Source organism: Neolewinella litorea, from assembly GCF_004803465.1.
Lineage (GTDB): Bacteria > Bacteroidota > Bacteroidia > Chitinophagales > Saprospiraceae > Neolewinella > Neolewinella litorea.
This window is the reverse complement of sequence record NZ_SRSF01000004.1, coordinates 346,029-393,812: the sequence shown is the minus strand read 5'-3', so window position 1 is coordinate 393,812 and position 47,784 is coordinate 346,029. Positions and strand designations below refer to the sequence as shown.

General features: G+C 55.2%; 42 protein-coding genes. 16 read left to right on the top strand and 26 right to left on the bottom strand.

The window, feature by feature from the left end; genetic code table 11:
* Nucleotides 1–389: 389 nt before the first annotated feature.
* The 20 genes from E4021_RS12285 to E4021_RS12190 all read right to left on the bottom strand — a co-directional run bounded on the left by E4021_RS12285 (nt 390) and on the right by E4021_RS12190 (nt 26,830).
* Nucleotides 390–1,688 (bottom strand): DUF4910 domain-containing protein, encoded by a 1,299-nt coding sequence (locus tag E4021_RS12285; RefSeq protein WP_211097012.1) that lies wholly within the window; start codon nt 1,686–1,688, stop codon nt 390–392.
* Entirely contained in the window at nt 1,678–2,082 is a 405-nt protein-coding gene (locus E4021_RS12280) for a MaoC family dehydratase (RefSeq protein ID WP_211097011.1), read from the bottom strand. Before E4021_RS12280 ends, E4021_RS12285 begins: the two co-directional genes overlap by 11 nt.
* A 4-nt stretch (nt 2,083–2,086) precedes the next feature.
* Nucleotides 2,087–2,881: an AAC(3) family N-acetyltransferase gene (locus E4021_RS12275; RefSeq protein ID WP_136459653.1), complete on the bottom strand. Its 795-nt coding sequence runs from the start codon at nt 2,879–2,881 to the stop codon at nt 2,087–2,089.
* Nucleotides 2,882–2,908: 27 nt separating this feature from the next.
* Nucleotides 2,909–3,730 carry an SDR family oxidoreductase gene (locus tag E4021_RS12270; RefSeq protein ID WP_136459652.1) on the bottom strand — a complete coding sequence of 274 codons (822 nt, stop codon included), beginning with the start codon at nt 3,728–3,730 and terminating at the stop codon, nt 2,909–2,911.
* On the bottom strand, nt 3,717–4,712 hold the full coding sequence (locus E4021_RS12265; protein WP_136459651.1) for a Gfo/Idh/MocA family protein: 996 nt from the start codon (nt 4,710–4,712) through the stop codon (nt 3,717–3,719). The genes E4021_RS12270 and E4021_RS12265 overlap by 14 nt, the downstream gene beginning before the upstream one ends.
* Complete coding sequence (locus tag E4021_RS12260) at nt 4,712–5,239, bottom strand: KdsC family phosphatase (protein WP_136459650.1); 528 nt, start codon at nt 5,237–5,239, stop codon at nt 4,712–4,714. The genes E4021_RS12265 and E4021_RS12260 overlap by 1 nt, the downstream gene beginning before the upstream one ends.
* A gap of 17 nt (nt 5,240–5,256) precedes the next feature.
* On the bottom strand, nt 5,257–7,005 hold the full coding sequence (locus tag E4021_RS12255) for an N-acetylneuraminate synthase family protein (RefSeq protein WP_136459649.1): 1,749 nt from the start codon (nt 7,003–7,005) through the stop codon (nt 5,257–5,259).
* Nucleotides 7,006–7,051: 46 nt separating this feature from the next.
* Nucleotides 7,052–9,433 (bottom strand): GumC family protein, encoded by a 2,382-nt coding sequence (locus tag E4021_RS12250; RefSeq protein WP_136459648.1) that lies wholly within the window; start codon nt 9,431–9,433, stop codon nt 7,052–7,054.
* Nucleotides 9,434–9,442: 9 nt separating this feature from the next.
* On the bottom strand, nt 9,443–10,207 hold the full coding sequence (locus E4021_RS12245) for a polysaccharide biosynthesis/export family protein (RefSeq protein ID WP_168797586.1): 765 nt from the start codon (nt 10,205–10,207) through the stop codon (nt 9,443–9,445).
* A 4-nt stretch (nt 10,208–10,211) separates the two neighbouring features.
* A complete protein-coding gene (locus tag E4021_RS12240) occupies nt 10,212–10,961 on the bottom strand; it encodes a tyrosine-protein phosphatase (RefSeq protein WP_136459646.1) in 750 nt (249 codons plus the stop codon).
* Nucleotides 10,962–10,974: 13 nt separating this feature from the next.
* Nucleotides 10,975–12,300: a nucleotide sugar dehydrogenase gene (locus tag E4021_RS12235; RefSeq protein ID WP_136459645.1), complete on the bottom strand. Its 1,326-nt coding sequence runs from the start codon at nt 12,298–12,300 to the stop codon at nt 10,975–10,977.
* 154 nt (nt 12,301–12,454) lie between these two features.
* Nucleotides 12,455–13,504: an NAD-dependent epimerase gene (locus tag E4021_RS12230; RefSeq protein WP_136459644.1), complete on the bottom strand. Its 1,050-nt coding sequence runs from the start codon at nt 13,502–13,504 to the stop codon at nt 12,455–12,457.
* Between the two features lie 14 nt (nt 13,505–13,518).
* Nucleotides 13,519–15,330 carry an ABC transporter ATP-binding protein gene (locus E4021_RS12225; RefSeq protein WP_136459643.1) on the bottom strand — a complete coding sequence of 604 codons (1,812 nt, stop codon included), beginning with the start codon at nt 15,328–15,330 and terminating at the stop codon, nt 13,519–13,521.
* On the bottom strand, nt 15,327–16,196 hold the full coding sequence (rfbA, locus tag E4021_RS12220; protein ID WP_136459642.1) for a glucose-1-phosphate thymidylyltransferase RfbA: 870 nt from the start codon (nt 16,194–16,196) through the stop codon (nt 15,327–15,329). Before rfbA ends, E4021_RS12225 begins: the two co-directional genes overlap by 4 nt.
* On the bottom strand, nt 16,193–17,194 hold the full coding sequence (gene rfbB / locus E4021_RS12215; RefSeq protein ID WP_136459641.1) for a dTDP-glucose 4,6-dehydratase: 1,002 nt from the start codon (nt 17,192–17,194) through the stop codon (nt 16,193–16,195). Before rfbB ends, rfbA begins: the two co-directional genes overlap by 4 nt.
* A complete protein-coding gene (locus E4021_RS12210; RefSeq protein WP_136459640.1) occupies nt 17,191–18,495 on the bottom strand; it encodes a glycosyltransferase family 4 protein in 1,305 nt (434 codons plus the stop codon). Before E4021_RS12210 ends, rfbB begins: the two co-directional genes overlap by 4 nt.
* Nucleotides 18,496–18,598: 103 nt before the next feature.
* Nucleotides 18,599–19,231 (bottom strand): transcription termination/antitermination NusG family protein, encoded by a 633-nt coding sequence (locus E4021_RS12205; protein ID WP_168797585.1) that lies wholly within the window; start codon nt 19,229–19,231, stop codon nt 18,599–18,601.
* Nucleotides 19,232–19,471: 240 nt separating this feature from the next.
* On the bottom strand, nt 19,472–23,500 hold the full coding sequence (locus tag E4021_RS12200) for a choice-of-anchor Q domain-containing protein (RefSeq protein WP_136459638.1): 4,029 nt from the start codon (nt 23,498–23,500) through the stop codon (nt 19,472–19,474).
* Between the two features lie 516 nt (nt 23,501–24,016).
* On the bottom strand, nt 24,017–26,107 hold the full coding sequence (locus E4021_RS12195) for a hypothetical protein (protein WP_136459637.1): 2,091 nt from the start codon (nt 26,105–26,107) through the stop codon (nt 24,017–24,019).
* 39 nt (nt 26,108–26,146) lie between these two features.
* Complete coding sequence (locus E4021_RS12190) at nt 26,147–26,830, bottom strand: response regulator transcription factor (RefSeq protein WP_136459636.1); 684 nt, start codon at nt 26,828–26,830, stop codon at nt 26,147–26,149.
* A 137-nt stretch (nt 26,831–26,967) separates the two neighbouring features.
* Here E4021_RS12190 and E4021_RS12185 point away from each other — a divergent pair, with 137 nt between their 5' ends.
* Nucleotides 26,968–27,519 (top strand): class I SAM-dependent methyltransferase, encoded by a 552-nt coding sequence (locus E4021_RS12185; protein WP_136459635.1) that lies wholly within the window; start codon nt 26,968–26,970, stop codon nt 27,517–27,519.
* A gap of 69 nt (nt 27,520–27,588) precedes the next feature.
* Here the strand turns inward: E4021_RS12185 and E4021_RS12180 are convergent, their stop codons facing one another.
* Complete coding sequence (locus E4021_RS12180) at nt 27,589–28,218, bottom strand: peptidylprolyl isomerase (protein WP_136459634.1); 630 nt, start codon at nt 28,216–28,218, stop codon at nt 27,589–27,591.
* A gap of 53 nt (nt 28,219–28,271) precedes the next feature.
* Nucleotides 28,272–28,658: a hypothetical protein gene (locus E4021_RS12175; protein ID WP_136459633.1), complete on the bottom strand. Its 387-nt coding sequence runs from the start codon at nt 28,656–28,658 to the stop codon at nt 28,272–28,274.
* A 114-nt stretch (nt 28,659–28,772) separates the two neighbouring features.
* On the opposite strand from E4021_RS12175, the gene rfbC reads away from it, so the two are divergent.
* The 4 genes from rfbC (at nt 28,773) to E4021_RS12155 (ending at nt 32,361) form a co-directional block, all read left to right on the top strand.
* Complete coding sequence (gene rfbC, locus E4021_RS12170) at nt 28,773–29,303, top strand: dTDP-4-dehydrorhamnose 3,5-epimerase (protein WP_136459632.1); 531 nt, start codon at nt 28,773–28,775, stop codon at nt 29,301–29,303.
* A 25-nt stretch (nt 29,304–29,328) separates the two neighbouring features.
* Nucleotides 29,329–29,739, top strand: a complete 411-nt coding sequence (locus tag E4021_RS12165; RefSeq protein ID WP_136459631.1) for a thiol-disulfide oxidoreductase DCC family protein — start codon at nt 29,329–29,331, stop codon at nt 29,737–29,739.
* A 293-nt stretch (nt 29,740–30,032) separates the two neighbouring features.
* On the top strand, nt 30,033–31,430 hold the full coding sequence (locus tag E4021_RS12160; protein WP_136459630.1) for an MBL fold metallo-hydrolase RNA specificity domain-containing protein: 1,398 nt from the start codon (nt 30,033–30,035) through the stop codon (nt 31,428–31,430).
* Nucleotides 31,414–32,361, top strand: a complete 948-nt coding sequence (locus E4021_RS12155) for a hypothetical protein (RefSeq protein WP_136459629.1) — start codon at nt 31,414–31,416, stop codon at nt 32,359–32,361. Before E4021_RS12160 ends, E4021_RS12155 begins: the two co-directional genes overlap by 17 nt.
* Here the strand turns inward: E4021_RS12155 and E4021_RS12150 are convergent, their stop codons facing one another.
* Nucleotides 32,362–33,234, bottom strand: coding sequence for a hypothetical protein (locus E4021_RS12150; protein ID WP_136459628.1), 873 nt, complete (start codon nt 33,232–33,234; stop codon nt 32,362–32,364). It abuts the gene before it with no gap.
* 90 nt (nt 33,235–33,324) lie between these two features.
* Here E4021_RS12150 and E4021_RS12145 point away from each other — a divergent pair, with 90 nt between their 5' ends.
* The 6 genes from E4021_RS12145 (at nt 33,325) to E4021_RS12120 (ending at nt 41,131) form a co-directional block, all read left to right on the top strand.
* On the top strand, nt 33,325–34,251 hold the full coding sequence (locus tag E4021_RS12145) for a polysaccharide deacetylase family protein (RefSeq protein WP_136459627.1): 927 nt from the start codon (nt 33,325–33,327) through the stop codon (nt 34,249–34,251).
* A 28-nt stretch (nt 34,252–34,279) separates the two neighbouring features.
* Nucleotides 34,280–35,368 carry an alpha/beta hydrolase-fold protein gene (locus E4021_RS12140; RefSeq protein ID WP_136459626.1) on the top strand — a complete coding sequence of 363 codons (1,089 nt, stop codon included), beginning with the start codon at nt 34,280–34,282 and terminating at the stop codon, nt 35,366–35,368.
* Nucleotides 35,369–35,421: 53 nt separating this feature from the next.
* Nucleotides 35,422–36,765: a lytic transglycosylase domain-containing protein gene (locus E4021_RS12135; RefSeq protein ID WP_136459625.1), complete on the top strand. Its 1,344-nt coding sequence runs from the start codon at nt 35,422–35,424 to the stop codon at nt 36,763–36,765.
* A 182-nt stretch (nt 36,766–36,947) separates the two neighbouring features.
* Nucleotides 36,948–38,669, top strand: coding sequence for a GMC oxidoreductase (locus tag E4021_RS12130; protein WP_136459624.1), 1,722 nt, complete (start codon nt 36,948–36,950; stop codon nt 38,667–38,669).
* Between the two features lie 3 nt (nt 38,670–38,672).
* Nucleotides 38,673–39,290 (top strand): gluconate 2-dehydrogenase subunit 3 family protein, encoded by a 618-nt coding sequence (locus E4021_RS12125; protein WP_136459623.1) that lies wholly within the window; start codon nt 38,673–38,675, stop codon nt 39,288–39,290.
* 125 nt (nt 39,291–39,415) lie between these two features.
* The gene (locus E4021_RS12120; protein WP_136459622.1) at nt 39,416–41,131 is read left to right on the top strand and encodes a GMC oxidoreductase; all 1,716 of its coding nucleotides are present in this window, start codon (nt 39,416–39,418) and stop codon (nt 41,129–41,131) included.
* Nucleotides 41,132–41,138: 7 nt separating this feature from the next.
* On the opposite strand, the gene E4021_RS12115 is transcribed toward E4021_RS12120, so the two are convergent.
* Both E4021_RS12115 and E4021_RS12110 read right to left on the bottom strand, forming a co-directional pair.
* Nucleotides 41,139–42,383, bottom strand: a complete 1,245-nt coding sequence (locus E4021_RS12115; protein WP_136459621.1) for an ABC transporter permease — start codon at nt 42,381–42,383, stop codon at nt 41,139–41,141.
* A gap of 7 nt (nt 42,384–42,390) precedes the next feature.
* On the bottom strand, nt 42,391–43,041 hold the full coding sequence (locus E4021_RS12110; RefSeq protein ID WP_136459620.1) for an ABC transporter ATP-binding protein: 651 nt from the start codon (nt 43,039–43,041) through the stop codon (nt 42,391–42,393).
* 79 nt (nt 43,042–43,120) lie between these two features.
* Between E4021_RS12110 and E4021_RS12105 the strand changes: the two genes are divergently transcribed.
* From E4021_RS12105 to hemW, 5 genes are all read left to right on the top strand, one after another.
* Nucleotides 43,121–43,981 (top strand): SDR family oxidoreductase, encoded by an 861-nt coding sequence (locus E4021_RS12105; RefSeq protein ID WP_136459619.1) that lies wholly within the window; start codon nt 43,121–43,123, stop codon nt 43,979–43,981.
* Nucleotides 43,982–44,007: 26 nt separating this feature from the next.
* Nucleotides 44,008–44,874 (top strand): twin-arginine translocase subunit TatC, encoded by an 867-nt coding sequence (gene tatC, locus E4021_RS12100; protein WP_136459618.1) that lies wholly within the window; start codon nt 44,008–44,010, stop codon nt 44,872–44,874.
* Between the two features lie 43 nt (nt 44,875–44,917).
* Nucleotides 44,918–45,529 (top strand): hypothetical protein, encoded by a 612-nt coding sequence (locus E4021_RS12095; RefSeq protein WP_136459617.1) that lies wholly within the window; start codon nt 44,918–44,920, stop codon nt 45,527–45,529.
* Nucleotides 45,530–45,584: 55 nt separating this feature from the next.
* Nucleotides 45,585–45,782 carry a hypothetical protein gene (locus E4021_RS12090; protein WP_136459616.1) on the top strand — a complete coding sequence of 66 codons (198 nt, stop codon included), beginning with the start codon at nt 45,585–45,587 and terminating at the stop codon, nt 45,780–45,782.
* 256 nt (nt 45,783–46,038) lie between these two features.
* On the top strand, nt 46,039–47,202 hold the full coding sequence (hemW, locus tag E4021_RS12085) for a radical SAM family heme chaperone HemW (RefSeq protein WP_136459615.1): 1,164 nt from the start codon (nt 46,039–46,041) through the stop codon (nt 47,200–47,202).
* Here hemW and E4021_RS12080 read toward each other — a convergent pair.
* Nucleotides 47,199–47,702 (bottom strand): hypothetical protein, encoded by a 504-nt coding sequence (locus E4021_RS12080; RefSeq protein WP_136459614.1) that lies wholly within the window; start codon nt 47,700–47,702, stop codon nt 47,199–47,201. The two genes, hemW and E4021_RS12080, sit on opposite strands and share 4 nt — an antisense overlap.
* Nucleotides 47,703–47,784: the final 82 nt, after the last annotated feature.

The following is a 47,784-nucleotide window of genomic DNA, read 5'->3' as shown; positions in this document are numbered from 1 at the left end:
GGGCCGGCCCTCCCGGGCATAGTAACCGTCCAACTCCTCATCGATCCACGGCCAATCAATTTCCTCGGACAGGCGGCAGAGCTCATGGTCCAGACTGATGATTGAAGTCAGGCGATTGCGGAACAAATCCGTTTGGTCATGATTGGGCAGCGAGCCTTTCATTTTTCGCAAGGTTTTGGCCGTATTTGGCCGGTTTCTGGCGAAAAGTTAATATGCCGTCAACAATATAAAAAGATATTAGCCTACTGGTTTTCAACACTTTGCAAGACTGATTCATACTTCTTCAGGGACGACTATTTTAATATAAGATTTTCTAAAGTATTTGAACCTGATTACTGACCAACTAGCCTGCAATTTGTCATATGCTTAAGTAATAATTCGTAACACTTTCAAATTGCTTGTTCCGGACTATTGGGCTTAAGTAAATTGTTTTCAACGAGAATATTCAATACTCGGGATAGTACGGATAAATGTATTTTACTTCGCCTAGAAATATCCATCAGGTCATTCTTCCCATCCGATAAATTCAGCAACCACATCATTGCTGCCAATTCATTCTGGTTACCCTTTTGGGTTCCTAAACTTGGATATAGCCCTCGTTTACCTAGCTGTGGCTCACCAAACGGAAGTTGGTTTACGTATTTTTTGTTTAATTCTAACACATCGATAATGTCCAGAAATCTCCTAACCGAAGACTCCATTGCAGGGAAGGAAATATAATCCTTATTATCAGCCGATGTGTGATACTCAGAGTATTTCTCGTACATTGTCCGCATAAGAGATCCAACGGGCAAGTCAAATCCGGGGGAACAGTACTGTCTCTCATCACTACCAATTGGAGAAAATGGTATAATTTCGTGGACATCTTCCGCCTGGGAAAGCACTATACTCACTACCCGATCGCCTAGCGAATCACCTTTGCGCGACTTCTTATAGGTAAAGTTTCCTCCGTCCCCAATACAGGTCAGGATAAAACCTGCGTCAAGTTTATCTTTTAGGTGATTCCCTCGTTTTGACAGATAGTATATTGTTCCGATAGTTTCCGGCTGAAAAGCAAAACGATACGTGTACCTAAGCTTCTTTCGCATTAATAATTCTCGGTAGACAAATGCGGCAACCAGAACTCCGGACAATTCGTTGCTGGCAAGAGAGGGATGACAAAAATAGGTCGATATTAAGATCTCGCGATCCGATGTCCCTTCAATCACCGCCTCAGCAACAGTCATGCTCCCTTGTTCGTCTAAGGTGGAATCAATAAGTACCTCGTACTCGTCTGATCTATCTAGAGCCAAGTAATCACGGTGGGATAGACAAAATCCCCATCTACGCTTGTAATAAGAAGTTATATATGGAATTAATTCAGGTTGCTGTGGGAGTGTATACAAGTGTTTGTCGAGTTTGGAAAATGATAGCTTGCCTGAGTATGGCTCTGAATAACCCAGCAGATGCAAATTGTGCCGAGCAAAATCTATCACCTTTTCTCCCTTCGAATTCTTAACCCAGGCCGAGGTTACGTTCCATTCCGGAGGCACCTTCCAATCAAAACATTTGGTTCCAGACGGTACTTCCTCAATTTTCAGATCGATTAGCTCGGTTAGGATCTTAAGCGTTTCCCGATTACCGTTGCCCGTTAAACTTCTATTTAAAGGCCATAAGCGATCAAAATATTCTTCAATTTCATTCTTCATAAGGAAAAATGATTTTTGCTTCACCAGTTAATACTAGCTCTGATTTTTCATTGAAACACTCTGTCTTAAAGATTCCCCTTCTTTTAAGCGAGTCAAACTCAATAAGTGTGGTCTTCGTGGAGACTTCCTCATTCAGGTAGACCGGTGCAATGAATTTCAACGTTTGGGACAGGTAAATACTCCCCTTCCCGGGAAATATCGTTCCAAATATTTTTGAGAAAGTACTCGCGACGAAGAATCCGTGGACAATTCTTCGCTTGAATATGGAACCCGCTGCATAGTCTGCATCTAAATGAACAGGATTGTTATCGCCGGATAGTTGCGCAAAACTATAGACGTCCTCTTCCGTAAAAACACGAGAGAACACTGTTTCTTTTCCGATTTGGTATGTCATTCTACTACTTTTCTATTGAGTACAGATAATCCTTGGCTCGTCCAGACTTTATAATTCTATCCGTCTCACTATAAAGATCGTTAAAATCAATCGTGCGCATTCCATACCCTTCGTCAGGCCGTTCGCCTTTGTACAAGCCGATGTTCCATAAGTGATCCATCATTCTATTCACATCCGTTTTTACTCCTCGCTCTATATCGCGGACATAAAGTTGATACGTCTTTTCTGATGTCTGCCCATTAAAGTCCGTATACATACCAGAGAAATTCTTGTAGTAACGGTAATCCACTTGGTTTTGCTCTTCAACAAAGTGATAACTGGTCATACTATTTTGATCATCCAAACCGATAACCGCAATTTTACCCTGTAATTCCTTTATCAAAGCAAAGGGACTGTCTGGTCCGTATCCGCTGGGGTTATCTACACCACTAAATTTATCTGCATGTTTCCCTCTCACCGCAAATGAGTAAATTGGGTGACCGGTTCGTACGCTTTCCGGGTCAAGACGACCCACCTCGGTAAGTGCTCCCATTTGAGAGGGAGTATGATTCACATCAAAAATGCCCGTCTGAGGAAAATCGAAATTAAAGAGAGGTAAAATTATTGTCCCTGACTCACCCACTGCCTTCACGAGGGACTCATATACGATATTTGGTGTAACTTTAATTTTTGATTTTGCGGCAAAATGCCTTATCAATCTGCGCAAGGACGAATGAACCAGAACTATGTCACCCTCAGAGATTCCACTCTTCAGCCACTGCTCTGCGAGACCATTGGTAATATTCTTTTCAGTGTCCATAACAGTTGTTATTGTGTTAAATGTTTTTCACCATGCCGTCCAACCTCCATCCACAACCAGGTTTGCTCCCGTCATGTACGTCGAAGCGTCCGACATTAGAAACAAAATTGCGCCCTGGTAATCATCTGCCTTTGCCATTCTACCCAGTGGCGTTAGCTTGGAATAATTGGTTATAAATTCCTCGGATTGGTTGTTAAAAACTCCCCCCGGGCTTAGACAATTAGCGCGAATGTTTTGGTCAGCAAGATGAGTGGCTAAATAGCGGGTAAAGTTGATTAACGCTGCTTTGGAAGTCCCATACGCGACGGGGGAATTAATGCCGGAATCACCGTAAATATGCTTGTTTGCGCTAACATTGCCGTAAGTCGATGATATGTTAACGATAACTCCACAGCCATTGTCTTGAAAATATGGGATTGCTGCCTGACTCATCAAGAAAGATCCTTTCAAGTTAACTTCGTGCACCATGTCCCAAGCTTCTTCTGGGTAATCCTCAAAGGGAGCAAAGAAGTTTGACGCAGTATCTAATTTACGGGTATTTCCTTTAAAATGAAAACAGTTGATCAGGCCATACAATAGTCCATGACTTGCACTGGCCTGCTGAAAAAAGCGGTGTACCTCACTTTTGTTACTCACATCGATGGGGTACACATGAATTCGTTCGCGCGATGCTTCATCTTCAAGCGCTGCCACTTTCTGCGCAGCCATCTCGCCATCAATATCAGCAATTAGCACGTGTGCGCCTGCGTCCACAAGTATCTTGCACAGAGAAAACCCTATTTGTCCGGCACCACCACCTACAACAACTGTTCGGTTTTCCAAACTAAACAGCTTATTAACTAACTTCATAAAAGACTTTTTTACTCTGCGCTGCAGATTGATGCATCAATAACATCAGCTCAGTGTTTTTGACTGCGTGTTTGAAATCGAGATCGTGGACGGCAACCTTGTCGTTAATCAGGCTAAGAAAAGCCTTAAGTTCATCAATGTACAAGTCATTAACCGTAAATCCTTCTTTAATGCCCAGTATCCTATCTTCAGTGTTGTGTTTTTGTACAATTATTTCGTTCGTATGCCAATTCCAGACTAATTTTCCTTCTTCACAATATATTACAATATTTCGATCATAGTCTTTTTGCAGATAGTCTAAATGCAGTGAAACGACCTTATCTATATAACTAAAAATTGCCTCGCAGTGCTCCTCTACGGTTATATCTAGTATACCAAAGTTGCTAGCTTCACAATAGACCGCTTGTGGCTCACTAAACAAATATTGGATCAGATCTAATTCATGGGTAATGGTATTTATCACTCCACCGCCAAGCTCACTGCGGGACGCATAACTGGTCTTGTAGTCTTCCCAGGGATGCCAGCTGGGCAGATAGCTACCGAAAGCGAGGCGCGCGGAATAAACCGAACCTAGCTCCCCCCCCTTAAGGACTTCCTTAATTTTCCGTACCAATGGATGAAAGCGTAACATAAATCCAATAAAAAAAACACCCTTATGGTGTTTCAGAAGTTTTTTTGCTTCGATTAATCCTTTTTGCTCGTGAATCAGCGGCTTCTCCATAAATATAGCCGCGTCGTTCCTCACGGCAAACGCGATGCCTTCATTATGTAGCGAGGTGGGTGTACACACAAAAACCGCCTCGAAGTCAATGTTAGTTGCATCTTCATAGGAGGTGATGATTGTGACCTGGTACTGCGATGCGAAGTCCGGATCATCCTCCCGCCGAAGCACCCAAATATTATGAAACCCCAACGACTGCAAATTGCGCAAGTGCCTCTTGCCAATTGATCCACCTCCGATAATTAAAAAATTAGGAGTCATTATTGGTTTAATTGGGACTTTCGTGATGATAAGTAGCGTTCTAACACGATATCAAGCAAATTATTTCGTTCTAGGTATTCCTCGACGAAGCTACGGAAAGCCCCGTCGCCTCCCCGGACCGGAATAACCCAGTCTACAATTTTCTTCACGTATCCTGGTCCATTTTCAGGACAAGCACTGAGACCTACTTGTTCTAACAGGAGAATGTCATTGATGTCATCCCCAATATAAGCTACTTCATTAATGTTGATGTTCAATTGCTTGCACAGGGTATCTGCAACAGCAACTTTGTCTGTAACGCCTAAATAAAGATGGTCAATTTGAAGTTTTGCGGCTCTCCTTTTGACAATTTCGGTGTTTTCTCCAGTAATGATTGCCGTCGGAATTCCTAGCAATCGCAGAAAAAGTACTCCCGCACTATCTGAAGTGTTGAACTTCTTGAGTTCATTGCCACTCTGATCATAATACATCCCTCCATCTGTCCAAACGCCGTCGATGTCCGTAATGAAGAGCTTGATGTTATGCATATTATGATATTCCAAGATTAAGCAAAGTATTCCGGAAGTAGCGTAGCATCAGCGTCTATATCCATTTGAGCTGTTTTTCCCAAAATCTCCGTTCGATCTTTCCACGTCAATCCGGTTCCGGGACTCTTAAGACATAGCATATCTTCCGTAAGAATAGTTCCCCGGGGAATATCACAGTTGCTGGTTACGCTCCGTGCTAATTTCTCCTTTGCGGCTCTGGTAGCAGGATTCACTACCTTAACTCCATCTCCCTTTGCCTTTTCGGACAAACGGATATACTCAATCATCTTTTTTAATCCTGGTTCCTCTAAGGAGCCCGCCTGGTCGCTTCCTTTCATAGCACGGGATAACGTGATATGCTTTTCAATGACCGCGGCACCCATAACGGAAGCCGCCACTGAGGCGACGATACCAGCGGTATGATCCGAAAATCCGGTTATTTTTCCGTATTTTTCCCGCAGCGTATGCATCACTTGAAGGTTGACATTTTCCATGTCTGCCGGATATTGTGAGATGCACTGCAGTATGATGATATCGCTCCTGTCCTTGCCTAGTACTTCAAGCGCGTCATCAATATCCTCATAGCTGGCCATACCAGTAGAAATGATAACAGGCTTACCGGTTTTACCCATGGCTTCCAATGCTGGAAGGTTGGTTAAATCACGGGACGCCACTTTGTAGAATGGGACTCCAATACGCTCCATCATTTCTACCGATGGTACATCGCACGGCGTACAAAAATAAGGGATACCGACAGACAACGCATACTCCTTGAGTTCCAGATGTTCCGCTTCATTCAATTCCAGGGCAATACGGTGGTCACCGTAAGTTCTGCCAAATGAATTAGGGCTGTCGTAAATTTTATCAAAAGCAGATTTAGTCAATTCAGAGGGAATATCTCTTTTCTGGAATTTCACCGCATCGGCACCGCAGCGCACTGCCATGTCGATCAGCTTTTTGGCCATATCCACACTGCCATTATGGTTCTGACCAATTTCGGCAATTACAAAGGTTGGATGACCATCTCCCACCCACGTATTGCCTAATTTGATGGCAAAATCATTGGTTTTTCCGCCTACCCGTGGAACTACATTTGTATCCAACCAATGGTACATGGCTGAAAAGTTGAAGGCATCGTATTCAACGGCCTCTAACATCTCTTCGAAACGCTGCAGGTCGTCCGTCGTATCTACCGTCAAGTACCGATCCAGGTCATCTCTAAGACCAGCAAAATCGGAGGGAAGCGTTTGAACCTTGAAATCATTTTGGTGCTTTCGGAGGAACGGCGTAACGTGTTCCTGGTCGAATTGCTCCGTCACCATTGAATGTGCCTCCCGTATTGCTCTAACCTTGATAAACTCAGGTACTATGTGCGAAAGACCATCGATATGGGTATAATCGTAGTTGCCTTGGACATGTAACTCCAGGACCTTTTGTGCAGTTCCAATATGGTAAATTGGATTATCAGCTGTAAATCGTAGTATCTGGTCTTCCTCGCCTAAGTCAACTGAAGCGTCGTTGAACCGCTTCAGTACATTGACGGAGTCTCCTCTGAAGATATCGACACCCAAATTATTGGCAGCTGCTGCGATGGGATCATCCGCTTCGGACCGTGTCGTCGCAATCATCACTTCGTCAATAAATGGGAAAGCCTTAACAGCATTAACTACACGGTAAAGCAATGGAGTTCCGGCCACAGCCATTAATGATTTACCTCTCAGCCTACGGCTAAGCATTCTAGCTTGAATAATTGCTCGAACTTTCATAGTTAAATTTTTAACTTAAAATAATTTAATTGATGACAAACTTGTGTTAGTTTTTTGACCATATTTTCCACCAAGGCTTATTCGTATCCTCATTGTAATAACCATATCCGTAGCCATATCCGTAGCCATATCCGTAGCCGTATGCTCCCCCTTTTGGCACACCATTTATGATGCAAGCCATGTTACTCAATTTACCATCCTTATATATCTTGTCTATATAGGCCGCCGTAGGTTTACGGGATACACCTATTCGAACTACGAATAAGCTATTGGTAGCGTATTGATTAATGAGAAAAGCATCAGTGACTAAGCCAACCGGGGGAGTATCAATGAGTATATAATCGTATTCGGTGCGCGCATAGGCAAAAAACTCTTGCATCCGCTCCGTCATGATTAACTCAGTTGGATTGGGTGGAATAGGTCCACTAGTCACAAAATCCAGTTTTCCGTGTAGGCCACTAGTCCGAATTACATCTTCGGGTTTCACTGAAGGGTCCACTACGTAATTAGATATCCCCTGGCTAGTATCTTCCAGACCTAAATAGTTGCCTAATTTAGGTTTTCGCAGATCAAGGCCAATAAGTAAAGTACGCTTATCGGAGATCGCCATTATGAGTCCCAAGTTAACCGTAACAAATGTTTTGCCCTCTCCCCCCATCATCGAAGTGACCAAAATTGTGTGGGATCCCTCCTCTGACCCTTTAAGCATAAAGCGCAGGTTAGTCCGTACCAGACGGAACATTTCCGCAATTGCACTGCGACTGGAAGAGGAAACTACAATTTTTTCATTCTGATCATGTACATTAATACCACCAATAATCGGTACATCCGAAGTTTGTTTAATATCGTCTTCACCGCGTACTTTATCGTCAAGTACTTGCCGGGTTAAAATACCACCAATGGGCAAAGCCAACCCAATGGAAATGGCTAAAGCAAAGACATTAAAGGGAATCGGATAAACAGGAGTTGGAAGAGCCAAAGCAGAATCGACCAAACGAGAGTTTGGTGTTGTTACTGCAAGGGAAAGGGCAGTTTCTTCTCTCTTCTCCAGGAGATACAAAAATAGATTTTCTTTAATAATTTGCTGCCGTTTGCGCTCTAGCAATTCACGTTCCGCCCGGGGTATACTACTCAGGGTTTGACGTAAGTCGGTGTACTTTCGCTCGACCTTTGCTTTTTCCTGCTCAATAGAATTTAAATAGATTCGCAAATTTTCTAAAATCATTCCACGCAACTCTGTAATCTGACCTCTCAGGCGAATCAATAACGGATTTTGAGTACCTGCACTTTGCTCCAACTTATCCCGTTGGATTATTAGTTCATTGTACTGATCAATCTGGGCGTTCAGTTGGGGGAGATCTGCATTGATTACTACAGGTAACAAATCTTCACTTTCTGCTCGATTGAGCATTTGATTGAGTAAAGCTTCTGATAGTTCTCTTTGAGTCTCAAGGGTAGCAATATTCTCCTCATACTCCGTCACTCGCTGAAGTATAGCTTCTGCACTAGTGCTGAGTTCTAAGCCGATATCATTCCGGCTTTTGTAGCGCTCCAATTCACCCTCCACCTCTGCAAGCTCGGCGGTGAGAAATTCTAGGCGCTCTCCAATGAATTTTAAGGTATTGTTGCCCACGCGATTTTTGTCATCAAGGGTTGCTTCATTATATTTTTGAATTAATGTGTTTATGACCGCTTCCGCCTTTTGTCCGTTGTAATCTACCAGTTTTAGCTCCAGAACATTCGCGGCATTTCCCACCTGGCTGATTTCAATTCGAGTAGCGTAATTACGTGCAGTTCCGATCCGATCATCAAATTGTATGGCTACAGGCAAAATAGTATCAATCTCCCGTGACGGTACAGCGGTCACCCGGAAACTTCCCTCATTGAGAGGTATTGCTTCTCCGAAAGCAAATTGCTCAATTATATCTTCCCCTTTCAATACTGCTACCCGTCCCGAACCAGCCTCCTGCAATGTAATCCGCTGACCAGCTATTGCTTCTGCATCTAAGCCACTTGTATCAACTAGAAAAGGTTCCTGACCAAATAATTCGGTGTTCTTCACTCGACCCAGAGCAAAATAACGAATTTGCAAATTTAATTCGTCTACGACTTCTAACATCAAAGTCCGTGACTTGAGTATTTCAATCTCATTTAAAATGTCTGCTTTATAATTCACAAGACCAAGATCCTGTAAAATAGCTTCTTCGCTTAGCGAGGATGTATTGTCCGCATCCTTGATCAGCAGCTTAGCTGATGCCTCATATTCAGGTATAGTATATCGTAGGTAAAGATATGCTACAGTTATACATATCGTTAACGAGATGATAAACCAGTACCAATATCGCAAGTATTGCCAAAGATAAGCTTTTACGTCAAAACGTTGCTCTTCCCCTCCTTCCGTAAAATTAACATCGTGCTGGGTCATCATTACGACTAGTTAACGGCTGAAAATGACAAAGATGAGTGAAATTAAAGAAGCTCCCACGCTGCCCCACTGCACAATACGCTGCGTCTGATCACGAACCGTGGCGGTACGCTCCGGTAACGGTTCAACATATATATAGTCGTTCTGGCGTAAATAGTAGTAAGGGGAATTGACAACATCGCGATCCCGCAAATTGATGCGCCCAAATTGCCTCTCTCCATTCTGCTCTCGAATAATTAGGATGTTGGTGCGGTTTGCGTACTCTGTCAACCCACTGGCCAATCCAGTAGCATCCAGCACAGTTACTCGCTCGTTAGGCATGATGAAAGACCCGGGAGTATTTACTTCTCCGTCAACCGTAATTCTAAAGTTTATGAATCGGATAATGATCGCAGGATTAATAAGGAGGTCACTTAATCCAGTTTGTAACTTTTGCTTTAACTCCTCAACGGTCATTCCGGCTACCTCCATACGCCCGATCCCGGGAAATTCGATCTTTCCCGTAGCATCAACAAGGTATCCAACAAGGGGTCGACTGCCACCGGAGCTGGTGATATTTGTATTACTTGGAAAAAGGTTGTATGGTGCCGATGTCTCCACATCAGGCGTGATAACCTGAATTGATAATAAGTCATCCGGCTGGATGATCATTAATGGGGGCGTATTAGCTACACTATCAGGGAATTCCCCCTCGCTAAAATTGAGCAGCTCACGGTGCTGAATGCAACTACTGAATAGAAAACCAAGCACACAGATGAAAAGAATTCTTGCTAACAACAGACTAGTTTTTAAGTGAGCGCAACTGGACATTATTCCAATCGCGCGAGGTATTTTTTGTCCAATTTTTTTGCCAGGGGAATTTTGCCAAAGCATGAAGGTGCCGTTCGTGGTGAAGGTCTGTGCCCAAATAAGAAGCTAGATTCTGATCAAGCAGTTCTTTGCCCCACCTTGCCGGCCCTTTGCCATAGTACCCCGACAAAGATAGTAAATTGAGCTGCAACTGGACGCTCTTGTCCCGCATCCTTTGGTACACATTGATATCTCCCGCCCAGTAGCGATAGCGTTCCGGGTGAGCCAAGACGATGCGGTAACCTTTTGTTTGAAGCGTAAAGAAGGTTTCTTCCCAGTTTGGAGGAGCTCCGGCTTGAGGAAACTCTATCAGAACTGTCCTTCCATCTAGTGTAAGCAGGTACTCATTGGCATTCAAAAGTGAGGCAAAGTTTTCATCTAGCATGTATTCGGCTGCGGCCTCAAGCTCAACCTTAATTCCTGCAACAGCCACTGCTGCCCGCAGTTCATCCATAGCCGTCCGGATCGTTGCTGGAGTATTTGGGTGCAGATCCATCATTATATGAGGCGTAGCGATCAGTTTATGGTAACCCAGATCAACTAATCCCTTGACAAGTTTCACGGCTGATGCTACGTCAGGCGCCCCATCGTCAATTCCCGGTAAAATATGGCTATGCATATCTACGCCTAGATCGGCGTAGCCAAAGGGGATGGATGAATGGCGGCGAAAGAAGGAGAACATAATTCTACGGGTACTATAAGCGCCAAATCACCTCACCCTTCCTAGCATCATTGCGGTCGAATAGGGCTTTCAAATCGAAAAGGATAAGATCTTGTCCGGGCTTTGAAAGATCACGGAAATAATCGAGATCGCGATCACAGTATTCACGATGAGCAACAGCTACGATGACTGCATCATAACTTTTCCCCGGCTCATCCTGCATGCTAATGCGATATTCTCTTGCAACTTCGTTGGGATTGGCATAAGGATCCACTAGATGAACATTGATAAAATAGTTCATCAATTCATTGACTACATCGAATATCTTGGAGTTACGGATATCAGCAACATTCTCCTTGAAGGTAGCCCCCATAACTAGCACTTTGGCTTGCTTGGGATTGATGTTCCGCTGGAGAAGTAGCTGAGTCAGCTCCTTAGCGATGAATGCCGGCATCCCATCATTGACCCGCCGGCCACTGGCAATCACTTCGGGCTCGTAGCCTACCTGCTTGGCCTTATGGAGTAAGTAATATGGGTCGACACTTATACAGTGTCCGCCGACCAGGCCAGGTTGGAATTTCAGAAAATTCCATTTTGTGCCGGCAGCCGTCAGTACTTCCTGGGTATCTATACCCAACTTTTTAAAAATGATGCTCAATTCGTTAACGAAGCTAATATTCAGATCCCGCTGGGCATTCTCTATTACCTTCGCGGCCTCGGCGACTTTAATACTTGGCGCCCGGTGCAGTCCGGCAGTTACCACACTGCCATAAATCCCGGCAACGACTTCCGTAGTATCAGGATCACTCCCGGCGACAATTTTCAGGATCTTATCGACCGTGTGAACTTTATCACCCGGGTTGATCCGCTCAGGGCTATATCCCGCAAAGAAATCCTCACCGAAAGTCAGTCCACTTTCCCTTTCCAAAACGGGCACGCAATCTTCCTCCGTACAACCAGGATAAACTGTGGATTCGTAAACCACTATATCGCCCTTTTTGAGGGCTTTACCCACAGTTTCCGAGGCGCCAAGCAAAGGCTTGAGATTTGGTTCACGGGATGCATTAATTGGTGTAGGTACGGCAACGATATGGAAGGAAGCGTCGCGAAGCCTAGAGGGATCAGCAGTGAACTCAATATTTTTACTGCAAAACGCCTCATTCGCCAGTTCTTTACTTGGATCACTTCCTTGCTGCATCAACTTCACCCGCTCGGAACTAATGTCAAAACCAATCACCCGGTATTTGTTGGCAAGCAACAGGGCTAAAGGTAACCCAACGTACCCAAGGCCAATCACGGAAATAGCTTCTGAATGTGAGGTATAAGCGGCGAGCCTGTCGATCGGTGAAATTTGGGTCATAAAATGCTGATGAATGAAAAAATAATTAGATGTTTTGCAACACCCCCCTAGTATGTTTACTATAAACTTAGTCCTTCTTATGTATTTTTTCCTAATTCATTTCAGGTTGCCTTGGGGATTGGACCATGTTTATTAATAAATCTCAGCCCAACACCTACTGCTTATAAAACTTTCGGTACCAGGCAACGAATTTGCCTACACCCTCCTTTATCGATGTCTCTGGCGTGTACCCTAAATCAGCTACCAGGCTACTAATGTCAGCGCTGGTTGCCGGTACATCACCTGCCTGAATTTCCATGAATTGTTTTTCGGCCGGCAGCTGGAGTTCTTCCTCTATAGCCGCGATAAAATCCACTAACTTGATCGGGTTATTGCTTCCTATGTTGTATAGCTGGTAGGGCCCGGGTGCCGTACTTGGATCGGGATGATTCCCACTCCACTTAGGGTTACCCGTGGACGGGTTATGCATCACCCGGACAATCCCTTCCACGATGTCGTCTATATACGTGAAATCACGCACCGTTTTACCGTGATTAAAAACTTGTATGGGTTTACGCTTAAGAATAGCCTCCGTAAAGAGAAAAAACGCCATATCAGGGCGACCCCAGGGTCCGTATACGGTAAAGAAGCGAAGCCCCGTTGTTGCCAGGCCAAACAGATGGCTGTACGTATGAGCCATCAGTTCGTTACTCTTCTTCGTAGCGGCGTAAAAACTGATTGGATGATCGACATTATCGTGGACGGAAAGCGGCATTTTTTCGTTTAAGCCGTACACGCTGGAACTGGAGGCATATACCAAGTGCTTTACGCCATGGTAGCGGCATGCCTCAAGGACGTTGGTAAAACCGACAATATTACTATCAATATAAGCCAGCGGATTTTCCAAGCTGTACCGCACCCCCGCCTGCGCGGCAAGATTGACTACAGTACCGAATTTTTCTGCGGCAAATAGTGCATGTAATTTATCCTTGTCGGTGAGGTTCAATTGAATAAAACGGTAATTAGGATGCTTGGTGCTTTGCGCTAATTCACCATAGGTTATGTCTTTTCTGGCAACACCAGATTCCGCCAGCCGCCCACACTTTAAGCCGACATCATAGTAATCATTGATCACATCGAGCCCAATAACCTGCTCCCCGTCGCGTACTAACCTTTCTGCAAGATGAAAACCAATGAATCCAGCCGATCCGGTAACTAATATCATGCTATGTTGATCAACTATCCGATTGCCTGTAGCGCGACCATATTTTGAAAGGTCGCGGAAGTCTTGAAAAGATCGTCGAACGTCCCTATCTCGTAGCTTCCACCGGGCTTCAGATATAATATCTTATCGGCCTTGCGGATGGTAGAAAGCCGATGGGCAATTACAATCATGGTGTAGCTGCCCGAAAGACTTTCAATATTCTCCTGTATGAGGTTTTCACTTTGAGAATCTAGTGCGGACGTGGCCTCGTCCAAAACGAGAATATCGATATCCCGGTACAATTCACGTGCAATCGAAATTCGCTGCCGTTGTCCACCACTGAGATTCACGCCATTGATACCAATTACAGAGTCCAGTTGCTTGGGGAGGGCACGAACAAATTGCTCGGCGTGAGCCAGTTTTAACGCCCTCCAAACTTCGCGCTCGCTTTCTTTCGTCCGCTCCTTCCAAAAACTCACATTGTTGTAGATCGTGTCGCTGAAAACCTGTGCTTCCTGGGTTACGTAACCGATCCTGTCCCGGAGAGTATATGCATCTACATCCATGATATCTTTGCCATCAATGAGCAACATGCCTGGACTAACCTTCAAAAGGCCACACATAATATTGACCAAGGTGGTTTTTCCGGTACCACTTTCACCGACTATTCCGACTGTTTCATTTTTACGAATCGATAAATTTACTTCTTGTAAAAGATCATAGTCTTCGTAACTGTATGACAAGTTATTAAGTACAACGGAGTGATTTAACTTTTCTATAGTTTTGCTTCCCGTAATTTCCTGATTTAGCTCCAAGTCAGCCACGAAGGATTCCATGTTTTCTATTGAGCCTGACGTCCCAAGGAAAGTGTTGTAATAATTTTGTACGGCAACAAGAAAACTGAGGCCACGATAGAAAAACAATAAACTCAGGATAATTGTCCCCAAAACCCCGCCAAACACTTTAATTTGTATAAGAATGGCCAGTACAACGATTCCCATAATGATAGGCTCCCTGATGGCGGTGGCAACGCTGTTCATCGTTCCGACGCGCCGTTGTTCCATTTCAACTCCCAATATCGTTTCATCCACTCTTTTCTTATAAGCCTGAATGAGATTGGTAGCTTTCAGGAACTTAAAACTCGTAACACTTTGAATGAGGTAGCCCTGGAAGGAATGTGTCTTTGAGGTGATCTGACGGCTAGCTTTTTTAGTAATCTGGTATATTTTGCTGAATGCTACATTGGATAATATTCCGCCAATTGCTACAATCAGCGCAAAACGAGGGTTCGCAATGTATGCCATCATCACGTACACGCAAGTCATGATGCCATACTGCATCATACTGAAGTATGAGCGGAAGGCACCATTCAGCCTTTCTACTTCTCCGCTAAAAGTATTTTGAATTTTCCCGGAGTCCGCGGTGGAGAAAGCGCGGTAGTCGTACCCGGCAAGAAGCTCCATGTTGCGTAACCGTACTTTGTTGGCAAACCGCTGACGGAGAATAACCAGATAGTAATCCGCGAAGAATTTAGCCACTCCCTTCAGCGAAAAGAACACTAACATGATGAGTAGAACATTCGTGGTGGTCAGGGATACTCCTACAGCCTCAATCGTGTCAGTTACAATAGCCATATCCCCCATGTCCGCCCCCGCATCCGCCGCATTGGCACTGCTGTCGGTCACTTTGAGAAGGGGAATGAACATGGTCAAACCGATTCCGTCCAGCAGCGCCACGAACATGGAAGCTACCAAAGCATAGAAAATGCTTTCCCCCAGATACCTGTAGAAGAACGTGAAGTACCGCAGCATCTGCTTCGGCAACAGTTTTTTGGCCTGCTTTTTCACTTTGTCAACAATAGATTATCAAGGTACTGTCCGTAGCTGCTTTTCCGGAGCGGACCGGCTATTTCTTGCATTTGCTCATTACCAATCCATCCCATCCGCCAGGCCACCTCCTCAATACAACCCGCCTTATATCCCTGCCGCTTCTCAATGACGCGGACGAACTCCGAGGCATCGTGGAGACTGTCCACCGTGCCGGTGTCGAGCCAGGCGGTACCGCGGCGCATGATGCCCACTTCCAGTTTTCCCCTGTCAAGGTAGTGGCGGTTGACGTCGGTGATTTCGTATTCCCCCCGGGGGCTGGGGGTGATGTTCTTGGCAATTTCTACCACGTCGGCGTCGTAGAAGTAGAGTCCCGGAACCGCGTAGCGGCTCTTCGGCCGCTGGGGTTTTTCCTCGATGGACACCGCACGCTGCTGGTCGTCGAATTCCACGATACCGTAGCGCTCTGGGTCCTGCACAGCGTAGGCGAAGATGCGCGCGCCCTGCTTAAGTCGGGCGCTCTCCTGTAAGAGCTCGGTGAGGCCGGCCCCGTAGAAGATGTTGTCGCCCAGGATGAGGGCACAAGGGTCGCCGTTGATGAATTCTTCTCCGATCACGAAGGCCTGGGCCAAGCCATTGGGTTCGGCCTGAGTGGCGTAGGCGAAGCGGCAACCGAGCCGGCTGCCATCGCCCAATAGACGCTGGAAGGCTGGGCCGTCTTCCGGGGTAGTAATGATGAGAATCTCTCGTATCCCGGCCAGCATCAGTACCGACAGCGGATAATAGATCATCGGCTTGTCGTAGATCGGCATCAGTTGCTTGCACACCGCCAGGGTGATGGGGTACAAGCGCGTGCCGCTGCCGCCGGCCAGGATTATCCCCTTCATGCGGCGGAAAATTCTTTCAGGTACCAGGCTACGGTTTCTTCCAGCCCCTGTGTTAAATCTGTTTGGGGCGTCCAGCCCAGTTCCGTCCGAATCTTCTCGGCGTCTATGGCGTACCTCAGGTCGTGACCGGCCCGGTCCGGCACGAAGGCGATCAAAGCCTCGCTGGTGCCCAGCTTCCGGCCCAGTTGCTCGTCCACCGTGCCGCAGATCCGGCGTACCAGGTCAATGTTGCGCCACTCGTTGTTGCCGCCGACGTTGTAGGTCTCCCCTACCCGTCCCCGATGCAAAATCAGGTCAATCGCCGCTACGTGGTCTCCGACGTATAGCCAGTCCCTTACGTTGATGCCTTTGCCGTATACCGGAATAGGCCGGTCGAGTACGGCGTTGTGTATGATGACCGGAATAAGCTTTTCCGGATACTGCCGCGGTCCGTAATTGTTGGAGCAGTTACTGATGACTACGGGCATACCGTAAGTGTGGTACCAGGCCCGCACGAAGTGATCGCTGCCCGCCTTGGAGGCCGAATAGGGACTGCGGGGGTCATAAGGCGTGTCCTCCGTAAAGGCACCGGTTTCCCCCAATGATCCATACACCTCATCGGTGGAGACGTGGTAGAACAGTTTGCCGCCAAAGCTTCCTTTCCAGGCTTCGTGGGCCGCCTGCAGCAGGGTAGTGGTACCGACTACGTTGGTTCGCACAAAAATCAGGGGATCCTCGATACTGCGGTCCACATGGCTCTCGGCAGCCAGGTGAATGACCGTATCGATGGGATAGATCGCGAAGATTTTCCGGACAGCATCGAGGTCCGTAATGTCAACCTCCAAGAAACTGTAGTTATCAGCCTCTGCTACCGCGCTCACGTTGGCCAGATTGCCGGCGTAGGTCAGGGCATCTAGGTTGATAATGTTGTAGTGCGGATACGTGCGCACCAGATGTTCTACCAAGTGAGAACCGATGAATCCCGCCCCCCCGGTTACCAGAATGGTCTTGGTGATCATGCAGCAATCTCGTTGAGCCAGCCCGCTAACTGCTTCACCAGACGGGGGTGGCTGTACTCCTTAATGACCTTCCGATCAAGCTCCACCGTACCTCCCCGGCGGAAAGATTGGTGGGCTTCGCGCAGGTATTCGGCGACGCGCGCGGGTTCCGTATCGTACCCAAAGGTGCAACCACTGTCGGTTCGCGCCATGATGTCGGCCACGTTGCCGTCTGCTGGCCCGAAGGTCAGGATAGGCCGGCGCGCGGCCAAATATTCGAAGAACTTACCGGGTATGCGGCCTGCCGCGTTGTCCTGCTGGTTAAGCAATAACAGCAGTAGGTGGCTGTCAAGGGTTTCCTGCAGGGCCTGCCGGCGGGTCACCGTACCCGCGAAATTGGTCTGCGCGGAAATGCCGTAAGATTCGATGGCCAGTTTGACTCGATGATCCACCTGCCCGTACAGGCGCAACTCGAAATCATCCGCAAAGCCCGGAACTTCCTTTTTCAGCTGGGCAATCGCTCGGAAAAGCACCTCCGGATTGCGGTCGTGCCCCATGATGCCGAGGTGGGTCAGGGTAAATTTTTGGTGGGCTTCGCGCTGCAATCCGTTAAAATCATCGGGGTCGTAACCCCAGTAAAGCACCCGGACGTTACGGGCACCGATATTTTCGAGGTCTGTTTTCCAGCTCGGACTTACGATGGTGATCAGACTCGCCTGCCGGAAGGCTTCCTGCTCCTGTCGCTCGTGTTTCTTTCTCGCCCGATCCGTCAGGTTCAGCATCTGGTAGTAGTCGACCTGGGTCCAGGGATCCTGGAAGTCCGCCAGCCACGGCAGCCCGGTGGCCCGGCTCACCAGGGTAGCGATGCGGGTGTTGGAGTGCGGCGGCCCGTCGGATAGTATAGCATCCACCGGGTTGTCCTTAAGGTATTCCAGGATGCGGTTGACCGAGCCCCTGATCCAGGTGGCCCGGGAGTCGGGTATAAAGAAGTTACTCCGGACCCAGACCGCCAGCTCATGCTTCCACCCGCCTTCCGCTTCGTCGGTATAGAAGACGTTGTTGACGTTCTCGTCCGCGGGTTTTCCCATGAATTTCTTGTACCAGGCGTAGGGCTCCCAGATGGGCTGACGAATGATTTCCAGATTCTCCGGCAAATCCTTATCGTTGCTCGTATCCAGGGTTGGATAGTGAGCGTTCTCCGCGGTAAAAATGACGGGCTCCCAGCCGTACCGGCGGAGGTATTTGGCAAATTTGAGGCACCGCAGTACGGCGATCCCACCGGATGGTGGCCAGTAGTAGGAGACGATCAGTACCCGCTTCAAGAAATGCGATCAGTTGCTTGCGCGTACGGCTTCGCCGTCCATGTGTCGAGGTCACTTTGTCCGATCCGCATCCGCGGCACACTTCCCGACTTGGTAAACACTACTACCAAAGTTTCTTTTGGCCTTCGCGGGGCGAAGGGTCCGAAGGTAAAACATCGCCGTCGAGGGGCACGACATCACGAGGTGAAACCTCAAGAGTCATGAGGCGGGCATCGAGCCCTCCGAAGGAAATGATAAAGGTCTTTTTGTTTTTCGCGTTGACGTAGTGCCCCCGCACGCCGGCCAGGGGTCCCCGGCAAATTTCAACCAAAGTACCCGGACTTAATGCCTCAATCTTCTCTTCTACCACCCATTCCAGGGTATTGTCAGTGGAAAGACGCTTGAGGAGTTCGATCTCGTGCGGCTTTACCTGTCGTCTCTCCCGGCCCAGTTTCACGAAGCCGAAGACGAAATGCTGTCGCTGCACCACGATCGCCTGTTGGGCAACGATTCGTACAAAGAGGTAGCCGCCAATAAGGGGGATTTGACGCACCCCGGTCTTGGATTTGTACCTGAAAGGGCGCTCCCGCAAAGGAAGAAAGCATTCGACACCTTCGAGTTCCAACTGCCGCGCAACCACTTTCTCCTTCCGGTGACCCACACGCACGGCAAACCACCGGGGTTCGGCGGGATGCAGGTCGTCCAGCGCCGAGGATTGAGCGGATGGATAGTTTTGGGAAAGGGCAGTTACAAGCACTAAGCGACGCTTTAACAAGGTCTTATTCTCCTAAGAGACCGCAAAGATAACCTTTGGGATTACAATAGCGAAGTTTGTATGATAAAGGATGGGCGTAATCAACTTCGGCATCGGGTACCCGACCAAATGGTCATCAGCGAGAAAACAAGAAAACCATTGCATCGATTATAATCAAACAAGGGCACCGCCGGATCAATTCTGAACCGGGGCACCCACAATTAGCACATAAATCACCTCCCTCTACTCCACTACGATAAACCGCGTGGTCTGCACTTCCTCACCGTTAACTACCTGAAGGGTGTAGGCCCCGGGCTCGTAGTCCGTAAGGTCCAGTCGGTAGTTGACGGCCCGGGTGGTTCCGGCATTGCGGACCCGCCCGTCGCTACCAATCACCCGTACGACCACGTCGCCGCTAAAATGGGTGGGCAGCGTCACGTTGAGGTTACCGTCCGTGACCGGATTGGGGAACACGCTAAGCCGTTCGTTTGGCAAAATGGTCGCATCGTCCTTCGACAGAGCGCGTGAAGCCACGTCCGGAGTCGAAGTGCCGCAACTGATTTGCTTTTCATACGAGCCGATGTCCCGAACACCACCGAAAACCGGTTGTCCGATCTGGTCGGGGGAGTTGTCGGAGGGATCCCCCATGTTGATAACGGGGCTGCTGCACCTGGGCTCGTGTGTTAGGGTCGTTCCTCCATTATCCATGAGGTGCAAGAGTTTGGCGCTCATACCCTCCTTGTCGGTGGGTCCGGCGGGGAACTGGTCGTAAAAGTCCATGCCGATCAGGTTGTACCCCCCCGAAACGACAAGACCCAGAAGCGTACCAAAATCAGGTGCGATGGAAGCAGTGTTATCCGCCACAATCGTACTGGAAATTAGCAGACTGGCACTGGGCGTAGCCTGCGCGAATCCACCGCCGGCCACGGCGGTGTTGTCGGTGATGGTGGTGTTTTCGATCTCCACCGTTCCGTCGTTGGCCATCCCGCCACCGATGCCGGCCAGGTTACCCGAGAGGGTTGACAGCGAAAGGGTAACCGTTCCGCCCGTATTGTTGGCGATGCCGCCCCCGCCGGTAAATTGTCCACCGGTCACACTGTTGCGGGCTACGGTGGAATTCATCACGTCGAGGATTCCCCCGTTGTTGAAAATTCCGCCGCCACCGACTCGCTTCGCCGTAGTTCCCACGTCGGTGACGAGGTTATCCAGGATGTTAACGTCGGTGATGGTCATCATGGATCCGTCCTGGTTCCAGACTCCCCCTCCCTGATTGTACGCCACGTTTTGGACTATGGCCCCTCCATTGATGTCGACGGTAGAATTGTTTCCGGTTACGTGGATCGCTCCTCCGTTACCCGGATTCCGCCCCGCCCCGTTGAGTTTGTATATGACCCCATTGGAGGTATAGCCGCCATCGATTATTTCAACCGCGCCACCCGCTCTGGGAGCACCGTTGCTGAAAAATTCGCCGCCTTCCACGGTTATCATCCCGCCGGTGCTTAGCAATCCACCGCCCGACCCCGCAGTACCGGTTGCCTGGTTTTGCCGGATCCTCGAGTTCGTGACCACCATGGTGCCTCCATTGTTATACAGCGCTCCCCCTCCGTGGTCGGCATCATTTCCTTCCGCAACATTAAAGCGCAAATCGACTTCAGTTACCTCCATAGCTCCGACACCGTTCCAGAGCCCGCCACCCTCGGATCCGGCCCGGTTATTGGAGACGGTGCCACCGCTGATCGTCAGTTCTCCATCACCGCCGACATGAATGCCTCCACCGTTGCCGGGAGCGTTGTAGACGATGTTGCGATCGATATTTGAATTGGTGACCGTAAAGGCCGTACCCGCGCCCGACGCATCCTCGATGCCACCACCCGCCCGGTTCGCTTCATTATGAGAGACCTGGCTGTCGGTGATCAGCAAAGTGGACCCGACGTTGTTCAGGATGCCGCCGCCGCTGCCGGAGGTGCCCGTCGCCTTGTTGTTCAGTACGCGTACGTTGTTGCGCAGGACGATGGTGCCGTCGCCGTTGTTGTAAAGCCCGCCACCGCCCTGGTCGGCGTCGTTGCCCATGGCTTCGTTCTGCCGCACCAGTGAGTTGTCTACGGTTAGGGTGCCGGCTCCGTTCCAGACACCCCCGCCTTCGGCTCCGGCCTTGTTCAGGTCAATCGCTGTACCGGTGATCGACACATCGCCGTCGCTGCCGATGTGTATGCCGCCGCCGTTGCCGGGTGCATTATAGACGATGTTGCGTAGAATTTTGGAGTCGCTGATCGTCACCGCCGATCCGCTGCCGGAGGCGTCTTCGATGCCTCCACCTGCGCGATTGGCTTCGTTGCTTTCGATGCGTGCGCCGGTGATGGACAGTACCCCACCAACGTTGTTGAAGATGCCGCCACCGCTGCCGGCCGTTCCGGTGGCAGTATTCTGCACCACGCGAACTCCGCCCGTAAGACTGATGGTGCCCCCGCCATTGTTGTAAAGGCCTCCTCCGCCCTGGTCGGCGTCTTCTCCCATGGCCTGGTTACCCATGATTTCGGTGCCGACAAGCGCGAGCGTACCCAGATTGTTCCAGATGCCGCCGCCTTCGGCGCCGGCCTTGTTGTTATTCACCGTTCCTCCGGTGACGGTAAGGTTTCCATCTCCGCCAATGTGGATGCCGCCACCGTTGCCCGGGGAGGTATTTACGGTGTTGCCGTCCACGTGGCTGTTGGTAATTGTGAAGGCCGAACCGCTTCCCGAAATGTCCTCTATGCCGCCGCCCGCCCGGTTGGCTACGTTGCCTTCAATGCGGCAATCGGTGATCGTAAGTGTTGCTCCAACATTGTTCAGAATGCCGCCTCCGCTTCCGGCCGTACCGGTGGCCTCGTTGCCTAATATCCGTGTACCCGCCATCAGGACGATGGCACCCCCTCCGTTGTTGTAGAGACCACCTCCGCCCTGATCGGGATCGTTTCCGGCGGCCTGGTTCCGCCGAACGGTTACGCCTCCCTTCAGGGTGAGGGTTCCCAGATTGTTCCAGATGCCACCGCCTTCGGCGCCGGCCTGGTTATCGTTGACGGTACCCCCGGATACGGTCAGGTCGCCGTTGCCCCCGATGTGGATGCCCCCACCGTTGCCTGGGGAGTTATAGACGACGTTCTCGTTAATCATCGAGTTGGTGATCGTGAAGGCAGTAGCGCTACCCGATACATCTTCAATGCCACCGCCGGCTCGGTTCGCTTCGTTCCCCGAGATTTGACTGTCGGAGATCAGCAGCGTGGTTCCTACGTTGTTGAGGATGCCGCCGCCGCTGCCGGAAGTTCCGGTAGCCTTGTTGTTCAGGACGCGTGCATTGTTCTGCAGGACGATGGTACCGCCGCCGTTGTTGTACAGGCCACCACCGCCCTGGTCGGCGTCGTTGCCCATCGCTACGTTCTGACGAACCAGGGAATTGTCGACGGTCAGGGTGCCGGCACCGTTCCATACGCCGCCGCCTTCGGCACCGGCCTTGTTCAGGTCAATGGTCGTACCAACTAACATCACGTCACCGTTGCTGCCGACGTGGATGCCGCCACCGTTGCCCGGTGCGTTGTTGACCGTGTTGCGCAGGATCTTGGAATCGGAGATGGTCACTACCGTACCACTACCCGAAACATCTTCGATACCGCCGCCCGCCCGGTTGGCCTCATTACTCTCGATCCGGGTGCCGGAAATGCTGAGTGCACCCCCCGGCGCATTGAAAATTGCACCACCAGACCCACTCGGGCCTACAGCCGCGTTGCCGGTCAGTTTTGAATCTACAATCGTCAGGTTGCCTTCGTTGAAGATAGCACCGCCCCCCTGGGTAGCCACCGGCCCATTGGCTACGCAATTGTATATGTGAATTCCTTCGATCACCAGTGAACTGCCCGCGCGAATACGGAGTCCGCCGCCAATGCGCTCTACCCCATCGAATATGCTCAGGTCCTTGATCGTGACCGTGGCACCTTTCCGGATCGAAAAGGCACGGTTGGTGAAGTTCCCCCTAATGAGGGTATTCGTCATCCCGTTCCCCACCACCGTCAAGTTTTTCTCGATATTGATCACCGAGAGCAAGGTGATGGCGTGGTGATCGGTGGCGGCGGCAAAGACGATCATATCGCCGGGTGCTGCACTCGCGACGGCTTGTCGCAGCGAACCCGATCCGTCGTTCGCGGTCGTGGTGACGGTAATTGTCGCGGCTACCGCAAGGTTGAGGGAGACAAAGCTCGCCAACAGCACCATACAGGTGCGCAAGAAGTACTTGTGTGTCATAGGTAGTTCATTAGTGTGTAACCCTTCAGGCAAGAGACCTGAGGCTAGTGAAAATACGGAACTACCTTAAATTTAGATTTTAAATTTTTTTATACACACCGTTTTTATGTTTTTCAGACAGGCTAAATAAGGTATAATAAACTGTTATGACTTTTAATTTCGGAACAAATGACTATTTCAGGTAAGCAGGTAATGATGATTCTCCGCTCTTACGCTCAGCGTTTGATTTGCGGTCGATGTGGCTCTTAGTCCTCATCCGCTCCTAGTGGCAGTAGGAAGCTTCGAATAATCGACTTCTCGCAGACAGGACAGAACCTTTGCCATGCATGTCTTGCATTTTCTCCACCCGGCGGGTGGAGGTTCCGGGCGGAACATCATGGCGTAGCGTGGACCAAACTTCTATCCTGCATGCCTTCTGTCTTTTCCACCCGGCGGGTGGAGGTTCCGGCCGGCGGGTGGAGGCTTCAGTCGGACCACCCAGTCAAACCTTTTGGTTGGCTGCTGTAAGCGTAGATATCAATAACCCCCCGCCCAGCGCCGCAGTCCCCACTCCGCAGTAAACAGGGCCAGCAAGAGGAAAAAGATCCATTTCACGTTCAGCACCGAGCGGGTAGTGACGGTCTGGAACAACACCGGTTTGACCGCCTCACTGGCGGAGAGGGTGTCGGCCAGGGCGGCAAGCTGTCCGGGAAAGAGCAGGCTTCCCCCGTACCGGTCGCTTAACTGCCGCAGCAGGGCGTGGTCGGCCTCCAGGGCGTAGCGCTCCACTTCGACGGCCTGAACGCTGAAGCGGCCCTCGCTCACCAGCGCCTCCCCGTTGCTGTTGACGGTGGCCCGGTAGCGGTAATTGCCCATCGGCAGCGTACCGGCGTTGAGGGTGTAGGAGTTGTTGGTTCTGGTGAAGGTGAAGTTGTACTCTCGCCCTTCCGGCCCGGTGACCACTACGCGGGCTTCCGGTTCGTTGACCAGTTCGTAGCTGGAGTTGTACAGTTCGGCGTCCAGTTGTACCGGCTCGTTCTCGTCGAAGATATTTTCTGCAACACTGACCCGGAAACGGCGCTTGTCCTCCTGCACGGTCAGGTACTGAGCCAGTTGGCTCACCAATTCATCGAAGCGAGCGTGGTCCCCGTATTCCAGGTAATCGTACAGTCGCCACTGCCACAATCCGGCCGCGACCAACACCCCGGTGCGCCGACCGCGGTCCTCGCCCACCACCAGCAGGGGAAATTCCGTGTCCACGCGCCCGATCCGCTGGAGGAGCAGGACATTGGCTCCCGGCCCGGCCCGGAATTCCCCGAACGGAGCGGCCAGGGGGGGAAAGGTCGGCAGGGCCTGCCGGAGCTCGTCGCTCAACGTGAAGGCGCTGAAGCCCGGGGCGAGGCGGGCGGTTACCTCATTGCCCTGCACCTGCGCGCCGCCGCCCCCTACCTGGAGCAGTTCCTGCGAGGCGTTGACCATGGGAGCCGGCAGGTCCGGCCCGGTAATGAAGAGGGTGGGGATATTTTCAGCCCGCAGTGCTTCCAGGACCCGCGGAATCCGGTCGATCGCGGAGGGCAGCTGGTGCAGGATGACCAGATCGTAGTCGGCCACCCGACCCGTAAACTGGTTCCCGTAGGCGATCTCTACCTCGTTGTTGCGGCCGCCCACCAGGGATTGCCGCAGGGCACCCAGGTCGGGATGGGGCGCTGCGGCGAGAATGAGAATGGACTGGCGGGCGTCCAGCACGTCCACGAAGATGTCGCGCTGATTGTTAGCCGTACTCACCTCCCCCCCGATGGTGGAAACGGCGATGCGGTAGCGCTGGACGCCGGGGCGGTCGGCGTCGAGAATCACTTCCCGGGTGGTGAAGTAGTCGGGGCCGTCAATGGTCAGCGGTTCGGTGTGAAGAACGGTGCTGCCCGACTCCCCTACTCGGCTGACGGTCAGGAGGGTACGTTCGCCGGCGGCGTTGCGGGCACTGACATCCACTTGAATACTAAACTGGTCTTCAAGGTAGGCAATGCGGTTGTGGAACACGCGATTGATGAAGACGTCGCGGCGGCGGGTGGTGTCGCCCAGCCCCACCGTATAGACCGGCGCGCGCAGGGCGAAATCGCGGTAGGCCGGATTCGGGCCCTGATTGTAAATGCCATCGGAGGCCAACACGACCGCCCCAAGGTTCTGGTTGCCGTAGAGGTCGGCAATCTCGGTCAGTGCCGCGTCGAGGTTAGTCTGCTTGTCGGCGAAAGTGATCGCGCCTCCCTCCCGCACGCCGCTGCCGAAGGTGTAGCTCACGACGCGGTACTGCCCGGAAAGGGCGTCGCGCAGCGATTCCCATTCCGCCACGTAGGCTGTGGTGTCGGTTTCCATACCCACGGATTCGCTGACGTCCTGCGCCAGCACGATGATCGGCTCCTGCCGGTCGGTCTGCAAAAAGCGCAGCAGCGGCGCCATGAGCAATATGGCCAGCAGGGTATAGCCCGTGAACCGCAGCGCGGCCATGGCCCACACCAGCGGGCGGGCGGCCTGGATCGGAGAGCGGAAGTAGAGGAGCAGGGTAACGGCCAACCCCGCCAGCGCGCAAAGGAGCAGGTACCAGAGGGGGTAGGAAAAGGAAATATTCTCCACGGTTGCGGGTGGGTTTCGACGTGGCGGCAGCGCCGGGGGCTACTCCACGAACTTATAACCAACGCCCCGTACGCTCAGGAAGTGTGTCGGATTCTTGGGGTCCTGCTCGAAATACTTGCGGAAGGACAGGATGAAGTTGTCGATTGTCCGCGTGCTGGGGTAGACATCGTATCCCCAGACCGACTGCAGGATCTGCTGGCGGCTGACCACCTCCCCGCGCCGCTCGGTGAGCAGCTTGAGCAGCATGGCTTCCTTCTTGGTGAGGGTGAAGCTGCCCTGGTTGCCCGTGGCTTCGTAGGTGGCGAAGTTCACCTGGTTGTCGCCGAAGGTGAAAAGGTCCGGCTGCACGTCGGGCGATTTGCTGGTGCGCTCGATGAGTCGGTTGACCCGCAGAAGCAGTTCCTCGAATACGAAAGGCTTAATCAGGTAGTCGTCGGCCCCCTTCTTCAGGCCCTGGATGCGATCCTGCGCCTGATCCTTCGCGGTGAGGAAGATGATTGGCGTATCGCGGTTGGTGAGGCGCACCTGCTCCACCACCTGGAACCCATTGACTTCCGGCAGCATCACGTCGACGATCATGATGTCGAAGTGCTGTTCGCTCGCGTGCTTGAGGGCTTTGCGGCCGTCTTCGGCGGTCACCACCTCGAAATTTTCCATTTCGAAGTTGAGTTTCACGGTGTCGCGGATGTTCTCTTCGTCTTCGACCAGCAGGATACGGAGCATGGGGGTTACTTTAGCAGTTGGTACAATCGGTAGTATACAATGGTTGTTGCGTCCCGGCAAAGCGTGGACATTACCGATCGATCAGCCTTAGTAAGCTATTTTTCACGTTCTTTGTTGCTGCTGCGACGACCACCCCTATGAATAACTGGAACTTCTTTCGGGAAGCCGTAAAAAACTTTCGCTCCACCGGCGCCATCGCTCGGGCCTCCCCCGTCCTGATCAAACGCCTCATCAGCGCCATCCCCTCCGACGCACCGCTGAACGTGGTAGAGCTTGGTCCCGGAGAGGGTTGCATTACCCGTGCCTTACTGGAACGCCTTCACCCCCGCAGCCGACTCACGGCCTTTGAGATCAACCCCGCTTTCGTCCGCCGGCTTCAGGTGATCAACGATCCCCGATTGCAGGTGCTCCCGATCGGGGCCGACCGTCTTACCGACCACCTTCCCGTCGGCAGCGTCGACTTCGTCGTTTCCAGCCTGCCCCTCAGCATGATCGACCAGCAGGTCAAGGAACGCATCGTGGCGCAGTCTCGACGGGTGCTGGCCCCGAACGGACAGTTCCTTCAGTACCAGTACGCCTTGCAGGACTACGGTCTGCTCAAGGACACCTTCCCCAACGTTTCCGTGAGCTTCACGCTGGCCAATTTGCCGCCGGCGTTTGTGTACAGTTGCTCGCTGGGCTTGCTTTAGGGCGCGGCGCGCGGGTGCCGGGCCTAAGGTAGAATGCCGCGACGGTGGTTGCCCCGGCCTTGGGAGCCGCTACTTGATAATGATGTTCTCGATCACCACGTCCTCCCGCGGCCGATCGTAAGCGCCACGCTCGGCTTCGGCGATGCCTTCCACGACGTCCATGCCGCTGATCACCTCGCCGAAAACGGTGTACTCCTGGTCGAGGTCCGGCCGGCCGCCCACGGTCTTGTAGGCTTCGCGTTGGGCCTCATTGTACTGTATTCCCTTGATGCGCTCGATGTTGTCGAGGGTGTTATCGGTCTGCAGCTCTCCGGTGACGATGTAGAACTGGGATCCGCTGCTCCGTTTTTCCGGATTGGGGGTCCGGGCGGCGGCAAGCGCCCCGTACAGGTGGGGCGCGCCGATTTCCGGGTCGATCTCGTAACCGGGCCCGCCGCGGCCGAGGGGCTGGTCGGGGCCGGCACCGCGGCTCTCGGGATCACCGGCCTGCACCATGAATCCGGGGATCACACGGTGAAACAGCGTACCGTTATAGAATCCTTCCTCGGCCAGTTTGATGAAGTTTTCGCTGTGGCGCTCGGTCTCTGGGTAGAGCAAGACTTCAATGTCGCCGCGGTTGGTCTGGATGACGGCGTGGGTACCGTCGTCCGGGGAGCAGGACAGGATGGTGAGGAGTAGGGCAAAGAGGGAGTAGCGCATTGGGCAAATTTAACCTGCCCCAACGAGACCGCCCGCCGGCTCGCGGAGGTAGCCTAGCCGATGAAGCCTTCCTCCGCTTCGAGATCGCCGAAGTAGGCGATGATTTTCTCCTTCAGCAGCTCTTCCTGCCCCTTGAGGTCGGTGGGGGGGATCTTGCTGGTCAGTTCGTAGTGGGGCCAGCCGTCGTCGTCGCGGCCCAGGAAGCGGTAGTGGCCATCTTCGGCCAGCAAGCGGCAGACGGCCACGTGCATAAGGTCGCGCTTTTCCTCCTTGGTGAAGTCAGCCTGCCAGCGGCCCAGTTCCTGCACGCCGATCAGAAAAAGGAGGGCGTTCAGGTCGGGCAGGGTGTCGCGGCGAAAGCGTTCCTTGATGAGGTGCCGCACGCGTTGGTAGGCAAAGTCTTGTTCCCAGTTTTCGGGCACGAGCGTTAGGGTTGGCATGGGTTAAACAGCAGTGACGGGGTGCCCGGTACAATTTGGCACACTACCTTCGCGAAGCAAACGACCCGGGGGGCGGTTCCGGTTGACCGGGCCCCGAAAACAGCTGTAGTGCCTATGCCTTTTTCCGCTACTCCCATCCCCGATCTGCTCATTTTTGAACCACGGGTATTCGGCGACGAGCGGGGATACTTTTTTGAAAGTTTCAATGCCAAAGTGTTTCGGGAGGCGGGGGTGACCGTCGACTTCGTTCAGGATAACCAGGCCGCCAGCAACCGAGGCGTGCTGCGCGGTATGCACTTCCAGCACGGTGCTGCGGCCCAGGCTAAATTGGTACGGGTAGTGGTTGGGGAAGTCTACGATGTGACCGTGGATCTTCGTCCCGATTCTCCTACCTACCGACAGTGGTACGGCTGTTACCTCAACGATGCCAATCACCGGCAACTTTACATACCCCGGGGCTTTGCACATGGGTACGTCGTGACTTCCGAAGTGTCCGTCTTTCAGTACAAGTGCGACAACTTCTACGCTCCGGAAGCCGAGGGGGGACTGCGCTTCGATGATCCCGCCATCGGCATCACATGGCCGACGATAGAGGGCGGCTACACGGTGGCCGACCGCGACCGCAACTGGCCCCTGCTAACCTGAAGCCGGTCGCTGCTGTTTGAGCAGCATGGACACTTCCCAACCCATCCTCTTTTTCGACGGCGTCTGTAACCTGTGCAACGGCTCGGTGCGCTTCATCCTGGAACACGACCGGCGAGGGGTGCTGCGCTTCGCCAGTCTGCAGTCGGAAACCGCCGCCGAGCTGCTGCCACGTTTCGGGGTCGACCCCAAGGCCCTCAACTCCGTGGTCCTCTACGAGAACGGACGGGTCTATTCCCACAGCGACAGTGTACTGCGCACCTTCAAGTTGATGGGGGGCCCATGGGCGTACCTGTACCACCTGGGCATTGTCCCGCGCCCCCTGCGCGATTGGGTCTACAACTTTATTGGCAAGAACCGCTACCAGTGGTTCGGGAAGCGGGAGGCCTGCATGTTGCCCCGGCCGGAGTGGGAGCCCCGGTTTGTGGATGAGCGGTAGTGGCGAGTGGTGCTGGGTAGCAGACGTCGGACGTATGTCAAAATGACATACGTCCGACGTCTGCCGAAATTACAGGCTTCCGCACTAACCTTTTCTCATATTTGCGACGACAGTATAGAAAGGAGGAGCAAACTCAATTAAATAACCATCTCTAGTTGCGTAGCAGGCTCTAACACCTGGCAGTTTCCGTGAAATGGCCTGTCAGACGTCGGACGTGTGTCAGAATGGCACACGTCCGACGTCTGACAGGATGACACCCCATCAAATTCGCCGTCCCTACCTACCTTTAACCCATGACGCTTACTTTCTGCGGTGCCGCTCGTGAAGTCACCGGCTCGGCCCACCTGCTTACCCTCGACGACGGCTACAAGATCCTGCTCGACTGCGGCCTGTATCAGGGCCGGAACGACGATATGGAGCACTTCAATGAAAACTGGCGCTTCGACCCCGAGGAGATTGATGCACTCGTACTTTCCCACGCGCATATCGACCACAGCGGGCGGATCCCGAAGCTCGTCCGCGACGGATTCCGCGGCAAGATCTACAGCACCCACGCCACGCGCAGCCTATGCGCTATTCTACTGCTAGACTCCGCATTCATCCAGGAGAAGGACGCCGAGTACTTCAACCGCAAGAACAAAACATCCGACAAGACCCGCCGCCCACTCTACCGCCGCACAGACGTCAAACCCGCCATGGAACGCTTCGTCGGTCTGCCTTATAACGAATGGCAGGAGCTGCAGCCCGGCGTAGAACTGCAGTTCCGCGACGCCGGCCACATCCTTGGCAGCGCCAGCGTGACCCTGCGCATCCAGCGGGAAGACGGTCTCACCACCACCGTAGGCTTTACCGGGGACGTCGGCCGGCCCGACCGGCCCATTCTGCGCGACCCGCGACGTATGCCCACCTGCGACTACGTGATTTCCGAATCAACCTACGGAAACCGGGAACACGAGTCGCCACCCAATGAAATGCGCCGCTTCCTCGAAGTGATCCGCAACACCTGCGTGACCAAACGCGGCAAACTCCTCATCCCGGCCTTCAGCGTCGGGCGCACCCAGGAGATCGTCTATATGCTCGACCAACTGGAAAGCAGCGGGCAACTCCCCAAAATACCGGTTTTCGTCGACAGCCCCCTGGCCGTAGATGCCACCACCGTCTTCGGAGCCCACCCCGAATGCTACGACCTGGACCTCCAGGAGTACCTTTTGACGGACGACGATCCCTTCGGCTTCAGTCGCCTGACCTACACCCAGTCCGTCGACGAAAGCAAGGCGCTCAACTACCTGGACGGACCCGCCATCATCATCAGCGCCAGCGGCATGATGAACGCAGGACGCAGCAAGCACCACCTGGCCAATACGATGGGCGACCCGAAGAATACCATCTTCATCGTAGGTTACTGCGCCCCGGGAACCCCCGGCGGCAAACTCCTCGACGGCGCAGAGGGCCTCCACCTCTACGGACAGTACCACCCCCTGCGCGCCGACGTGGTGGTGATGGACTCCTTCAGTGCCCACGCCGATCGCTCGGAACTGATCAATTTCCTGAACGGACAGCAGGAAACCTGCGAAAAGGTCTTCCTCGTCCACGGCACCTTTGACCGGATGGAGCCCTTCGGAGAAAGCCTTACTCAGGCCGGTTTCCGGGAAGTGATTATCCCCGAACTGGGCGATGAGGTGCATCTGTAGCCTCCTGCTGCTGTTGGCCTTCAGTTGCGGGGCGGAGAACATCCCCCCACCCCGCTACGCCTTCTACCACTGGCAAACGGATCTCACTCTGCCGCCCAACCGCCTTGCGGACTACGACGTACAGCGCCTGTACATTAAGGCTTTCGACATCAGCTGGACCGACGGACAACCCCAGCCCTCGGCGCTGCTGGTTACCGGCCAGGACAGTCTGCCCCGCGAAGCCGTCCCCGTGGTATTCATCACCAACGAAGTCTTCGCGCACCCGGCACCCTCGCTCATACCGGACCTGCTGACCCTCCTGGAGGAAGTTTTTCCCTATCCCTACACCGAACTGCAGATCGACTGCGACTGGACGGCCGGCACCCGCGACGCTTACTTCTCCTTCCTGCAGGCCCTCCGCGATGCCACCGGCCTAACCATCAGCTGTACGGTACGCCTCCACCAGTACCGCGACCGAAAGCTACAGGGCATACCCCCCGTCGACCGCGCCGTGCTGATGGCCTATAACACCGGCGACCTGGAACGCTGGGAAACGGACAACAGCATCGTCGACCCAACCATCATCGCGCAGTATGTGGAGAATCAACCGCCCTACCCTCTACCCCTCGACCTCGCGGTGGCCGCCTACGACTGGGCGGTGGTCTACCGCCAGGGTCGACTCGCCTATCTCATCAACGAACCCGATCTCCGGGAACTCGCGGACACTTTTCGCTTCACCCCCCTCTCCCGGGGGCGCTATCAAGTAGACAGTTCCACCTACTACGGTGGGTTGTACCTCTACCGGTCCGATATGATCCGCCACGAAGTAGCCGACACGGCCCTCGCCCGCCGCCTCGGCCGGGACTTGTGGCCGCGCATCGCCAATCCGGGCAGCCGTTACCTGATCTATTATCGCATCGGCAGCCGGCAATGGAATAATTCCGGTAACTGATCAGCGCCGTATCCGCCGCGCCATCGCGTGTCGCCGGATGTGGGTGGCCTCGGCGGCGATGTACAGGTACTCATCATCGTAGATGCCCACCGCCTCGTGTTGGGTGGGCAGCGCCCAGGCCAGGTTGCGCCGTTTCAGGTCGCCGGTGAAGAAGCGGTCATTCACGTAATCGCTCAGGGTAATAAGTGAGGCGGCACCCGTGGGAAAAAAGCCCAGCAGCCGACGATAGTTATAGGATACGAGGTAGAGTTGCCGCGATTCGCGGTCGAGCGCGGCCCCCGTGATCACCCGCCGGGGCAGGTAGAGGCTGTCGACCAGCTCCGCCGTATAGGCTCCGGGTGCGGCCGGCAAGCGGAAGTGATAGATGTAAAACGGTCGTTCTTTGTACAGGATATCCTTCGTGAAGAGGTGGAGGTAACCGTTACTGGCCACCATGGCCTCGCAGTCGTAATTACCCCGCACCAGCCGCCCGCCGCCATCCTGTCCGGGATAGGTATAGCGGATGGAGTCCGTCTTTCCGGTTTCGCGATTATAGCGGTAGATCATTGCCTGTTGCCGTTGCCCGGTGTTGTTGCCGAAGTCGCCCACGTACAGCAATCCATCCTCGTCGGCGCAGACGTCTTCGTAGTCCACGGCCCGCGCCTCCAGGGTATCGATGGCCATTAGTCGCCCCCGCAGGTCAGTAGTATAAAGGTAGGGGCCGTCGCCGCTGTCGTTGTGCCAGATCATCCGCTGCCCGTCAACCACCAGTCCGGAAGCCTCATTGAGCACCGGCGGCAGACGAATTTTCCGCGGCAGGTCGGGTGCACCGCAGCCCGTCATGACCAGAAGGAGGGCGGGGACGCAGGTGCAAAGGAATTTACCAGGGAACATGCCGGCATGGGGGGTTAGGCGGCCAAAGATAACATCGCTACTGTATCCACTTTTCGGAGTGCCCCGGCTATCTTGGAGCAAAATTCGACCATGCGCCTGTTCTGCTGCCTTGCCTTTCTCCTTTTCGCCGGCCCGCGGTTGTCCGCTCAGAGCCTCGCCTCCATCCTGGGCTACGGCCCCGATGAAAAACTGCTGATCGTACACGCCGATGACCTCGGGGTTACCCACGCCACCAACCAGGGCAGCTTCCAGGCCCTCGACGGCGGCAACGTGAGCAGCGCGAGCATCATGGCCAATACGCCCTGGCTGCCGGAGGTTGCCCGCTACGCCGTAGCCAATCCCGACGCCGACCTGGGCATGCACCTCGTGCTCACCAGTGAGTGGCGCGACCTGAAATGGGGCAGCGTAGCCAGCGCCGACCGCGTATCGAGTCTGCTGGATTCTACGGGTTACCTGCGACCGGGCTGCGCCGAAATGGCCCGTACCGCCAAGCCCGAGGAAGTAAGGACCGAGATCAAAGCCCAGATCGAAAAGGCCCGCGCGTTGGGCATCAACCCTACTCACCTGGATTCCCACATGGGCTGCCTGGCCGCCACGCCCGAACTCTTCCGGGTATACCTGGAGACGGGTCGGGAATACGGCCTGCCCATCCTGATCAGCCAGAACCGCCTGGAGGGCATGGACCCGGCCTATCGCCAAGCGATTACCAACGAGGATCTGGTGGTGGACAATCTATTTACGGCCGGTGAGCCCGATTACGAGATGGGGCTGGAAACCTACTACCGCGATCAGCTCGCGGACCTGCCCGCCGGGGTGAACGTCCTGCTCATCCACACCGCCCTGGACGGAGCCGAAAGCGCCGGAATGGCCGGCGGCGTAGTGGGCTGGGGCAATCGCTGGCGACAGCTGGACTACAACTTCTTTTCCAGCCAGGAATTCGCCGACCTGCTGGAAGAGGAAGGTATCCGCCTGATCACCTGGCGTCAGCTGGCAGAGCGGTGGAAGGAGAAGCGGTAGTTACCTTTGCGCCGCTACCCCTAACCCTATGCCCCAGCGGACCCTCAAACTGATCACCACCACCGACGACGAACGCCCGGTTTACGTCGCCGGAACCTTCAACGACTGGAACGCCCGCGACGAGGCCTACCGCATGGAACCCGGTGACCGGCCGGGAACTTACCGCCGCAAGTTTCATTTCTCCGACGACGTCCATAAGGTAGAATACAAGTACACCCGCGGCGGCTGGGAATCGGTCGAGCTCGGCCATTACCAGGAAAGCGCCCTGAACCACCTGCGGTACACCCACGACCACTGGCTCGTACCCGACCGGGTGGAAAACTGGGGTAGTTCGGAACTCGTGTACCTCAGTGAACTCCTGCCAATCATCGAGGTGATCGACGAGAATTTTGAAATTCCGGAGCTCATCCGTACGCGGCGGGTAGCGGCACTCCTGCCCCACGATTATTATACTTCCGGCAAGCGGTATCCGGTGCTCTATTTACAGGACGGTCAGAACCTCTTCGACGACTACGCGCCCTACGGGAGCTGGGGGGTCGACAAGCGCCTGGCCAGTCTGTCCGAACAGGGCATGGGCGACCTGATCGTGATCGCCATCGACCACGCGCACGCCAAGCGCGTGAGTGAATTCACGCCCTCATTCAAGACGCGTCTGGGCCGCGGGGAAGGCCGGAAGTATACCCGCTTCTTGGTGGAGCAGCTGAAACCCTTCATCGACGGGCATTTCCGGACCCTGCCCGAACCCGAGCACACCGGTATCGGCGGCAGCTCTCTCGGCGGACTGATCAGTATTTACGCTGGCATCATGTACCCCGAGACCTACCAAAAACTGATGGTCTTCAGTCCGAGCCTGTGGGTCACCCCGGACATCCCCTTCACCCTCATGAAGCTCACCCACCAGTACCGGGGCCGCATGTACCTCTACGGCGGCGAGGCGGAAAGCGCTACCATGGTTCCGAACATGGAACGTTTCAAGGAACAGTTGCTGAGCCAGAGCGACGCGTCCTCACTGGAAATTGAAATGGCCGTCGACCCCCTGGGCCAGCACAACGAGGCACGGTGGGGCAAGGAATTCCCCAAAGCTATCCGGTGGTTGTTTTATCCGGAGAAAGCCTGAGGTAAATTTTCTATCTTTGGCGAAATCGCCCCAGACCCTCCGATAATTCCGGCTTGAACACCCTGTACCGCCTGTTACTGCTGCTTTTCCTGTGCCAGCCCCTTGGGGCCACGGGGACTTCCCTGGCCGAGGCCGAGCGGCAGGCGCGGACCATAATGGAGCTCAGCCGTGAAGAAGTGGAGGCCCGGCTGGCGGCCTTCGATCCCTCCCTGTTAGAGTACCGGGTGGACGATGCGGTTTACCGGCGCATCGTCAATTATCTGCAGGACTGGCCCATTTCAAGCGGACGTATGCTGGCGCGGTCGGCCCGCTTCTACCCCATCTTCGAGGAGCAGTTGCGCGATGCAGGCCTGCCCCTGGAACTCAAGCACCTGAGCATCGTAGAGAGTGCCCTCCGTTCCTGGGCCATAAGTCCGGTAGGCGCCGGCGGCTTGTGGCAGCTAATGCCGGCGACGGCCCGCGAACTGGGCCTGATCGTCAATCACGAACTGGACGAGCGTCTGGACCCCGCCCTGGGCTGTGCCGCCGGACTGGATTACCTGAAAATACAGTACGAGCGATACGGCGACTGGGCCCTGGCCCTGGCAGCCTACAATTCCGGACCGGGCAACGTGAACCGGGCGATTCGCCGTTCCGGCAGTCGCGACTACTGGAAGTTGCGCCGCTTCCTCCCCCGCGAGACGCGGCATTACGTTCCCAACTTTATTGCGGCGGTATTTCTGATGAATTACCACCACCATTACGGCCTGCCAGCTACGCCCCTGCCCCTTGACCAGCAGCTGGTGGAGCGCGTAACGGTCTACCGCAGGATGAGCCTCTTCCAGGTGGCTCTCGTGACGGGACTGCGCCCCGAGGTGGTGCTGGAAATGAACCCACAGTACATCCGCGGCTACCTACCCGGGCTGCGCGGCGGCCACCAACTTATGGTACCCAAGCGGGTAGTGCCGGCGCTGCGTGACTACCTGGACCGTTTTCCGCGCAATTTACCCGAGGAAGCCGTTGCTCTTCCCTGGACCCACCCCCGCGCCGGGCGGGGCGAGCTGGCACCCAATCGTTACTACCACCGTTACGAGATTACCGTAGAAGAAGGCGACACCACCGCCCGGCAGGTGGCTGCCCGCTTTGGGATCCCCGTGGATCAGTTGCTAGTATGGAGCGAGCGCGGGGAACTGGACACGCTTTCAGCCGGAGACCTATTATACTACTACGACGTCGATCTTTACCGGCCGCTCGATCCCCGCATCCTCGACCGCCGGCCACCCGCCCCCCAACTTTTGGTTTACGATCCAGAGCGGCTGGGCAAAGCGCTGCACCGGCATTTCCATCCGCTTCCCGCCCCCACCCAGGCGCCCGCCCCGACGGTGCGCCGCCGCTGGTGGGAAGTCCTCAAGCTGTAACCCCGCAGGGCCGGCCGCGCCGCCACCGATACGGCGCCTGCGCTCCGACGGCTATGTATGACGCAGCCTATTAAGGGGTAAGTCCGGCAATTGACGGTGAAAAGATTCCCCGCATGCCCCGAGTGCCGAAACATTATCGTTAATTTACGGCCCCTCCGAGGGGGCGAAAACAAATCGATCATATGAAATTCAATTCTCAGGGTGACGAAGAAGTTACCTACGACGCCATCGTCGTCGGAACGGGCATCAGCGGAGGCTGGGCCGCCATGGAACTGACGAAGAAAGGGCTGAAAACACTGGTGCTCGAAAAGGGGCGCATGGTTCAGCACGGCGACTACCCTACGGCCAGCCTTGACACCTGGGACATGGAGCTGCAGAATAACGTCTCCGCCGAGGAAATCGAAAAGCACTATTACAAGCAGAACCGCACTGGCTACACCGTGAAGCCGCAGAGCAAGCACTGGTTTGTAAAGGACGACGAGCACCCCTACGGGGAGACCGAGCGTTTCGACTGGATGCGCGGCTACCACGTCGGCGGCCGCTCCATCATGTGGGGCCGGCACAGCTACCGCTGGAGCGACATGGACTTCACCGCCAACGCGCGGCAGGGCATCGCCACTCCGTGGCCCGTCGGCTACGCCGAAATCGACCCCTGGTACACCTACGTCGAGACCTTCGCGGGCATCAGCGGGGAGAAACTTGGCCTCTCGCAATTGCCCGACGGCAACTTCCTGCCCATGATGCCGCTGAACTGCGTCGAGGACCAGGTCCGCAAGGGTGTCGCCGAAAACATGGGCGGCCGGGTCGTCACCGCCGGTCGCGTGGCTCACCTCACCGCTTACGACCCCAGTGTCCACCTCGGCACCCGGGGTGCCTGTCAGTTCCGCAACCGCTGTATCCGGGGTTGTCCTTACGGCGGCTACTTCAGCAGCGTTTCTTCCACGATCCCCGTGGCGCAGGAGACGGGCAACATGACGCTTCGCCCGAACAGCTCGGTCTACAGCCTGATCTACGACAAGGAAGCCAAGCGCGCCAAAGGCGTGCGCTTCCGCGATACTACCACCGGCGAGGACCACGAAGCCTTTGCCAAGGTGATCTTCCTGTGCGCTTCGGCCATCCCCAGCTCCTTCATCGTGATGAATACCGAGCACGAGGAGGGCGTAACGATGGACACCAGCGGTGAGCTCGGCGGCAACATCATGGACCACCACTTCCGCGTGGGTGCCTCGGGTGCTACCGACGACTTCGGCGACAAGATCGAGAAGGGACGCAAGCCCAATGGCGTGTACATTCCCCGCTACCAGAACCTCGGCGACCGCAACAGCAAGAAGGACTACCTGCGCGGCTTCGGCTACCAAGGCGGTGCCGGTCGCGGCGGCTGGAGTCATACGGTCCGCGAAATGAACGTCAAGGTGGGTCCGGAACTGAAGGAGGCCCTGATCCGGCCCGGCAAGTGGACGATGGGGCTTACGGCCTTCGCCGAAACCCTGCCCGACACCAACAACCGCATGACCATCGACCGCAACAAGCTTGACAAGGACGGTCTGCCCACCCTCGTCTTCAACGCCAAGTGGGGAGAAAACGAGTACGCCATGGTCGACGATATGATGAACGACGCGGCCGAAATGCTCGAAGCCGCGGGCCTGAAGGACGTGAGCACCTACAATGCCCACTCTTATCCCGGTCTCGGTATCCACGAGATGGGCATGGCCCGCATGGGCAGCAGCCCTTCCAACAGCGTAGTGGACAAGCACAACCGCCTGTGGGCCGCCCCGAACGTCTACATGACCGACGGTGCCTTCATGACTTCCGCGGCCTGCGTGAACCCGTCCCTGACCTACATGGCCTTCACCGCCCGCGCCGCGGACCACGCCGTCAATGAACTTAAAAAGATGAACATCTAAGCGATGAAAAGAAGAGAATTACTGCGGTATACCGCTTACGTAACCGGTTGGGCCATCAGCGCTCCCGTCGCCTCCGCCCTCCTGGCGGGCTGTAAGCGCGACGAAGCCGTGGCGGCCGGCGAGGCCACCTACTCGCCCAACTTCTTCAACGAGGAGGAATACCGCTTCATCACCAAGCTTTCGGACACCATGATCCCGACGACCGACACCCCGGGCGCCGTGGACGTAGGCGTACCGGAAATTATCGACAAGATGGTCGGTCAGGTCTACGACGAAGAGGCCCGCACCAACTTCCGTGACGGCCTGAAGGAACTGATGCGCCGCATGGACGCCGACGAGACCAACGGACCATTCTCGGATATGGAAAGCGAGCAGTCGCTCGTGTTCCTCCAGGACCAGGACCTCCACTACAAGGATCCCGACACCTCCTGGGACACCGTACCCGACGTGGAAGCCAACGCCCGCAACGTGTACTTCGACCTCAAGTCGCAAATCGTCGGTGCCTGGTTCAACAGCGAACCCATCGGCACGGAAGTACTGGCCTACCTGCCCGTACCCGGCGAGTACATCCCCTGCGGCGACCTGCAGGAACTCACCGGTGGCGTAGCCTGGGCCATCTAGGGCCGGGGCTTTCGTTCACCAGCGTCATTTCACCATGGGGTTAGATCAGTTGGAAACCGGGAATACGCCGGACTTCCGATCGATCTAACCCCTTCTTTCTATCGACTACCCTCACTCCCCCTTTCATGCGCTTCAATTCACAAGGACAGGAAGAAGTCACCTACGACGCCATCGTCATCGGCTCCGGCATCAGCGGCGGCTACGCGGCCATGGAACTTTGCCGCAAGGGCTACCGCGTACTCATGCTCGAACGCGGGCGCATGGTGGAGCACGGGGAGTACCCCACCGCCAACCTGGATTCCTGGGACCTGGAATACCAGGGGCGGGTGCCGCGGGAAGAAATAGCCGCCCACTACTACAAGCAAAATCGGCTTTCGTGGTGGGTGAACCAGGATAACAAGCCCTGGATCGTCAAGGACGATGAGTACGACTACGAGGAAAAGCAGCGCTTCGACTGGATCCGCGGGCATCATGTGGGCGGCCGCTCGATCATGTGGGGACGGCACTGCTACCGCTGGAGCGACCTCGACTTTGAAGCCAACCTCAAGGAAGGCATTGCCGTCGACTGGCCCATCCGCTACGCCGATATCGAGCCGTGGTACACTTACGTGGAAAAATTCGTCGGGGTACAGGGCAAAAAAGAGGGCCTCGCCCACCTGCCCGACGGGGAATTCCTGCCGCCCTTCGACCTGAATTGCGCGGAAGACCACTTCAAACAAGCGGTGGAAAGCGCCTTTCCCGAGCGCCGAATCACCCCGGGGCGAACGGCCAACCTCACCAAATACATCCCGGAACTGCACCACGGCACGCGCGGGCAGTGCCAGGCCCGCAACCGCTGCTGGCGCGGATGCCCCTACGGCGGGTATTTTTCCAGTCTATCGTCCACCATTCCGGTAGCCAACGACACCGGAAACCTGACCTTGCTGGCCAACAGCATCGTACACTCCATCATCTTCGACGACGCCACCCAGAGCGCTACGGGCGTAAGGGTGATCGACGCGGAAACCAAGGAGACGCGGGAGTACTTCAGCCGGGTGGTCTTTTGCAATGCCAGCACCATCGGCTCCACCGCCATCCTGCTCAACAGCAAATCGGAGCGCTTCCCCGACGGCCTGGGCAACGACAGCGGCGAGCTCGGCCACAACCTCATGGACCATCACTACGGTATGGGTGGCTCGGCGACCTTCGGCGGGATGCAGGACAAGTACTACAAGGGCCGCAAACCCAACGGCGGATTTTACATCCCCCGCTTCCGGAACATTGACGCCGCCACCCGGCAACCCGACTACCTGCGCGGCTTCGGTTACCAGGGCGGCATGAGCCGGGCCACCAACATCGACGCTCCCTTCGGACCGGATTTCAAGCGGGCCATCACCGAACCCGGCGAATGGCGCTTCCGGGCCACCTGCTTCGGAGAACTGCTGCCCTACCACGAGAACAAGATGGAACTGAGCAAGGACAAGGTCGACCAGTACGGCATGCCGGTGCTTGTCTTCGATGCCGGCCTCAAGGAAAACGAGCGCAAGTTGCGGGAAGACGGCGTGCAGTGTCTAGCCGAAATGATGGAGGCCGCCGGCTTCAAGGACATCGAGACCCACAACAACCCCACCGCCGTGGGTGCCGCCATCCACGAAATGGGTACCGCCCGCATGGGTCGCGACCCCCGCACCAGCGTACTCAACCAGTGGAACCAGGTACACGCCGTACCGAACATCTTCGTGACCGACGGCAGCTTTATGGTGAGTTCCGGCACGCAGAACCCCTCGATCACCTACATGGCCATGACCGCCCGGGCGGTGGACTATATGGACAAGCAACTGCGCAAGGAAGGCACCCTCTAACCACCGGCTACCGTCCCGCCAAAGTCTGGTGTACGTCAGTCCGGGCGGCCCGTCGGGCCGGCACCAGTGAGGCCAGGGCACCCACCACCACGGCCGCCAGCAGGATCCAGGCTTCTTCGGGTAAAAAGACCAGCGCGCGGAAGTCGTAGCGGTAATTTTCCGAGAAATACCGGGCGATCAGGGCAAGCCCCAGGTGGCTCAGGGCAAGCCCCAGCAGGGCACCGGCCACGGCCGTCAAGGTGCCTTCCAGGAGCAGGAGGCCGAACAGCTTGCCCGGACCGGCACCCAGACTCCGCAGCAGCGCCAGCTCACCCCGCCGGCGATCGAGGCTGCTGTAAAGTCCGATGAAAATGCTCAGGATACTCACCCCAACCACCACGTAGCCCAGTTGCCGGAGTATCTGCTCCCCTTGCCCCACCGTCGCGTACAGTTCGGCGAGTTGAATGCTGGGGGTCACGGCCTGCAATTCGGTGTTCTCGTTGATGCTGCGCTGCATATTTAGTCCGGCCACGCTGGTGCCCCGGAAGCGGAGGAGCACGGAGGTGATGGATTCATCGGTGTAGTCGGTCAGGGGGGCGTTGACGTCGTAATGGCTTTTTTGGTGGTCCTCGGCCGCGTGATCGTGGGTATCGTGTACCGCCCAGAGGCTTTCATTGGGGGTGAGCAGAATAAGGTCGGCCACCGTGCCGCTCGGGGCCAGGATACCGGTGATGCGGAAGCTTGGCGCCTCCCGGTGGGTGAGGTCGTCGTCTTCGATCAGCCCGTGACTGCTCTGGAAGGTATCCCCCACTTCGAGATTCAGTTCCCGGGCCACGGTGGCCCCGGCAACCACGTCCATCACCTCCGACCACATTTCCCCCTCCGCCAGCGTGGCACTGTAAAGTTCGAGAAACCTGGGCCGGGTACCAACGATGCGGCGGCCGCGGTACGAATCGCCTAGTGAGAGGGGTACCCCGAGTTCGATGTAGGGGTGGGCGGGATTAAGGAAGGGCTTGACGGCATCGAGCGGAACGTTCCCGGTAGGGGAACTGATATGGTACATGCTCGACATCATCAGTTGCAGGGGGCTGCCCTTGGCGCCTACGACCAGGTCGATGCCCGCCAGATTGCGGTCGAATTGCTGCTCCAGTTGCCAGTTCAGCAGCAGGATGATGCTGATGAGTCCGGCGCCCAGGGCGGCCAGGATGACGCTGAGCAGGGTGCTCCAGGGCCGGTAGAGAAGGTTGCGCCACGCGAGGGAGAAAAGGGACATGGCGGATTCAGTTGTGGATGGATTGCTGGGCCAGGTCGACCACCTGCCGGAAATCACCGCGGAGGCGTTCGTCGTGGGTCACCACCACCAGGGCAGCACCGAGTTCGGAGGCGCGCTCCCGCAGGAGGGCGCTCACGCGGGCGGCGTTGCGGTTGTCTAGGGCGCTGGTGGGCTCGTCAGCCAGGATAAGTTGAGGGCGGTTGACCAGGGCGCGGGCGATGGTGACGCGTTGCTGTTCGCCGACGCTGAGCCGACCGGGGTGGCGATCAGCGTAGTCGTCCATGCCCAGGAGGTGGAGGGTTGACTGCAGGAGCTCCCGGTCCGGCGGCAGGCCGGCCGTCCGGCGGGCAATGGCCAGGTTCTCCAGGACGGTGAGGGCTTCCAGGAAGTATGGCCGCTGAAAGACCAATCCGATGTTGCGGCCGCGGAAACGGTCGAGTTTCGAGCCCCGCAGCGCGGCGTAATCCACGCCGTCGAGTTCGGTGCGGCCGCCGGATGGACTGAGCACACCCGCCAGGAGGTGCAGCCAGGTGGACTTTCCCGCCCCGCTAGGGCCCAGCAGCAAGAGGGTACCCGCGCGGTCGACCCGGAGATCGGGGAAGCGGAAGGTAGTGGAGGAATCCGGGTAACGGTACGTAAGGTCCTGGGTGATCAGCACATCGTAAATGTACAATGTGCGCCGCTAGCTGCGGCCAACAACCGCCCCCGCCCCCTGCGCGTTACGTCTGCCAGAGGCTATGCGAAACAAAACTGTACTCATCACGGGCGCCAATGACGGCATTGGGCGGGCCACCGCCGAACGCCTCGCCAGGAAGGGAGCCCACCTGGTGCTTGCCTGCCGCAATGAGACAAGTGCTCAGCATACCGCCGACTGGCTGGTGGAACACACTGGCAACCGTAACATCGACACCCTACCGCTCGATTTGTCCAGCCTGCGCAGCGTGCGGGACGCCAGCGAGATCTTCCTGGCCGATTACCCCCGTCTGGACGTGCTGATCAACAACGCCGGCATCTACTGTGAATCGCTGGAACTGACTGAGGACGGCTACGAACTGCAGTTCGGGGTCAACCACCTGGGCCATTACCTGCTAACCCTTAATCTGCTCCCGGCGATGCAGTGCGCCAACATCTGTAGCCGCGTGATCAATGTATCAAGCGCCCTGCACACGAAGGGGGGAATAGACTTCGGCAATCTCCGGGGGGAACGGGGGCCCGGGGCCTACGACGGTACCGCAGCCTACGCCCAGAGCAAGCTGGCCAACATCCTCTTTACCAAGGAACTGAACCGCCGCCACGGCAGCGAACTCACAACCAATTGCCTGCACCCGGGCGTGGTGGGGACTTCCCTCGCCAGCAAAAAGGGCAAATTTTTTACCCGCGCCATCTGGTCGCTCTACAAACCTTTCGCGCGCACGCCGGAGCGGGGGGCCGACACGAGCGTGTACCTGGCCAGCAGTCCGGAAGTCCGTGAGGTCTCCGGCCGCTATTTCAACCCCACGCAGTGCCTGGTGAAGCCTTCGCCCACCGCCTGTAATGAGCAACTTGCCCGACGCCTCTGGGAATACAGCGAGACGGCCGTTCGGGATTTTCTACTCTAATCTTTACTAGGTAGTACCTTCGCCCCATGCCACTGGATCAACAGGATGTAGACACTTGGAAGTACGACGAGGCCGGTAAGCCCGTCCCGGAAATCGAAAAGGAAATGTCCTTCGTCGATCACCTGGAAGAACTGCGGTGGCACGTCATGCGCGCCCTGATCGCGATTTGCGTCGCCGGTATCTTGCTCTTCGTTTTCAACGACTTTTACTTCACCTACGTCCTTTACGGACCGCTGCGGGAAGACTTTCTCAGCTACCGCATGTTCTGCCGCCTTTCCGATTTTCTCGGTACCGGCGCGGCGCTATGCTTCCATCCGCCTACGGTGCTGGTGCAAGCCACGGAGTTCGGCGAGCAGTTCATTACGGCCGTGAAGATGGCCTTCGTAGGCGGTTTCGTGCTGTCGTTTCCCTATGTGTTCTACGAGATCTGGTCGTTCGTACGCCCGGGCCTTTATCCCGCCGAGCAAAAGGCCACGCGCTGGGTCATTCTCATCTGTTCTTTCCTGTTCTTCGTGGGCGTGTCTTTCGGCTTCTTCGTCGTGGCTCCCTTCGGCACCAACTTCCTGATGGGCTTTGAAGTCGGCGGGACGGTCAACCAGCCTAAAATGGACTCGGTCATCAGCTACATGATCATGTTTACGCTGCCGGCCGCCCTGATCTTTGAATTGCCGGTGCTCATCTATTTCCTGGCGAAGTTCGGGCTCATTACGGCGGAATCGATGCGGCAGTACCGCCGCCACAGTTTCATCGGCATCCTGATATTGTCGGCCGTGCTTACGCCGCCCGACGTCGTGACCCAGATCCTCATCGCGGTTCCGCTGTACACCCTTTACGAAATCTCCATCTTTGTCGCCAAGCGCGCCCAGCGCGAATACGAGGCCTCCCTGAAGTAGTCGGGGGCGGCAAGCGCGGGTGCCGTGTAAAAACCAATAAGCCATGTTCATCATACCTCCCTATATCCGATTTGCGCTCATCGCCGCGGGTGTTGTCGGCGGCGTCGCCCTCTGGATCGCCTTCGGGTTCTGGTACGGCTTCCCCTTCCTGCTGGCCGGAATCATCCTCCTGATCGGTTACATCTTTCTGGGCACCGTGGGTCCGGCCGCCAAGGCCGTGCAGGCGCAGGACTTCGACCGGGGCGAGAAACTCCTCAACCTGACCCTCAAACCCGAGTGGCTCTACAGTGCCAACCGGGCCTTCTACTACATGATGCGCGGCACCATCGCCCTGAGCCGCAAGGACCTGAACGCCGCCGAGGGCTGGCTCAAGCAAGCCGACTCCATCGACGTGCCCACGGCCAACGAAAAGGCCATGCTTAAACTGCAACTGGCTCAGATCGAAGCCAACCGCCGCAATTTCGGAGCCGCCAAGAAATACCTCAAGGCCGCCAAGGAAACCAACGTCAAACTGCCCCAGATCACCGAGCAAATCGACATGCTCGACACCGCCCTCAAGCAATCCGGACAGGTAAAAGCCGCACAACGCATGGGCAAGGAAGGTCACCAGATGATGGCCCGTGGGGGGAAGCGGCGGCGGCCTAAGGGACGGTAAGGGTTTAGGATTTACAATTTACCATTTCTTATATACCATTTACAATTTGGGGAGCATGATGTTCCTCGGTTGCTGGCTGGGTTTCCTGGTTTACTTGGGACTGGTGGTGCTGCTGGACTGGTGGATTTTCAATTTCTTATATGCCATTTGCAATTTGGGGGGCGTGATGTTCCTCGGTTGCTGGCTGGGTTTTGGGCTTAACTTAGGCTTGGGTGGTGCTGCTGGATTGCTGGATTTACAATTTCTCATTTAGCATTTACAATTTGGGGGCCGGTGTTCCTGGGTTGCTGGCTAGGTTTTGGGCTTGACTTAGGCTTGGGTGGTGCTGCGTGATTTTTGCTATAGTTGTAAGGAACCACGGTGCACGGCCTCATTACCTTTCCCGGGAACCTGCGCGCCGCCGCCCTAACCCGACGGATCGGAAAACTAAAGTGGTCTGCAGGGGTATACGGGTAGCGGGCAACGCAAGCGTCGCCGGCCTTGGTAAATGACAAATTGCACATTGTAAATTGCTGTACCTCCACATTCCTTTCTGTAAGCAAGCGTGCAGCTATTGCAACTTCCACTTCAGTACGAACCTGAAGGGGCGCGGCGGGGTGCTTGTCGCGATGGAACGGGAGTTGATCGTGCGGCGACAGGAATTGCCGGAGGGGCCGGCACCGACCATCTACTTTGGAGGTGGTACGCCCTCGCTGCTGACGGGCGAGGAACTCTCGCGACTGTTCGGGGTCCTAAAGGATGAAGGATACTGGGACCCGGCGGCGGATACCGAAATCACGCTGGAGGCGAACCCCGACGACCTGGATGCGGAAACGATCGCGGTGCTGGCGGACAGTCCGGTTAACCGGCTAAGCATTGGCATTCAGAGCTTCGACGCCGAGGACCTGCGCTTCATGAACCGCGCCCACTCCGCCCGGGAAGCGCTGACGGCGGTGGAAAAGGTGAGGGCTGCCGGATTCGGCAATCTCAGCATCGATTTGATCTACGGCGGACAAACCACCAGCGACGCCACCTGGCTGGAAAACCTGCGCATCGCCACCGACCTCGGGGTGCAGCACATTGCATCATACGCCCTGACGGTAGAGCCCCGCACCGCCCTGGGCCACCGGGTAGCCGCGGGCGCGGTACCGGACACGGACGATGACAAGTTTGCCCGTCAGTTTAATATGCTCATCGATCACCTAACGGGGGCCGGATTCGAGCACTACGAGATCAGCAACTTTGCCTTGCCGGGTCACCGGAGCCGGCACAACAGCGGTTACTGGACCGGGCAGTCCTACCTCGGCGTGGGACCGGGGGCCCACAGCTTCGACGGAGCCATGCGCCGACGCTGGAACGTGAGCAACAACGCCCGCTACGCGAGGGTCTGGCCGGACATCCGCAACGCCGCCGGGTTCGTGGCCAGTGGCCCCTTGCTTTACGAGGAAGAGATCCTGACCCCCCGCGACCGCTATAACGAATACGTGATGACGGGACTACGGCGCAGCGAGGGGATCGACCTGGTGGACCTGACGGATAGATTCCGCCAGGATATGGCGGAACATTTCCTGCGGGAAATCACGCCTTTCGTGGCCGCGGGAACGGTGGCGCGGTTGGTCGATGGTCGGCAATTTTGTCTGACACGCAGCGGATTGGCCGTAGCAGACGGTGTGGCCGCCGCGGTTTTTGCCTAGTCGTCCTCGTAGGCGTCACTGAAGCGATAGCGCACGGCAATGCCGCCCAAGTCGTAGCCAAAGCTACCCCTGTTGCCGTTGCGGCCAAAAAAGTAGGTAGGTACCCAGTCGGCCGATACGGAAACCGGGACATTTTCGAAATTGTATTCCAAGCCCAAATAGGCACTTGCGGTAACCACGGTGGCCCCGGTTTCGGAATGGTCATAACTCCACCGGCGGATTCCCGGCCCGGCCCCGTAGTAATAATTGAGGCCCCGCAGCGACTCGATCTGCTGGTGAGACAGGTAGGCGGCGTTTACGCTGATATATCGGGATACGTCGTAACCGCGGTAACCTACGTAGACCTCAGCGGCGTGCCGCTCGTTGAAGTAAGCTTTATAGCTGACGGCTGAGGGAGCCCCCACGCGCACACCGACTGCGGATCTGAAACTCTTCTGGGCGTCGGCAGTGAGCGCGACAAGTAGAAAAACGGGGAGAAGAAGGTAGCGGAGGCGGATCATGGTGGGTGTGGTTCACCCTTCCATTCGCCGGGGCACCCGTTCGTTACTGTTCCAGGGCCCTTCGCCCCCGATTGGTGGCCAC

Bases quoted from the DNA above. Each gene is read 5' to 3' on its own strand.
- E4021_RS12285 (WP_211097012.1), bottom strand. From the start codon at position 1,688: ATGAAGAATGAAATTGAAGAATATTTTGATCGCTTATGGCCTTTAAAT.
- E4021_RS12280 (WP_211097011.1), bottom strand. From the start codon at position 2,082: ATGACATACCAAATCGGAAAAGAAACAGTGTTCTCTCGTGTTTTTACG.
- E4021_RS12275 (WP_136459653.1), bottom strand. From the start codon at position 2,881: ATGGACACTGAAAAGAATATTACCAATGGTCTCGCAGAGCAGTGGCTG.
- E4021_RS12270 (WP_136459652.1), bottom strand. From the start codon at position 3,730: ATGAAGTTAGTTAATAAGCTGTTTAGTTTGGAAAACCGAACAGTTGTT.
- E4021_RS12265 (WP_136459651.1), bottom strand. From the start codon at position 4,712: ATGACTCCTAATTTTTTAATTATCGGAGGTGGATCAATTGGCAAGAGG.
- E4021_RS12260 (WP_136459650.1), bottom strand. From the start codon at position 5,239: ATGCATAACATCAAGCTCTTCATTACGGACATCGACGGCGTTTGGACA.
- E4021_RS12255 (WP_136459649.1), bottom strand. From the start codon at position 7,005: ATGAAAGTTCGAGCAATTATTCAAGCTAGAATGCTTAGCCGTAGGCTG.
- E4021_RS12250 (WP_136459648.1), bottom strand. From the start codon at position 9,433: ATGATGACCCAGCACGATGTTAATTTTACGGAAGGAGGGGAAGAGCAA.
- E4021_RS12240 (WP_136459646.1), bottom strand. From the start codon at position 10,961: ATGTTCTCCTTCTTTCGCCGCCATTCATCCATCCCCTTTGGCTACGCC.
- E4021_RS12235 (WP_136459645.1), bottom strand. From the start codon at position 12,300: ATGACCCAAATTTCACCGATCGACAGGCTCGCCGCTTATACCTCACAT.
- E4021_RS12230 (WP_136459644.1), bottom strand. From the start codon at position 13,504: ATGATATTAGTTACCGGATCGGCTGGATTCATTGGTTTTCATCTTGCA.
- rfbA (WP_136459642.1), bottom strand. From the start codon at position 16,196: ATGAAGGGGATAATCCTGGCCGGCGGCAGCGGCACGCGCTTGTACCCC.
- rfbB (WP_136459641.1), bottom strand. From the start codon at position 17,194: ATGATCACCAAGACCATTCTGGTAACCGGGGGGGCGGGATTCATCGGT.
- E4021_RS12200 (WP_136459638.1), bottom strand. From the start codon at position 23,500: ATGACACACAAGTACTTCTTGCGCACCTGTATGGTGCTGTTGGCGAGC.
- E4021_RS12190 (WP_136459636.1), bottom strand. From the start codon at position 26,830: ATGCTCCGTATCCTGCTGGTCGAAGACGAAGAGAACATCCGCGACACC.
- E4021_RS12185 (WP_136459635.1), top strand. From the start codon at position 26,968: ATGAATAACTGGAACTTCTTTCGGGAAGCCGTAAAAAACTTTCGCTCC.
- E4021_RS12180 (WP_136459634.1), bottom strand. From the start codon at position 28,218: ATGCGCTACTCCCTCTTTGCCCTACTCCTCACCATCCTGTCCTGCTCC.
- E4021_RS12175 (WP_136459633.1), bottom strand. From the start codon at position 28,658: ATGCCAACCCTAACGCTCGTGCCCGAAAACTGGGAACAAGACTTTGCC.
- rfbC (WP_136459632.1), top strand. From the start codon at position 28,773: ATGCCTTTTTCCGCTACTCCCATCCCCGATCTGCTCATTTTTGAACCA.
- E4021_RS12165 (WP_136459631.1), top strand. From the start codon at position 29,329: ATGGACACTTCCCAACCCATCCTCTTTTTCGACGGCGTCTGTAACCTG.
- E4021_RS12160 (WP_136459630.1), top strand. From the start codon at position 30,033: ATGACGCTTACTTTCTGCGGTGCCGCTCGTGAAGTCACCGGCTCGGCC.
- E4021_RS12155 (WP_136459629.1), top strand. From the start codon at position 31,414: ATGAGGTGCATCTGTAGCCTCCTGCTGCTGTTGGCCTTCAGTTGCGGG.
- E4021_RS12150 (WP_136459628.1), bottom strand. From the start codon at position 33,234: ATGTTCCCTGGTAAATTCCTTTGCACCTGCGTCCCCGCCCTCCTTCTG.
- E4021_RS12145 (WP_136459627.1), top strand. From the start codon at position 33,325: ATGCGCCTGTTCTGCTGCCTTGCCTTTCTCCTTTTCGCCGGCCCGCGG.
- E4021_RS12140 (WP_136459626.1), top strand. From the start codon at position 34,280: ATGCCCCAGCGGACCCTCAAACTGATCACCACCACCGACGACGAACGC.
- E4021_RS12130 (WP_136459624.1), top strand. From the start codon at position 36,948: ATGAAATTCAATTCTCAGGGTGACGAAGAAGTTACCTACGACGCCATC.
- E4021_RS12125 (WP_136459623.1), top strand. From the start codon at position 38,673: ATGAAAAGAAGAGAATTACTGCGGTATACCGCTTACGTAACCGGTTGG.
- E4021_RS12120 (WP_136459622.1), top strand. From the start codon at position 39,416: ATGCGCTTCAATTCACAAGGACAGGAAGAAGTCACCTACGACGCCATC.
- E4021_RS12115 (WP_136459621.1), bottom strand. From the start codon at position 42,383: ATGTCCCTTTTCTCCCTCGCGTGGCGCAACCTTCTCTACCGGCCCTGG.
- E4021_RS12105 (WP_136459619.1), top strand. From the start codon at position 43,121: ATGCGAAACAAAACTGTACTCATCACGGGCGCCAATGACGGCATTGGG.
- tatC (WP_136459618.1), top strand. From the start codon at position 44,008: ATGCCACTGGATCAACAGGATGTAGACACTTGGAAGTACGACGAGGCC.
- E4021_RS12095 (WP_136459617.1), top strand. From the start codon at position 44,918: ATGTTCATCATACCTCCCTATATCCGATTTGCGCTCATCGCCGCGGGT.
- E4021_RS12090 (WP_136459616.1), top strand. From the start codon at position 45,585: ATGATGTTCCTCGGTTGCTGGCTGGGTTTCCTGGTTTACTTGGGACTG.
- E4021_RS12080 (WP_136459614.1), bottom strand. From the start codon at position 47,702: ATGATCCGCCTCCGCTACCTTCTTCTCCCCGTTTTTCTACTTGTCGCG.